Consider the following 55,634-nt stretch of genomic DNA (forward strand, 5'->3'; position numbering starts at 1 on the left):
GCGATGCAGCAATGAATTCGCGACAACGCAGGAAGTTTTCATGCTGCGAGCGCACGCAGCGCGACTAAGCCACCTCCGCAATGGGCTCTCTGCCGACATCTGACGGTTTTGGTCGGATGACTGGTGCCAGCCCGAACCGGACATCGGATTTTGCGGCGGATTGGCAGGTCAGCGGACAATCCCGGCCTTATGTATCAAACGCACCAACAACACACCTTATAAAAACAAGGCTGTGAATCCATAATGTGGACATGCAAAACACAATACACGGGCTGATTAAGAAGCGCGGCGAGATAGCGGGCCAGCACAAGGTCGCTCTCAAGGCAGCAGACGCCCTGAAAGCCGATCTTGACGCTATAGACCGCGCGCTGGTGCTGTGTGGCTACCAAGATGACCCCAAAAGGGCATGATCGAAAGCCTAGGCATGCCTCGGGCCATACGCCCTCGTTTCAGAAGAATTCCATTTCTTGCGATCACGAATTGATATTCGTCAATTGGAATATGTTGATCTGCCCTAATCAGAGATTTGTATCACCAAGAATTGAGTATCGGTCCGAAGTAGTTGGCCAGATGTGGAGGCGGTGATCCATCTGATCCACGCCAAACAACAAATCAGGAGAGAACCAATGAATATTCTTACAAATTCAGGTGTCTTTACAAAAACGATCACTCTGTGCGGTGTTGCGGCACTGATGCTGACTACCGCACCGATCATGCTGGATGATTTTGTGCCCTCCTCGGCACAGGCCCAAGGCCAAGGCGGTGGCGGGAATAGCGGCGGCGGTGGAAACGACAGTGGCGGCGGGAGTGACCGCGGGAGTGACCGCGGCGGCGGAAATAGCAACCAAAACCAAGGCGAGAATTCCGGAGGGACCGATAATAATGCGGACTCGACGTCATCAACGACACCAAGCACGCAGTCGTCGGGGGGGGCTGCCCAAGGCGGAACAAATGCGGCATCCGGATCACAAAGCGGCAATTCTGGCTCTGGCAACGCTGCGGTATCGGCTGATCCACAAGTGCCATCTGACGGTGGTCAATCTGGCGGCAGCGGCAGTGGTCCGACGTTCTCTGACATCATTCTTGATATGGCCGGGGCAAGCGTAGATGAAGACTCTGACCGGCCAGACTGGGCGGGCGAACCTGGCGGCAAAGATGGTGCTGGCGGTGGTCAGCCAGATACGTCAGGCACCACGAAGGGCGATTTGTATGGCGACCTCTTTATTATTGCACGTGATGCCAACGGTGTTCCGATCCTGACTGCAGAAGGCTGGGTGCAACCCTTGGATGCTGACGGCAATCCCATCGCGCTGGACGAAGACGGCCATCCGCTGGATGAAAGCCTGACACAGGAGGTCGAACTTGGTCGACTGAACGTCAGCCGCGCGCCGGTGTCGGTTCTTGATAACCGGGCTCACGAAGTCATTGACCTGATGTTGAATGCCACAGATCTTACCACGGACGCTGCGGGCCGTCTGGTCTTTACCCTTGATGGTGTGACCAAAACAATCGACTCGCCACTCGAGAATTTGGCGATTTATACGGCGATTATCACAACCGGCACGATCCCCGGCGTGGACGATCTGCCCGGAACAGAGTTTGATTTTCTCGTTGATGGACAAATGACCGATGAGGATTTGGCAGCGTCAGCCGTGTTCCTTGCTGCTGCAACCGACAAGACCGGTGTTTTCACGTCGGATGAGATCGCCTACCTCAATGCGTTCCTTGGCGTGAACACGCAGACAGTCGGATCGGTGATCTATTCGGATATCGATTACTCCGACTTTACCTATAGCCGCGAGGACACCTATCAGGACGTCACAGCCGAAGTTCTGGTCTTGCAAGAAGATGGCAGCTGGGTGCCAACGGTTGTGAATGTCTACGATGCCGTGTTTGAAAGCGAAGAGGCAAATGCGGCGGGATCATTGGACGCCTATACCGTAGCTGCTGATGACGCGCGAAGCATCGTGAATTACATCCACGAATACGAAGTACCTGCAGTGGATTTGGATTCAGTCACGCACTAGCAGTTTCGTGTTCTTGCCTGAGGGCGACACCCTATACCCCCGCGTTTCAAAGACGCGGGGATTTATGATTGATACCTCAGTTTGAGTCTTTCAAGCTGTACTATGAAATAGTTTTCCAGGCTCTTCATTATTGAGTGACGGCTTTGCCCGCTGCCTAGTCGCAATTATACCTACGCTGCTGCAGCGTAAATCGCGCTGCGAGCGCTCGCAGCACGATCTGGACGCTTCCGCAAACCGCCATAGAAGATGCTGTTTCGCCGGTATTGAGAACTTTTTCCTCGAAGGTGGACACCAAAGGCTTTGCAAAGCTCTCAGCGATAACGGAAGCAGATGCGACAACGATGCGCCAACATTACGGAGTTTGCTCTGAGCTGCTGCACAAAGCATCAGATGCCTTGAACCCAGTAGCACCGACACCGGATGACATAGATCGGGAGTTTGATGCCTTGCAGAACTGGCTCAACGCGCTTGCCCAACGTCAAAAGAGCATCAAGGTCGGATGAGCTGGTGAAAACTGCCGAAACAGTAAGCCGTTGATTTCAAGGGGAGACGAGTCTCAAAGATTCAGTCTCATTTATTACGTACTCCGACAGTGACTGTCGGAGTTCTCTAGTGCTGAGACTGTGCGTGCAATGAAAACAATCACTTAGCATTTTCTATTGATGAGACTGGGGCAGGGGCCATAGCAGACCTTCGCCGCATCGTGCATGAACCGGTAAGTTTGCGGGACAAAGCCGCCTTGCGCACTCGCAGCTATTGCTGACGCAGCATTCGCTCGCAGGTGCAGCACCCTCACCGCTGCTTCGCGGTGGAAGTCGCCATACCGGCCATTCATAGGTCTTGCATAGACCAACCCCTCTCTTAGTTTAGGCCGCCATTGGTGCCAAAAACCCTGACGACGGACAGTTTACTCTGATCTGTCTGAGTGCCGCGTAAACCATCAGACATAGTTGAACACAAAGTCGTCTTCGCCGATCAGACCTGCTGCGTCTCGCAGCTGGATCGTATCCCCACCGCCGTAATCAACCGTCACGTGCCCGTATGTAAGACTACCCTTGAATGCGACTTGATCGATGCCGTCTTCGAAGCCAACGACGGTGTCGTTCCCGTCGCCGGCTGAGAAGAGGAACGTATCTACGGCACCATCGGATGGAGTAGAGCTGTCACTGCCATAAAGCGTGTCATTGCCCAAACCGCCCTGTAAGAGATCAACACCATTTCCACCAGAAAGCGTATTGGCAGCATCATTACCGCCCAGAGTGTCCGCATAGTCCGAACCGATGACGGCCTCAACATTAGCCAGCGTGTCACCTTCGGCGTCTCCACCAGTCGCTTGTCCAATCCGTAGGTCAACATCGACGCCCGCTACGGATTCTGCATAGCTCGCGGTATCGAAGCCGGTGCCCCCATCAAGGCTATCAGCGCCGGCACCACCGGTCAGAATGTCGTTCCCGGCACCACCCTCCAGCGTGTCGTCACCCGCACCGCCATCGATGTTATCGTGACCGCCCAGACCCCATATGATATTCGAGCCAGCGTCGCCGATGAGAGTATCACCATTCAAACCACCGGCGAGGTTTTAGATGTCTGTGAAGGTGTCACCAACTGCATCGCCGACAAGACCGACACCGAGATCAAGATTAACGCTTACCGCGCCGGTCGACTCTTGATAACTGGCCGTGTCGTTGCCGTCGCCACCTATAAGGTCATCTGCCCCGGCACCACCCTCGAGAACATCATCGCCACGACGGCCCTCTAACGTATCATCATATGGATCGGCATTCTTTCTCCGCTGCGTAGAACTGCTTTGGATGGCGATAGGACAATGGAAGCAGCAGACCTCGGACATCGCTTTGGCAAGATGGCATCGGTCTTTGTTCCGCTGCTGATCGTCGCAGGTGGATATATGAGTTATGAATTGGTGGGATCACTGTCTGCGCTATTTGGCGGCAACTACGGACAAGCCCTTATCCTCAAAGCTCTCTTTGTCGCGGCATTACTTGCCCTCGCAGCCGCCAATAAATCGCGGTTCATTCCCAAATTGACAATGGGTGATCAGGCCGCTGCTCAGCATCTTGCCAAATCGATATCATTCGAATGGATGGTCGTTGTTGCGGTCCTTTTCATCACCGCCGTGCTAACATCAGTCCTGACATTGCCAGCATGAGGTATGCTATGAACAGAAGACAATTTTTGGCTTCAGCGTCCGCATTCGCACTGTAGCCGCAACAAACCCTGGCAGGGCGAGAGCGCATAGTTCTTCGGGCCGAAGCCGTGACCGCAAAGGTGCTGCCTGAAGGGGATGGAACGACCAAGATGCCCGGGTTTAACGGATCGATGCCAGGTCCAGCAATCCGAGTGCCCCGTGGACAGCGTGTTTCTATCGACGTGGAGAACGGATTGAATGAAGGCACAGCGGTTCACTGGCATGGTATTCGGTTGGAAAACCGTATGGACGGTGTGCCAGTGTTGACTCAAGACTTGATCAACCCGAACGACGCCAAGACTTACAGCTTTGTGCCGCCTGACGCTGGCACTTACTGGTACCACTCGCACTACATTTCTCATGAGCAGGTGGCACGGGGCATGGTCGGCTCTCTCATCGTCGAGGAAGAAACGCCGCCTGACGTTGACCACGACATCGCCGCGATCCTAGCTGATTGGCGGATGGAGGAAAATAGTCGGCTCACCGACGAGTTCACGGATATGCATTCGGTGGCACACGCAGGATACATGGGCAACTTTGCGCGGGCGTTCCTGTCGCAATCCTCAGTCCGTATTGGTGATCGCATTAGACTACGGCTGATCAACACAGCGACCAATCGGATTTTCCCACTGACACTCAACGGTGCCGAAGGAATGGTTGTTGCTTTGGATGGGATGCCATTGTCGCAACCAAAGACGTTAGAAGAGGTTATTTTGGCACCCGCACAACGTGCCGACCTAATCGTAGATGTGACTGGCCCTGTCAGTTTGGACATGCCCACACGGCAAAGTCCATACAGACTGGCCGATATCGAAATCGACGGAACCAATATTGAACGGCAAGAAAGCCCCATCTTGCCCCTTATGGCAAATGACCTGCCGACACCTAATGAGCCAACGCAGCACCTGGCGTTGACGATGATGGGTGGTGCGATGGGTGGGCGTCGTGGCGGGCGACAACATCTGGGCATTCAACAATGTGTCCGATCTCCAGTCAGAACCATTCGGATCATTTGAACGGGGAGAAACTGTGCGAATGACCATGGTCAACGACACATCATTTCCACACGGTATTCACCTGCACGGGCACCACTTCTGCGAAGTGGCCGATGATGGATCATTGGGCGACCTTCGGGACACTACATTGGTGGACGCAGGCGAAAGCCGAGACATCATCTGCGTCTTCGACAATCCTGGCCGATGGATGCTGCATTGGCATATGCTCAGCCATGCAGTTGGCGGAATGCGGACCTGGGTGAACGTGGCATGAGGTCGCTTGCTGGTATTGCTTTGGTGATTGCGGCTCCTGCATTTGCAGATCATGAGCTACTGGATCGTGATATCGTCGCAGGGGAACGGCTCTACCGGCAGCAATGTGCATCGTGCCATGGAACGAACTTAGAGGGTCAACCGAACTGGCGATCACCAAACGATGATGGTGTTCTGCCAGCCCCGCCTCATGATGCAACGGGCCACACTTGGCATCACGATAATGCTCTGCTGTTCGAATACACAATGCTAGGGGGTCGAGGCGCACTTGCTGCTCGTGGCATGACGGATTTCAACAGTGGGATGCCCGCTTTCGAGGGCATCATTACCGACGACGAGACTTGGGATATTCTTGCTTTCATTCGGTCCACATGGCCAGAGCGTGAACAAGAAGCACAAGCCAGCCGCAATCCACCTCATGAGTGATACCGACACCCACATACTGGCGACGCATGCGATCCCCGCATGGAGCGTGATCGGACTGGGGTCACTGGCTGTTCACTTGGTGCTCCCTATTGATGTGTCTCACGCACTTGCCGCCCTGGTGCTGACGTTGATTGCAGGCGTGTATATTGGATTTGCGGTCAACGATGGCAAGATATCTCGTATTGCTACTGAAAGCTTAGTTGCCATCACCTTCGTGATGTTTGCTGTATGGGCGTTATTCGACGCCCCAATGTTGCTGCCACTGGGATACATCGGTCATGCTGTTTGGGATTTCTTGCATCACACCCCGCTATTCAACGTTAGAATGCCAAAGTGGTATGTGCCCGCTTGTGTCGTCTATGACGTGATCGTTGGGCTGGGGCTATGGGCGATCTGGTTGATCCATTAGCTGGTATTGACCACGGCCCACCTGCGTAAGACGCCCTTGATTGCAAAGGGTGCGCAGTGCCCGATAGCAGGCTTCATGCGTCAAATGAATGCGGGTTGCAAACTCCGTCACTGCACTATCAAGATATCCCGCTGACACAGCCGCCAGAACACGTTCCTCGGCAGACTTGATTGCGGTGATTTCCAGTAGGAACCGATAGCTTTGTACCTGCCTTGCAAGCAATGCCATGAAAGCCAGTGCAAAGTCCTGGTCCTTTGATAGTCGGTCCAACGTTGCCGCTTTGGAGATGTGCTGAACATTACCACCGACGGTGCATATGGCGTCGCAATGATATTAATCCGAGAACACCGACGCTTCAGCGAAGAGATCACCAGGGGTTGCACGGTGCAGAGTCAGCGTATCACCTGCCACGGTAGTTCTGCGCAGCGTCGCACAACCTCGTTGAACGCGGTAAAGACCCGTCGTCGGCTCGGCCTGTCGGAACAACACGTCATCCGTCGAAGTCGAGATCAGTCGAATGGCGGTGTCTGGTAGATTGGAAAATAGATCATTAGTCATATGACCCAGATCATATCTGAAGCGGTGTTGATCGACTACTTCTTTCCCAATTGAAGGAGACCTGGATGATGATCATCAAAACGATCGCAGTATTGATGCTGAGTGCAGCACCTGCACTGGCATAGCATTCTCACGGCAACCATGGTGGTTCAGTTGTCGCTGAAACAGGCCAAGCTCAGTTTGCTTCAATTGCAGAGATTGTAGCGGTTTTTCGGGATGATCCTGCCACGAACTGGGAACGTGTCGATATCCAAGCGTTGCGAGATCATCTGGTTGACATGGACAATGTAACAACACGTTCAGCGGTGGCTGTCGAAGAAGAGGGTACCAGCGTAATCTTCACAATAACTGGCGATCCTGATGTTGCTGCTTCGATTCAAATAATGGTGGCCGCTCACAGTCCTATGTTGGCAGCAAATACTGGATGGTCAGTAGTTTCTGGGCTGATCTCCAATGGTGCCACGATGACGATAACTGCGACCGACGACGCAGAACGAAGCCAATTGTTGGGTCTCGGATTTTTTGGTGCTATGACAATTGGAGCCCACCATCAGGAACATCACTTGATGATTGCAACGGGTCTGTCACCTCACTGAAAACTGATCCAAGCAGACCTTCGAGTAGAGCAACTGTAAGGCAAGTTTGTCCGCTTTGTAAGAGTTCGGCTGAACCTGCATTGGGCATTTGCAGCGAGTTTTCAGCTCCCCGGTCGCGCGGCAGCGTGGCATGCCCTCAGGGCTTATGAATTGAAGGGGTCGTACTCCAATGGGATCGAACGCGTCAAAATGCGACTGTTATCGTCCAATTCAGATGACAGATATTGCTCCAGCCTGAGCCAAAAGCTCTCGTTGTACTCATGGCTACGAAAGGGGCTGCAGGTGTCAGCCGATCTCTAGGCAGCGCTACCCCTTCCACGACATCGATTTCGAGAGGACGGGATTGATCACATACGCCGGCATGTTCTCTTTTAAATAGATGTCGATACGAATGCGTTCTTGTGCCGGGTTATGCGGCACATTATCGACGGTCGAACGCAGCAGTCGGGCACAAGAACGCACAAGGTGACCGCCATCCTGACTGATAACCGCATCGAAGTAGCCGTCGTTCAGCGCATCCCTACTAAGACTGGTCAATTCGTGACCAATCACGACAATATCGCTGGCACCACCCTGCTCTCTCAGAAAGCGCATCAGGCCTTCATTTCCGGCGGCGCTGGAATAGATGCCGCGGACATCTTCATGGTTCTCAAATAACTCCGGAAGCAATGAATACATGATTTCAGGGTCGTCTTTGCCCTCGACCGACGCGATGACCTCGAGATTCTCGAATTCCTCCGCCATGACCAGATCGAAACCCTGCCGACGCTCCAGGTGATCACGGGCAAAACGCGAGCCGGTTATGAAGAGTATCTTCCCCGGCTTCTTGATGAAACGCCCCATTAACTGCGCTGCGGTGCGTCCTGCTGATACGTTGTCGATGCCCACGAAATGGTCGCGTTCAGAAGAAGGCAAGTCAGAGACCAAAGTGACGACTGCGATACCCTTGTCGCGCAGGCGGTTGATCGCGTCACGGACGGACGGTGTCTCTGGGCCGAAGATCGCGACGCCGTCCGTCTCACGCGGGTCGATTTCGTCAAGGACATTTACGAAATCCTGCGGGTCGAAAGCGGCAGCGAGTGCCAGGGTCAGCTTTGTGCGGTCATTGGCGATTTTTTCCGTCAGTTCGTGGATTTGGGTGCGCAGGTCCAGAACAAATTCATTCTGCGTATCTGGTAGGACAAACAAGAAGTTATACACCCGCCGTCGGGCCAGGTTGGCCGCTGCCGTATCACGGATGTAACCCAAGTCTTCGATAGCCTTGCGGACTTTCTTGATCGTGACCGAGCGCACGCCCGGACGTTCATTCAGCACACGGTCGACCGTCGCAAGGCTGACCCCAGCGACGCGGGCAATGTCATTGACAGTTGGTTTCGCGATGGCGCTGGGACGATGTTTGTTCAGTTTAGTCCACCATTTCCTTTGCAAGGGCATCAAACAAGAGCGCCACAGCTTCGGCGCCCGGATCGTTGTGCCCTTTCAGATTTTCCTCCGGGACATACGCGGCCCGTCCTGCCCGTGCACGATGAATCAGCGCGGTACTGTCTGCACCTTTGCGGGCTGCAGCCGCCGCCATCTGGATGCCATTCGGCAGGGCTTCCAGTGCTGGGGCAAGCGCATCGATCATGGTCCGGTCACCAACCTTTGCGCCACCGACCTGACTAACGCGGTTCAGACCATCGACGAGTGCCTTTTGCACCGATGTACCATTGGCACATGCGTCACCGGCCGCATTAAAGAATATTGCAAGGATCACGCCGGACGACCCACCCATTGTCTGACTCAACTCGTTACCAAGCGCCGGGAAAAACTGCGTCAGGTCGGCCAGAGGCATCTTGTCGAGGCGGGCTTTCAAGGCCGTTGCCGCTGTCGCTAAGGTGCTGCCGGTATCCCCGTCACCAGACTTGGCATCTAGCTGGTTCAACTGCGCCTCAGCCGAAATCAGCAGGTCCGTTACCTTGTCGATAACCTCTCGGACCTTGGCGTTCTTTGACGGGATCGGCTCAATAGGTGTCAGGCCGTCTGGCAACCCGACGACAACGGGCGCGGCGACGTTGGCCATTCCCGGCCAAGCCGACATTTCGACCGGTGCTGCGAGAGCGTCATGTTCGGCTTTCGTTGCGTTCATAATTGAGACGGAGAAACCGTGCATGTTGAGCGAGGTCATCAGCGGCGCAGGTCCAATCACGCGGTTGACGATGCCCGATTGTGTCAATGCATGGGTCAGGACCGACATCTCCAACGGTGTGGTCGAGCCCAGATTGTTGATCAAGGCGATATTGTCCGTGCCCGGCGCGTGGTCCTTCAGCTTTTCAACAACGGTATTCATCGCGGCGGATGCATCACTGAACACGACCTGTTCGGCACCCGGTTCGCCATGGATACCAAGGCCGAGTTCAGCCTTGCCCGGCCCGATACGGTCTTCCTTGGTGGAGCCGGGGATGGTGCAGGTATCCAGACTCATCCCGATCGAGACCACCTTGCCAATCACCGACTTGGCGGCCTTGGTCACGTCTTCGAGGCTTGCGCCGCCCTCGGCCAGAGCGCCTGCGATCTTATGGACAAACAAGGTCCCGGCCACACCGCGAGGCTGGGGAAGGTCAGGCAGGGCGATGTCATCGTCAACCACGACCATCTCCACCTTGCGCCCCAGCGCGCGCGCGCGTTCGGCGGCTAGGCCGAAATTGAGCCGGTCGCCGGTGTAGTTCTTTACGATCAAAAGGCACCCCGCCTCGCCTGTGACGGCGAGGATGCCGGCCAGCACCGCTTCAACGGAGGGCGATGCGAAGACTTCGCCACAAACGGCTGCGGTCAACATACCTTTTCCAACGAACCCGGCATGGGATGGTTCATGCCCCGAGCCGCCGCCCGAAACCAACGCAACTTTCGATTTGTCCCAATCAGACCGGAACACAACCTTGATATGCGGATAACCGTCGAGGCGGGACAAGGTGCCGCCGGACGCGGCAAGCAGCCCGTCGATGGCCTCTGCAACCAGGTTTTCCTTGGCGTTTATGAATTGTGCCATTGTCTTCCTCCCTTAAACGACCCGTGCGCCCGACGCGTCGAAATACAGCGGGTTCTGCGGGCTGATATTGATGATTGAGTTGGCGGCATAATCGTCATGCGGGTCGATCAGCGTGGTGATGGCATGGCCGCTGACCTCCAGATGAAGCCGGGTCTGGTCGCCCAGATGTTCTGAACGCAGCACCTTTGCTTCAACCCCGCTGCCATGTCGTATGCTTTCCGGCCGCAAACCGATCTGCGGGCCCTTGTGATCGCCAGGAAAGATCGAAGACGGAAGGATGTTGATGCGCGGCGAACCAAGGCGGCTGGCGACATAAACACTTGTCGGATCCTCATAGATTTCCTTGGGCGTGCCATATTGCACCAATCGCCCCTCTTCTAGTACGCCAACATGGGTCGCCATGGTCATTGCTTCGATCTGGTCATGCGTCACGTAAAGCAGGGTTGAGCCGAGTTCGGCATGGATGCGTTTGAGTTCCACCCGAAGGTCCGCGCGCAATTTGGCGTCAAGCGAACTGAGCGGTTCGTCCATCAGGTAAATTGACGGATCCCTTACAAGCGCCCGCCCAATGGAAACACGCTGCATTTCGCCGCCTGAAAGCTCGGTTGCCTTGTTGTTGAGCTTGTGCGGGATCTGAAGAGTTTCCGCAATTTGTTCGACCCGTCTGGCGATCTCATCCTCGGGCGTCTTCAAGACCGGAGAGCGCAGCGGAAAAGCCAGATTGTCGCGCACGGTCAAGTGCGGATAAAGTGAGTATTGCTGGAACACCATCGCCACATCACGCTGCGCGGGCGTTTCCGAACCGACGTCGCGGCCACCAATATGGACGCTGCCTGCATCCAGCTTTTCCAGCCCCGAAATCAGGCGCAAGGTGGTTGTTTTCCCGGCACCCGTTGGCCCCAATAGAACGACAAATGCGCCGTTCTCAATAGTCATTGATACATCATCAACGGCAACGGTCTTACCGAAGGATTTAGAGACATTCTTGAGCACAACTTCAGCCATGGAGCACGCCCTCATTCAGTTCGGATCGCAAGGCGCGGCCAGATTGGCGGTCGAACAGGGTAACGGTTGCGGGGTTGAACTCGAGCCCCACCTTATCGCCTGCCCTGGCCGGTTTTTGCGCTGATATGCGAGCCTTGACGCTGCCCGCAGCAGTTTGCAGCGTTACGATCTGGGTTGTGCCTAGGTATTCGGTGGCCAAAATCTCTGCCCGGAACGGCGCCGCGTCAGAGATTTTGATATGTTCGGGCCGCACGCCAAAGGCAAGGTCCCCTTCGAACGGCTCACGCGTCCGGGGGATGGTAAAGTCTGCGTTTTGCATCGCGACATTGGTTGCACCATCGCCCACCTTGCCATGGAAAGGGAGGAAATTCATCGACGGAGAACCGATGAAATCCGCCACGAACATCGTCGCTGGTTTGTCGTAGATCTCCTGTGGCGTGCCGAACTGTTCCACCACGGCATTGTTCATCACCACGATTTTGTCGCCCATCTGCATGGCTTCCAACTGATCATGGGTTACGTAAACCGTGGTTGCGCCCATCCGGTCATGCAAGGCGCGCAATTCCTCGGCCATATGTTCACGAAACTCAGCATCCAGCGCGCCCAGCGGCTCATCCATCATGAATGCCTTGGGTTCACGCACAATCGCACGACCAAGCGCCACACGCTGTCGGTCGCCACCGGACAGCCCACCAACAGGGCGTTTCAGGATATCTTCGATACCAAGGATCTTGGCAACTTCATTCACTTTGTCCCGTACGGCAGCGCGTGACATACCCTGAGAAACCAGCGGGTAGCTGATATTCTTGTAGACGTTCATATGCGGATAAAGCGCAAACATCTGGAAGACGAAGGCGATGTCCCGTTCGGATGGTGGTCGCTGTGAAATCTCTTCACCATCGAGGTAGATCTCGCCCGAGGTCGGAAGCTCCAACCCCGCGATCATCCGCAAGGTCGTTGTCTTGCCACAACCCGACGGACCAAGCAGCATGAAGAACTCCCCGTCTTCGATCGTAAAGCTGCTTTCGCGAACAGCGGTGAAATCGCCGAACTGCTTCTTCAGGTTCTTGATGACGATCTGGGCCATGCTTACTCCGGGAAGTGGCTGACGATGATGAACATCACCGTACCGACAAGTGTGACGATGAACGAATAGGTGAACGCCCAGATCACGAAGGGCTGCATCAGCATGAAGACCCCGACCGCGATGATGATGGTCGCCAGCATCTCCCACGGTCCGCGGCGCAGGCGAAGAAGGCCGTTGAAAAAGTTGCTCATTTGCGAACCGCTCCGAATGTGATCCCGCGCAGCAGGTGTTTGCGCAGAAGGATGGTGAAGATCATGACCGGCAAGACGAAGATCGTGACACCAGCGGCAATAGCAGGCCAGTCGAGACCGCCGATGCCGATGATTGTTGGAATGAACGGCGGCGCCGTCTGGGCATTGGCCGTGGTCAGGAGTACGGCGAAAGCATATTCGTTCCAGGCAAAGATCAGACAAAAGATGGCGGTTGATGCGATGCCGGTGGCCGCCTGGGGCAGGACAACTTTGTAAAAGGCCTGAAAGCGTGTGTAGCCGTCAATCAGCGCAGCCTCTTCGTATTCGCGGGGGATTTCGTCAATGAACCCTTTAAGAAGCCAAACCGCCAACGAGATATTGACCGCCGTATAAAGCAGGATCATCCCAAGATGGGTGTCTGACAGACCCAGGTTTCGGTACATCAGGAAGATCGGGATCGCGACAGCGATAGGCGGCATCATGCGCGTCGACAGGATGAAGAACAGCAAATCATCGGCGAGCGGGATTTTGAATCGGCTAAAGGCATAAGCGGCAAGCGTTCCCAGAAAGACGGATAGAAACGTCGAACCGAAACCGATAATCACTGAGTTCAGGAACCGTTCCCCAAACTTTGAAGGCCCAACAATGACCATGTCGTACTGACGCACAATCTCGTCGGCCCAGTTTTCGGGTGGGTTATTGGCAAGAAATTCCTCGGTCTGCCGCGTGCGCGTTGTGAACAGGTTCACATAACCTTCGAGCGTTGGCTGAAACCCGGCTTCACTGTCACTGCCGATGATGTATTTCGGCGGATAGCTGATGGCGTCAGCTGGGCTCTTGAAACCAGTCAGGCCGATCCAGACGAGCGGGATCATCGTGATCAGCGCATAGGCGATTACCAGCGTACCTGCGAACCATTTGGTTCGATTTGACGGCTCGGTGATGGAAAAGCTGCTCATCTCTCTTTCACCTTGTTCAGGGCTTTCACGTAAATACTGGCGAGGCCGAAGACGGTAACAAACAGGATGATCGCGTAGGCTGACGCGTAACCGGTGCGCCATTTTTCAAAGGCTTCGCGTTTGAGGTTGATTGACGTCAGTTCGGTCGTCGATCCGGGCCCGCCCCCCGTAAGCTGCACCACAAGATCAAACATTTTGAAGTTCTCGATCCCGCGAAACAGAACCGCCAGCATCAAGAAGGGCAACACCATAGGGATCGTAATCGTAAAGAACTGCCGGAATTTGGAGGCGCGGTCGATCTCTGCCGCCTCATAGATGTAATCGGGAATGCTGCGCAGCCCGGCCAGACAGATCAGCATCACGAAAGGTGTCCACATCCACGTATCCACGATGACGATGGACCAAGGCGCGAGGTCAACCGACCCCAGCATCTCAAAGCTTGATGGATCCTTCCCGGTGAAAAAGGCGATGATGTAGTTGAATAGCCCGATTTGCGGCTGATAGAGGAACTTCCAGAAATTGCCGACAACGGCGGGCGACAGCATCATCGGCAGCACGATAATCGTGGTCCACAGGTCATTGCCCTTGAATTTCTTGTTGATGAGCCAGGCCAGCGTGAAGCCGATTAGCACCTGAAAGAAGATTGTCCAGAACAGGAAATGCGCCGTGGCCTGCATGTTCAGCCAAATATCGCTATCCGTCAGAATCCGCTCATAATTGCGAAGGCCGATCCATTCCGGCTCGCGGTTGATCCGGTTGGCCTTGTAGTCTGTAAAACTCAGCCGAACGGTCCAGATCAGTGGAAAAATGTTGACGGCGAGCAGCAGGAAAATCGTCGGAGCAACAAAGATCCAGGCGATGGCCCGATCGGATAAACCCCTAATTTTGCGCGCAACATGAGTTGGCGTTGCAGCGGCAACGCGATCTGCTGTCTTGTCGGACATTTGTCTGGCCTGTCGGTTGGGTGATGCGTCGGGACCGAAGTCCCGACGCCCATTGGTGGATTGGCTTACAGCTTGCCTTCGTCTTCAAAGACTTCGGTCCAGTCCTCGATCAGCTTATCAAGGGCCTCTTGTGCAGTGCCCTGATCGGCCACGACATAATCGTGAACGCGCTTTTGCATGGCCAGAAGAAGTTCCGCATAAGCTGGCTCCTGCCAGAAGTCCTGAACACCCTCCATGGCGACCAGAAAATCCCCGGCGAAAGGCTGGCTTTCGACGAAGCCCGGGTCGTTCAACACGGCGTTATGGGCAGAGTAACCGCCAAGCTCCCACCATTTGGCCTGAACGGCAGGGTCAGCGAACCACTTGATATACTCAAGCGCAGCGTCCTGCTTTTCCGAATAGCTGACGACCGAGATCCCCTGCCCTCCCAATGTGGACGCCGCAATATTCTGGGGCGGGTTCACGAAAAAGTCGATCTTGTCACCACCCGTCGTCGGGTCGGCGTACAGGCCCGGGAAGAAGGCAAACCAGTTCATCGCCAGGGCGACCTGACCGGATTTGAACGCATCCAGCGATTCACCCATATACGCGTTGGTATAGCCCGGAGGTGTCGCTGTCTCGTAGAACTCCTTGTAAAACTCCAAGGCTTCAACGGCTTCAGCAGAGTTTACAGCGCCTTCCATGTCGTATGACCCAGGCTCGTTCTCATACTTGAAGCCCCAGGTATACAGCGCACCGGTCGCACCCATCGTGATCCCTTCAGAGCCGCGCTCGGTAAAGATCGCGGCGCCATAGACGGTCTTGCCGTCAATCTCGCGCCCCTGGAAAAACTGGGCAATCTGCAGCAACTCGCGCTGCGACTGCGGCTCGCGAAGTTCCTCACCGGTCGCTTCCATATAGGCCGCTTGGATATCTTCACGTTCGAACCAGTCCTTGCGGTAAAACCAGCCATTTGCGTCGCCCATCGCTGGCAATGCATAGTAATTCGGCGTGCCCTTTGGCCAAGTTGAGTAGGCATAAACAGTCGCCGGGGCGAAATCGTCCATCGAGATGCCTTCAGTATCAAAGAAGTCGTTCAGCTTGACGTAATGTCCGTTTTCGGCCCCGCCGCCAATCCACTGGCTGTCGCCGATAAGAAGGTCACAGAGCTTCCCGCCGGAGTTCAGTTCGTTCAGCATCCGGTCCGCGAAATTGGGCCAAGGCACAAATTCGAAGTTCATGGTGTGCCCGGACTGCGCCTCAAAATCCTTCGAAAGCTCGACAAGTGCGTTTGCCGGATCCCATGCGGCCCAGCACAGTGTCAGATCTTCGGCCTGCACCGCTGAAGCGGCTCCCGAAACGGCAATCGCGAATGCGCTGGCTCCCGCCAGTTTTGAATAGGTCATTAAATCCTCCCATGTTTCTGCCGCGGACCCGCGCACGAATCGCGACATGCACTCACGATATTTGAGGTACGCACCTCAGGTCCAGAACTTTCTGAGGTACGCACCTCATCTTCGCTAACATATTGACTAATTTCGGTTTCGCGTCGACGTCACCTGCATGATACGCAATCGACGCAACCAACTTGGTCCTAAACAACGCAAAATCACCCGGCCGATCCTTCATCTTCGGCGAACTAGTTTCTAAAGCGATCCTCTGCCACCTACCCGCGATTCCGGAGCAGTTTTCACCGCGCATTTTGATTCGAGACGTAGTTGGGTTCGTGGTGATGATCTGATCCAAATTGGACGACGGCCAAGCAACTATACGCGGTTGACTGGCCTGCTCTCAGCCCTGGCCTGCGATGCGCAGCGCCAAATAAATCGCACATGACCATCACACACCGCTGCACATGAATGGCAGCAACATCGTGATCATTGAGCAAGAAATTGGCGGACAGACAGGGATTCGAACCCTGGAGACGGTCTCCCGCCTACACACTTTCCAGGCGTGCGCCTTCGACCACTCGGCCACCTGTCCGTGGCGTGCGGTTTAGCCTCAACCGCCACCCTTTTGCAAGACCCCCGCACATATGTTTGTGACCGGCGTTTACTCTGTGGCAAACCACGCCCTATAACCGAGGGATGACAGGAAACGAGTAAGCCCAGATGTTGCACGACCCACCCAAGACCGGCCCCACGGACAAGCGGTATGACGCAACCCGCCTGCAGACCGGTGCGCTGGTGATCATTGCATTTGCCGTCGTGCTGTTCTTGCTGGTGCAGGCCCGGTTCATCCTGATTTCGCTGGCCACCGCGATCATCCTGTTCAGCCTGACCAGCGATGTGATCAATTCCATCGCAAGGCTGCGGATCGGGCCATTCCGGATCCCCAACGTGCTGGCCAGTATCGCCGCCATGGTGCTGATCGCCACAGCCCTGATTTCGCTGACCTCCATCCTCCTGGCGCAGGTCAACACCGTGCTGGTCACCACCTTGTCCTATACCGAACGCGCCCCGTCTGCGGTGGCGTCGTTGTTCAGCTGGCTGGGCGAAGATAGCCAGTTGGCGATCCAGAATGCCCTGCGATCCATCGATGTTTCAAGCTCTCTGCGCACTGCCGCCAGTCAGGCCAGCGGGATGACGCAGGCGACCGTTCTGGTCATCCTCTTTGTGGGCTTCCTCTTCGCAGAACGCATCTGGTTCCAAACCAAGCTGCACAATTTCGTTGGTGATCAGGCGCAGGCCGAACGGGTCGGCAAGATCATCCAGTCGATTATCCATCGGGTGAACTACTACCTGCTGGTCAAGACCGTCATCAGCGCCATTACCGGGGCGATGATTTACGTGCTGGCCAGCGCTTTCGGGCTGGAACTGGCCGTGTCCATCGGGATTATCACCTTTGTTCTGAATTTCATCCCCAATATCGGGTCGATTGTGGCGACCGCGCTGATCGCGCTGATTGCCCATGTCCAACTGGGCGACCCGACCATCACGCTTGCCATTTTTGCCAGCGCCGGGGTGATCCAATTTGTCAATGGCAGTATCATCGACCCCATGCTGATGGGGCGTGCCCTGCGCCTGTCATCCTTCGGGATTATCCTGTCGTTGGCGTTCTGGGGGGCGGTCTGGGGCATCCCGGGTATGTTCCTGTCGGTGCCCATCATGGTGATGCTTCTGGTTGTGTGCAGCCATGTGCCGGACCTGCGCCCCTTTGCTATTCTGCTATCCCGCGAAGGCTTGCCCGAATCGGAAAAGATGCTCGATCAGCCAATTGAACGGGATTTGTTTGGTCAGGATGTCCGGCCAGACTAGCGGCTGCGCGCGATCAGAAACCCGATGGCCAGTACAAGTTCCAGCGCCGCTGCGGCGACGATCATCGGTTGTGCCGTGCCGACCGAAAACTCATAAATCCCCGTGGCGGCAATGCCCGCCCACATCGCAGCCATACCATAGCAGATCGCATCCCGCGCAGCACCGGCACCGGTCCCCCGCCCCATCCAGAGCAACACAGCCAGCCCCAGAAACATGGGCGAGGCACGACGACCCAGAAAATCAGCCCCGGCATCTGCCGTAACGCCATAAGACTGCACATAAAACCCGCTATTCAGCAGCAATAGCGGGAAAAGCGCGAGACACAGGATTGCCGAAACAATGCTGACAATGCGAAACACGCTCAGTTCTCCCGATCAGCCGCAGGCGGTTTGCCGGCAACCGGCTGGCGGGCGTAATAGGTCACGTCTTCGGTGAAATACTGATAGCTGTCCGCGTTATCGACAGCGCGGCGCGGGTTGCGGTCCGCCATTTCGGCGCATTCGCTGCGGGAATAGCAATAATCCTCGGTCCCTGCGATCCGGTTGAAATGCGTCAGCTCATGAACCAGCGTGCCTTCGCGGGTCCCGTTATCGCTGCGCCGAGTTCCCGGCTCAAGGGCGGTCAGCGGGGGCAGGTTGAAAAACGGCGGGCACAGATACATCCGGTAAGGCTGGCCTGCATATACCCACGCATAGGTGCCCGCATCACAGCCCTCAACACCAACGGCATCGCATTGGGTGGTCACACCACCGCCCCGTATGGCCGAAACCACCGATTTCAGCGTCGCGCGCACGGCTTCCGCATTGCCTTGGGAATAGGGTCCGAACCAGCGCTCATATTCAGGGGTGTCACCCACCGTACTGGCCGCCTTCAGCGTCAAATCCTTGGCGTTGCGCATGGCATCGTTGATGATGCGCACCTCGTCCTTGTCGCAGCCCAGGTAGTTTTCAGCCCAAGCACCCGCGGCACCGAAAGTCAGCATAAAGCCAAGGATGATCGCGAACCTCACACCACTACTCCAGATGCAGATAGACGCGCCTGTTCTGGCGGCCCTTCTTTTCGATCTTGCCCAATCGCACCTTACCGATCTCCTCGGTATTGGCGACATGGGTGCCGCCGCAAGGTTGCAGATCGGCGGTCTCAGGTCCGACCCCGATACGGATCAGGCGGATTTTGCCGGTGCCGCGCGGCGGTTGGACGGACATCGTCTTGACCAGATCCGGCTGGGCATCCAGTTCCGCATCAGTGATCCATTCCGCGGTCACATGCATGTTGCAGGCGATCAGGCGGTTCAGATCGTCTTCCAGTGCGGCCTTATCCTCCGGCGCGTCCGGCATATCGAAATCGAGACGGCCCTTTTCGGCAGTGATCGCGCCGCCTGACACCGGCAGCGGAATAACGACCGACAACAGATGCAGCGCGGTATGCACGCGCATATGCCGGTATCTGCGATCCCAATTCAGCTTTTGTGTGACCAATTGTCCAACATCAGGCATCGGCGCAGGTTCGGCAGGCAGCAGCAGCACGTCATCCCCCTGCCCCTTCACGGTCGTCGCAATCTCCATTCTGCGGCCCTGCCAGGACAACGTGCCGCTATCGCCCGGTTGGCCGCCCGAGGTGGGATAGAAAACAGTCTGGTCCAGCACGATTCCCCCTTCCGATGTGATCGCAGTGACCGTCGCCGGTGCCTCGCGCAGATAGGCATCATCACGAAACAAAATCGTACTCATTCCTTCTCTCCCCTCAGCACCTCGGGATTGCGCAGCCAGATGTCGCGCTGCGCAAACGGTATCTCGATCCCCGCTTCGGCGAACTTCTTGGCGATTTCATGGTTCATTTCAGACCTTGTGACGATGACATAGTTCACATCACGCAGGATCGCCCGGATTTCAAAATCCAGCGAGTCCGCACCAAAGCCCATAAACAACACAGACGGCGGCGGCGTCATGACGACCATGGGATGCGCCTCGGCAATCCCCCTCAGGATTTCGGTTACCTTATCCACGTCCGACCCATACGCGACGCCAACCGGCACAATCACCCGACCAACCAGATTGCCGCGGGTCCAGTTGGTCACCTGCCCGCTCACCAGATCGGCGTTCGGTACAATGACATCCGTGCGGTCAAAGGTCTCGATCCGGGTCGAACGCACCGAAATCGACCGGACATAGCCCATCTGCCCGCCAACCTCGATCCAGTCGCCTTCGCTGACCGGGCGTTCGATCAGCAGGATGATCCCCGACACGAAATTCGACACGATGTTCTGCAGGCCAAAGCCGATGCCAACCGACAGCGCACCGGCAACAATCGCCAGATTGGACAGATCAATGCCCGCACTTGTGATCGCGATGATGGCGGCAAGGATGATCCCCACATAACCAAAGCCTGCCACGATGGCATTCTGCCCGCCCAGATCAAGCCGGGTGCGCGGCAGGACGGATCGGCGCAATGTGCCCTGAATGAAACGGGTCAACAGGTAACCGACCGCAAAAACCAGTGCGAAGGTCAGGAAATCGGTGGGTGAAATCCGGCTTTCGCCGATGGCAAACCCTTCCCGGAAACGGGTCCAGATTTCCAGCAGATCATCGGTGCGCGCGCCCCAGATCAGCGCAAAAATCGGCAGACTCGCAAGATAAAGCGCAAAACTGATCACGACGGGTATCAGCGACCCACCTGTCGTCTCGGCCCCATCCTTGGCGCGGGTGTTGCTCAGATCATTGACGATCCTCTGCAGGATCAGGATGACACCAATCAGCGCGAGTGAGACCAGCCAAGGCACCATCAGCGCCCGACCAGCATTGTCATAACCCACTGCCGCAATCACCGGCGCAACAATTGCCACCACGGTACAAACCTTGCCCACGATGCCGCGCATGCGGCCTTGCGATACGGTCTCGCCCTCGATCGGTTCCGGCAGGCGCTTGATCTTGCGACCAAGACGCCACAGCAAAACGCCCAGCAGGATCAGAATGGGCCAGACCATCGCAGCGCGTGTTGCCTCGGCCGTATCAATGGTCTGCAATGCCGCCTCAAACAGCAAGGCGACCGCCAGAACCCAGGCAATCGCGATACCATAACGGCGACCGCCAGCACGGGTCGCGGCATCCTGACCCAGAAAACCGGGTTTTTGGCCCACCGGAAAGATGTGGCGGCTCAGCCACCAGGCAAAAACCACCAGAAAACCCGCAACCGGCAGTGCATCAACCACATGCCCGCTACGCAGGCCAAACACGTTCAACGTCTCCAGCCCGGCGGTCATGGCGATCAGGCCCAGGACAGGCACAATGATCTGCCCAAGGGATAAGACGAACAGCCACAGCGGCAACAGGCGCCCCTCGCCTTGGGCCGCGCGCATACGCCAATTCGTCACCCAGCGGCGGGCAAATACCAGCAGTATGATCGCCAGCGCCAGAAAGAATCCCGCGCGGGGAAAGTTGGCCGCCAGACGTCCATCACCCGTTTGCTGATGAAAACCTGCAACGACCTCGGAACTGGTCACCCGAACCACATCCCACAAGGCCAGACCAGCCGCCGCCAAGTGGGTCGGGTTCAGCGGTGACGGGCCGCGCTTGGTCAGTTCAGATGTTTCGCGCAGCAGGATCTGGGCATCGAATTCCCCAATCAGGCCATTCGCCCTTGCATGAGCTTCTTCGGCCAGAATACGCGGCGCGGTCAGATCATCCAACTGGGATTGCAGCGCAGCGCGCCGGTCCGCAATGGCAGCCGGCTCTTCGCCACTTTCGGGCGCGGGGCCAAGTGCGGCAATCTGCGCTTCCACCGTGGCAATCCGGCCCGCATTAATCGTTGTGCGCGACAGGAATTCATCGCGCCATGACACCAGTTCAGCCCGCAAGCGATTGATTGCAAACCGTGATGCATCGCCACGACGCGCCAGATCCTCGGCGCGCGAGGCCAGTCTTTCCCAAGCAGGTTCATCCGATGGCAGATCGCTGGTCCCGATTTCAGGGGCCTGCTCCTCTGCTTGCGCAGCTTCGGTGGTTGGTGCCGCTTCCTCGGCCTCGGGCCCAGTCTGCTCAGCAGGCGCGGGCTCAGCCGTATCTGCCTGCTGCGCATGGACGGCCAACGGCCAAAGCAGCAATGCAATCGCAAGGAAAAGTGGGCGGATCATGCCTCTTCGAACACCGACGGCACATCAATCCGGGCTTCGAGCCACTCAGGAACCGGCAATCCTTTTTCGCGCATGAAGTCAGGGTTATAAAGTTTGGACTGATACCGCGTACCGTAGTCGCAAAGGATCGTGACAATCGTATGTCCGGGCCCCATCTCGCGCGCCATGCGTATCGCTCCGGCAATATTCACGCCGGTTGAACCACCCATGCATAGCCCTTCGTTCTGCAACAAATCAAAAATAATAGGAATGGCCTCTTGATCGCTGATATTAAAGCAAAAATCAGGCTTAAGCCCTTCCAGATTCTTGGTGATACGGGCCTGCCCAATCCCTTCCGAAATCGAACTTCCCTCCATCTTCAACTCACCCGTGGTGTAGTAGGAATAAAGTGCCGCGCCATCGGGGTCGGCAAGGCCCATCTTGACGCCCTTGTCCTGGAGCGCCATTGCCACACCAGTCAGCGTGCCACCTGATCCGCAGGCACAGATGAAACCATCCACCTTGCCGCCTGTCTGCTCCCAGATCTCGGGACCGGTGGTTTCGATATGGGCCTGCCGGTTGGCCACATTGTCAAACTGATTGGCCCATATGGCACCGTTCGGCTCTGTCTTGTTCAATTCATTAGCCAAACGCTCGGAATAGCGGACGAAGTTGTTGGGATTGCGGTAGGGTGCTGCAGGCACCTCGACCAGTTTTGCGCCCGCCAGTCGCAACATATCCTTCTTTTCCTGGCTCTGCGTTTCCGGGATCACGATCACCGTCTTGAACCCCATCGACGCACCGACCAGCGCAAGGCCGATGCCCGTGTTCCCGGCTGTGCCCTCAACAATCGTGCCGCCCGGGCGCAGCGTGCCCTTGGCGATGGCATCGCGGATCATGAAAAGTGCGGCCCGGTCCTTGACCGACTGTCCTGGGTTCAGGAACTCGGCTTTTCCCAGAATGGTGCAGCCCGTCGCCTCGGACGCGGCACGCAGTTTGATCAGGGGGGTATTGCCGACAGCGTCGGCAAGATCGGTTCGGATTGTCATCGGCTGGGCCTTTCATTGCGCCTGATATGTGTAGGACCCTGTCCGACCGACATCAAGAGATCGCGCAACCCGGCGCGGCGATCATGCCATGCCGCGCAACCGGTCCCGATGATAAGCCAGCCAATAGAGCAGATGATGCAGCGGGCCGGTTGCGATCTCGCCGCTCTCGGCCAATGTCATAGCCTGATCGAACGACAGCGGGTGCAGCCGCAAATCCTCGTTCTCCTGCTCCAGCCCACCCAGCCAGCTTTGGGTGCGGGGCAGATCGCACAAACCCACAAAGCAATAGAAATAGTCGGTCGATGACCCGGGCGACGGATAATACTGACCTGCGGGCAAAAATTCCTGCGGTTCAACACCTGCCTCTTCGATCATCTCGCGGCGCGCGGCCTCTTGCGGTGTTTCGCGTGCGTCGATGATCCCGGCAATAGGTTCCAGCATCCAGGGGTTCGGATCCTGACGTGCCGCGGGCCCCAGACGGGCCTGCTCGACCAGCAACACCCTGTCCCGCGCCGGGTCATAAGGCAGTATCATGGCCGCATCGACACCCAGAAATGCCTCTCTGACAAGAACATGAGACTGCTTGCGATCAAACCGCTGATGCGTGATATCAAGGCTTTGCAGGCGGTAAAACGATCCCAACGGCGGGCGTTGCGCGACAAACTGAAAATCACCCGGCTTGATCGCACGCCGCACGGTTGCAGGTGCCGCCGCTGCCCGATGTTTGGCCCAGGCCCGGTTTTCGATCATCGGCCACATGCCGCGCAATTCACCATGATCCGGCAGAGGCCGATGCGAAAAAAGCTCTGCGGCCGCCAAAACCGCCGGGGCCAGATGCCCCTCTTCCCAGGTCTCCAGCGACCAGTCGCCGGGGCCCGGCGCATTCCGGGTTGTCGGCAGATAGGTCTGCGCGGCCACCGGCATTCCATCCACCTCGACCGTGACGGGCGAAAGTTCATAGCCAAACGCGCGTTCATAAACATCAAGACGCGCGATCTGCTGATCAGTCAGATCGGTCCAAAGAGTGCCGTCCGTCGTCGCACCGGCATCAGCGACGATAAAGGGAACGACGTTGTCGCGAAGGGGGTGACGCCGATAGCCCCGCAGGGTGGCGCTACGCGCTTCCAGATTGCCCGGCCCCGCCACCGCCTCCATCAGCGTGGCCGACATCAGTGTGCCGTAGACGAACAGATCCATCGGTCAGGGATACCGTTTGGCGAAATACTCAGAGATCAGGGCGCAAATGATGCCGCCAACGACGACATTGATAATCAGATTGATGTCGTAAAAATCCTGGCCCAGATCAACCATCAGGGCAAAAACATCGACGATAGCATCCATCGGGCCGTCATAAAGGCGGCGCAGCGATTTTCGGATCATGTCATAGAAAGAGATTAGAAAAACCATCCACAAGGTGTAGGCGGCAGCGCCGGTCAGCCCGTTCCCGATGGCGGCGATGTAACCGCGCCCAGCCCGGCTGCCAACCACCATCCAGCCGACCAGAATACTGACACCGATAGAAAGCGGGACGGCATAACCTGGCAGGTTTCCTTCTGGAAAGAACGGTGTCGCCTGCAGGGCGATATACCAGCCGTAGATGAAAAAGGCCAAGGCGGCGGCAAGGCGTCCAGCGGTAGGCATGTCACTGCGTCCTCATTCGGGCCGCGAACGGCCTTCTTTATGGGGCGCGTGTCACGGTAATCTGCGTTACATCGCAGTTTCCGCTATGAAAAGTGCCCGCGCAAGAGGTCAGATAAAAGTTCCACATACGCTTGAACCGTTCATCAAAGCCAAGGGCGGCAACCTCGTCCCATTTGGCGTTGAAGGTTTCGTGCCATCGGCGTAGCGTCTGGCTGTAACTCTCGCCGAATTCAATCGACCGGGCCACTTTTAATCCAGCCTTTTCAATCTCTTGGCGCAGAACGACCGGGCTAGGCAGCATGCCACCGGGGAAGATGTACTTCTGGATGAAATCGACGCCGCGCTTGTAAACCTGCCAGCGGCGATGCTCGACCGTGATGATCTGAAGTGTTGCGTGTTTGCCCGGTTTCAATCTTTCACGCAGGGTATCAAAGTAGACAGGCCAATATTTTTCGCCCACCGCCTCGAACATTTCGATGCTGGCGATGCCGTCATAGATGCCGGTTTCATCGCGGTAATCCTGCATCTTGATCTCGACCATGTCGGACAATCCGGCCTTGGCGATGCGGTTGACGGCGTAATCATGCTGTTCCTGGCTGATGGTCAGCCCGGTCACCTTTAGACCGCGCTCTCTGGCGGCGTATTCGGCAAACCCACCCCAGCCACAGCCGATCTCAAGCACGTGATCGCCGGGTTGTGCGCCCATCTGATCGACCATGCTCTTGTATTTCTCGATCTGCGCGGCCTCCAGGCTTTGCTGACCGGTATCAAACTTTGCTGAGGAATAGGTCATCGTATCATCCAGCCACAGGCTGTAGAATTCATTGCCAAGATCATAGTGATAGCTGATGTTCTTCTTGGCCTGGGTCTTGGAATTACGCTGCATCCAGAACCGCATCTGTTCGTAAAACCGGACAAGGAACTGACCGGGAAACCCGTCATACATGTCCTCGGCATCATCATGAACCAGATCCATAAAGGCCATCAGATCGGGGGTGGACCACCATCCGTCCATATAGGCCTCGCAGAACCCAAGATCGCCCTCGCGGATGGTGCGGGCAAACAGATCGTCGTTATGGACATGGACCTCGGCAACAAAACCCGGGTCAGGGCCTTCGGCGCGAAAATGCCGCCCATCCGGCAGGATGATGTCCACACGCCCGCGTTTCATATGTTTGATTTTGTCGAACACGGCCGCGAAATAGCGTGGCAGTTGCGTCTGCCCATCGGTACTGGTGATGATCATGTCGTCCCTGTTTCTTCTTTGCCGCGCCACAGTGCCTGCCCGCACAGCTTTCACTCAAGTTAACCTTTGATACGTGGAAGTCACGGGAAACGTTCAAAAATTTCTGGCCACTTGACCCAGCGTCACTAAAAGTTGCGGTTTTCGTAGGCATCCAGCGCCCGTTTGCGCCCCTCATCGACAGCCACAATCGGATCGGGATAGCGATCATCCGGCGACATGCCCCACTGTTTGGGGATCATATCAAAATAGCTGCGGGCAGTGTCAGATGCATTTTTGTAAGGTTCCGCCAGCCACCGTTTCGTGTAGGTACGGTCCTTGTCGAACTTATCAAGCTGCGTGACCGGATTGAACACCCGGAAATAGGGGGTCGCATCCGGCCCCGATCCTGCCGACCATTGCCAGCCCATCGCATTGCTGCACGGGTCCCAATCGATCAGGCAATCGGCAAACCAATCCATCCCGATCTTCCAATGACACAAAAGATGCTTGGTCAGGTAGGACGCCACAATCATCCGCCCCCGATTATGCATGGTGCCGGTCACATACATCTCGCGCATGGCCGCATCGACGAACTGAATGCCTGTGCGCCCCTGTTTCCAGGCCTTGACCTCGGCCAGCCGTTCATCGGTGTTCCATGGGAAGGCGTCCCAATCCTCTTTCCAGTTGTCACTGACAATCCGGGGCGTGTGATGCGCCAGATGATAAGCAAACTCGCGCCAGACCAGCTCTTTCAGGAAAACCTCGGCATCCGACTTGCCATCATTCAATGCCCGCCAACCCGAATGCCAGCAACTGCGTGGACTGATCTCGCCATAGGTCAGGTTCTCGGACAGGCCCGATGTGCCGTCCACCGCTGGAAGGTCACGGTTCTTCTGATAACCCGCTACGCGGTGTGCCATGAATGCGCCCAGACGATGTGAAGCAGCCGTCTCACCCACGGTGCAATGCGTGCGCAAGATGTCCGCGCCACGCTGCATTCCCGCGCCCATCTGCCAGTCATCCAGATCGTCAGAGGCAGGCCAGCCACCTGGTGCGGGTATATTGCCCGGTGTGGGCAAGGCAGACGGCACATCATTGCCGCGCACAGATTTCCACATCGGCGTGAATACCTTGTAAAAACCACCTGTCTTAGTCTCGACGGTCCAGGGCTCAAACAGGACATGCCCGGCAAAGCTTCTAGCATCAATCCCGTCGTCCTTCAGCGCCGCTTTTACATCCGTATCGCGCGCCTTGCTGTCAGGATCATAAAGCCGGGACCAGTACACCGCCCCTGCCCCGGTCTCCTCGATCAGGTCGCGCAGCACATCCAGCGCCTTGCCGCGGCGCAGGATCAGGCGGCTGCCTTTGTCCTTCAGCGAATTCGCCAGATCCGCAACAGACAGGCCCAGGCGAAACCGGGGGGCTGCGCCATGCGTCTCAACAACTTCGTCATGAATGAACAGCGGGATCACCGGACGCCCACTGTCGCACGCGGCCGTCAGCGCCGCATGATCACCTAACCGCAGATCGCGGCGAAACCACAACAGGATCGGGGACTTGCTCATGACACCTCCGCGCAAGGCACGAAAGCGGCCTGCCTACAGAACCTGATCTAGCGCCGTCATCAGCGCGTCAACCTCGGCCTTGGTTGTGTAATGCACAAAGCTGACGCGCAGCACGCCTTTGTCCATGTCCACACCACAGGCCTGCAAGGGGCGTTGGGCATAGAAATCGCCACCGCTGGCCATGATTCCAAGATCCGCCAAAGCTGCAGCCGCATCAGGTCCGCTCGTCTCCAGCGCCAGTGCAACAGTCGGTGCGCGGCGGTCAGCGTCGGCCGGACCGATCAGCCGTACCGAGTTCTTGGCGCTGACATGATCCAGCAGCGGCTGCAGCAACGCCACCTCATGCGCACGCATCAGGTCATGCGCCTTTCGGGCCGCATCGGCACCCGCGCCACCACCATGGCGGGCGGCCATATCCTCGAAGTAATCCGCCATACCGGCGCTTGCGGCCACCTGCGCATGATCCGGTCCAGCAGGCGTAAACCGTTTATACAAAGTATCACCATTGAAATGATGCCCCTGATTGGGCAAGGCCATGCCCCAATCTTCGCGGATCACCATCAACCCCTGATGCGGACCATAGGTCTTGTAGGCACTGAAGAGATAAACGTCACATCCCATCGCCCCTACATCGGGCAAGCCATGCGGGGCATAGCTGACACCATCCACGCAAACACGGGCACCTGCGTCATGGGCCAGTTTGGTGATCGCGGCCACATCATTGATCGCACCAACCACATTCGAACAATGGGGAAACACCACCAGCGCCACATCATCGTCGAGCATCGCAGTCAGATCATCCAGCGCCAGCTCGCCCGTCTCGGGATCGACCTGCCATTCGCGGATGGTCACGCCCTCTTCGGCCAAGCGGCGCCACGGGCCACTATTGGCCTCATGATCCTGATTGGTCACGATGATGCTTTGGCCCGGCTTCAACCAGTGTCGAACGGCCTGGGCCAGCACATAGGTATTCTGCGTGGTCGAGGGGCCGAATGACAACTCGTGCGGGGCCACACCCAGCATCGCTGCCAGACGCGACCGGGCCTCGTCCATCTCCTCACCGCCCAGATGGGAGGCACCATAAGGGGCATAGGGCTGAACCTTGCGTTCGGTATAGAACCTGTGCAGCCGGTCAATCACCTGCTGGCAGGCATACGAGCCGCCTGCGTTTTCGAAAAATGCCTGTCCTTGCAATGATGGCGTGCGAAATGCGGGAAACTGGGATCGAACCCATTCAATATCTAATGTCATGAACCCACATCAAACCGGTTGCACCGCAGAGTCAAGAAAGGCCGCCCGTGACAGGCGGCCTTTCCCAACTTCCGAACGACGATCCCTCTACAGGTCAGGGACGTCGTTCGCTCTGATCCGTATGGGTCATTCCGCAGGCACAGCGTCATCCACAAATGTGGTCGGAATGCCTGCAGCCTCTCGGCGGCCATCATTATAGATGGCTTTGACCAAGGCGATACACATCAGCGCCATGACGATCGAGAACGGCAAGGCACCGATGACCATCGCCGTCTGGATCGCCCCCGTACCGCCCGAGATCAGCAAACCACCCACCACAAGGGCCAGGGCAGCACCCCAGAACATGATATGGGGGCGCGCCTTGGGTCCTTCATCGCCTGCCGCGTTGATCGTGTTGACGATCAGAACAGCAGAGTCAGCCGAGGTGACAAGGAACGTCATCAGCAAGACAACGATCATGACAGCCATGCCCCAAGACAGCCACTGGCTGATCGGCGACAACATGAACTCCGTCATCGCAAAGATCTTGTCGCCATTACCTGCATTCAGGATCACACCATTCGCATCGCCATTCAGCTCCAGATCGACAGCAGTGCCACCGGCCCATGCAAACCAGACAAAGCACATCAGTGACGGGACGATCATCGCACCCAGCACGAATTCGCGGATCGTGCGCCCGCGCGAGATGCGGGCCAGGAACAGACCCACAAAGGGCGCAAAGGCGATCCACCAAGCCCAGTAGAACACCGGCCACCAGCCCTGCCATGTGGTCAGGCGGTCATTCAGTGTCGCATCCAACGCCACGGCCAGATCAGCGGTCGGAACCGTGATCGAATCTTCGGCCAGTTTGGCTGTCACACTATCGACACTGGCACCCGGACCAGACAAAGCACTCAGAACCGCCTGCGCTTCCTCCGGCGACAAGGCCTGAATCGAGGCTGGCGCAGCCGCGACGAATGCCTCAAGAGCGGTGCCCGCATGGACCTGAACCGACAGGCCCGGCAGCGCAATCAGATAGTCCCAGATCCCGACAAAGAAGGCGGACGCCCCAAACCATGTCGCACCAAAGATGATGAAAAAGCCCAGCAGAATGATCGACAGAACCATGTTGATGTTGGACAACCACTTGATGCCTTTGCCAACGCCCGACAGCGCGGAAAGTGTCGACGCGCCCATAATAAAGAGCAGCGCCACGACAATACCAAATGTGTTCACCGTCCCTGCGATACTTTCGCCATCAGCATTCAGCGCACCTTCGGCATGCACCAGACCATCAATCCCGATCCGGGTCAGACCTGCGACAAACTGGTCCACACCAAAACCAAGCGTCTGCGCCACACCCAGAATGGTTGCCACAACCGCCACGATATCAATGATGTGGCCCAGCACGCCGGACAGGGATTTACCGAAAAGCGGGGTCAGCGCCGACCGGATTGTCAGCGGCAAGCCGCGCCGATAGCTGAAGAACGCAAGCGAAAGACCCGCAATCGCGTAGCATGCCCAGGCACCCAGCCCCCAATGCATGTAGGACCACACATAGGCCGTGCGCACATTATCTTCACCAAGGCTTGTCGTGATACCCGCGATAGTTGACGGGTTCTGGCCAAAATGCGCAACGGGTTCCGCCACGGCCCATGTCAGCATGCCAACCCCGATCCCGGCACCAAACATCATCGAGAACCATGAAAAATTGGAAAATTCCGGCTTCTCTCCTTCGACACCCAGGTTCAGCCTGCCACCTGCCGGCCAAATAGCAAGGCCCAGGCAAACAATGACAAATGCCGCCACAACCCAGATATACCATGCCGCGAACTGTGCTAGAATGGCAGAGTTCCAATCGCCAAGGATTCGGCCAGCCTGAAGCGGCCAAAAAATGCACCAGACGACAAGCATGCTGATGATGATCTTGCTGATCACCGTGACATTCACACTGAACCCGCGATAAAAACCGCTGTCAGCGGTCTTGATCGGAAGGTCCGATAAAGGTGGTTTGAGCGCCATTTTGTTTCCCCGTTGGCTATTATTATGCACCAACTATACCTACAAAACCCAGCAGTATAAGCTGTTTTTGCGGCGTGCCGATCACAATACCGACGCTGCAAGTGCAAGATATTCAATGCAATTGCAGCATTCGCACATCAAAAAAACCGCCCGGCGACGATTGTCCCGGACGGCTATTCTGATGTCGATTTAGGTCAGATCCGGAAACAAAGCAGCCTGTCAGCCGTTCAGATCAACAACCACCCGGCCCTTCACCTGGCCTTTCAGGATGTCGGCGCCCAGTTGCGGCAGATCAGCCAGCGTCGCAGGCTGGATCATCGCTTCCAACTTGTCCATTGGCAGATCCTTTGCGATCCGCGCCCAGGCCCGAACCCGGTTGTCATAGGGCTGCATCACGCTGTCGATCCCCAGCAGGTTCACTCCGCGCAGCAGGAACGGAATGACCGTCGCGGGCAGCGCGGCACCACCCGCAAGACCCACGGCAGCAACCGACGCTCCGTATTTCATCTGGCCCAACACGCGCGCCAGCATTGCACCCCCAACGGCATCGACACAGCCCGCCCATGTCTCGCCCTCCAATGGGCGTTTGGTGGTCTCGTTGATCTCTTCGCGCGGAACGATCTGGCTTGCACCCAGCGACCGCAGATAATCCGCTGTTTCAGGCCGCCCGGTGACACCGGCAACCTCATACCCAAGATTGGCCAAAATCGCGGTGGCCACGGACCCCACACCGCCCGCAGCGCCAGTCACCAACACCGGCCCATCCTTGATCCCGTGATCCTCCAGCGCCATGACGGCCAGCATAGCAGTAAACCCGGCGGTCCCCACGGCCATCGCCTGCCGGGCATCCAGACCATCTGGCAAAGGCACCAGCCAATCAGCCTTGACCCGAGCCTTCTGACCATAACCGCCCCAATGCGCCTCGCCCACGCGCCAGCCGGTCAGCACAACCTTATCGCCTGGCTTGTAACGATCATCATCGGATGCCTCGACCGTCCCTGCAAAATCAATACCCGGCACATGCGGATAGTTGCGCACCAGACCGCCGCCGGGGCCGATGCACAAACCGTCCTTGTAGTTCACGGTGGAATACTCCACCGCCACGGTCACCTCACCTGCAGGCAGGCGGTCCTCCGACAGCTCCTGCACGCTTGCGCTGGTCTTGCCGTCATCGTCTTTTTCTACCACCAATGCCTTGAACATCGCCGTCTCCCTCAAATCCAGAATTTTTCATGAACGGTCGCATCGCGCGGCCCGTCCGGTGTGTCGACCTGCAAAACCGTACCGTCATCCCAATGGGTCATCCTGACCATGCCAATGCCAACATTGGTGCCAAAATCCGGGGATTTCGCCGCCGATGTCACCTGCCCCACCCGTTTGCCCTTGGCCATCAAGGGCCAGGCACGATCACAGGACGGGATGTCACCATCAATCGAAACGGGCCTGACCTGTTGCGTCGGTCCTTCCTTGGCCACCCGCAACAAGGCGTCACGCCCGACGCAGCCAATCGCCGTCTGGGTCGAACAGAACCGGCCCAGCCCGCATTCATGCGGCGTGTTTTCGCGGGTCATGTCATTGCCATAAGACAACAGGCCACCCTCAATCCGCTCAATCAGATTGGGGCAGCCTGCCCGCACATCCAGATCGCGGCCCGCCTCGAACAGTGCATTCCACAGCGGCATGCCGTTGGCGGTGCCATCCACGTAAATCTCGAACCCGCCCTGCTTGGAATAGCCGGACCGGGCGACCGCCATGCTGACACCCTGAAAATCGAACCAGCCAAAACGGAAAAACTTGATGGCACGTACGGCATCACCGAACACCCGCGCCACCAGTTCTTCGGCCTTGGGCCCCTGCACTGCCAACGGCGAGATATCAGGTTCGTCCACCAGAACATCCAGCCGATAGCCATAGGCCAACCCTTTGACCCAGAAGAGCAAATCGCTGTCGGCAATGGATATCCACCACCGATCCTCCGACAGTTTCAGCGCCACCGGATCGTTCAACATGCCCCCCGTCTCATCAACGATGGGCACGTAATAGCACTGCCCCGGCAGCATCCCGCGCAAATCGCGGGGGGTCAGCATCTGCATCAGCCGGGCAGCGTCAGGGCCGCGCAACTCGATCTGGCGTTCAACCGCCACATCCCAGACCTGCACCGCCGATTTCAAATGCCGATAATCCGCCTCGACACTCTCAAAGACCGTCGGCAGCAGCATGTGGTTGTAAACCGTATACCCTTTGACACCTGCCGCCTCTACGCCGGCGGTGAAGGGGGTGCGCCGAATACGGCGGGACGGTGCAATTGTCGCCATCACAGTGATCCACCCATTCCACGTTTGCACTCCTGCGGCGGCTTCCCGCCCTTTGCATAAGCCGCGACCTTGCAAGTCTTGCAGCGGTATTCGCCCAGCGACACCGTGTCATTTCCGGTCGCCACCCAGCGACAACTCCCAGAGGGTCGGCGCGCACCCACCGGTGCCGACCGACGACCCAGGTTCCAGAACAGGACCGCAATCAGCAGCGCAGCAATGACCAGTATCGGCATGTCAGCGATCCTCCGGCATAAACGGCAAATCGGTATCGTTGGGCTTTTGCCCGGCCGCCGTCAGCATGGCGTGGACCTGCCCGCGATGATGGGTCTGGTGGTTAAACAACTGCATCACACACAGCGCGACAGGCTTCTCAAAATCCCGCTTCATCGCGCCCGAATACCATTTCAGATCGCCCACCAGATCAATCGCACTGACACTTTCGGCCCAAAGCGTGATCCGGGCATCTACGCGAAATCGGTCTGCGGCCCAGACCGCCGGTGTCGGGGTAAAATCAGTACTTTCGGCAATTGACAAATCAGGGCCCGCCCCGCCATCAAATCGGCTGATCCACAGATGATCGGCCCAAAGCAGATGATTCAATGTCCCCATGATTGACCCGAAAAAGGCACCGCGATCCTGATAAAGCTCCTCTTTGGACATCGCCGGGATCATCTCGCGCAGCCCGGTATTCTGCCAGGCATTATAGCGGGCCATGGTCTGACAGTATTTGGGCGTGATCACGGTTTTGGGCCTTTCCAGTCAATCGGGCAGATCTCGGCCGATTTGCCGCCAAAATCCCAGACGCGACCATAATCGCGGACCTTCGATTTCGTCCCGGCGGCAGCAATGATATCCGGGCCCATCCAGTATTTCGAATTGCTGATCATGACCGGATGGTCGGGGCTGGCGCCCTTCATCATCTCGATCTCACCCTGAATTTTGCGGCCAATATAGATGCCGCGCTTCGTGCCTTCGCGCACGATCTCGACCTTTTCGCGCTCGGCGCCAATGATCTCGGACACCAGCATCGTGAACAGGCCTGTCGTGCCCCCAGCCGCCCCGCTAAATATCTTCAGAATACCGTTATAGGCCTTCTGCGTGGACCGTTCGTCGACATAAGCCGCCACACGCCAGTTCCCTTCAGCCATGCGGCCCGGAATATCAACCAGCAGACCCACATTCAGGCTCGACAGGTCCTCACCCTCAAAATGCCCCTCATCAATGGCAATCGCCATCCAGGCATGGCAGTGGCCCTCGGTCGGCGGGTGGGCACCAAGGCTGACGACACAGGGACAAAACACCGTGCAGGAACAGTTCAGAAACAACTCTCCCTTGATGGCCCATTCGGTGGGCTTCATCTTGCGGCGCAGCGGGTTGCTTTCCATCCGCTGATCAATCCGTTGTGAAATGGGCAGCCTGTCTGCCGGTGCGCGTTCTTTCTTGTCTGCCATCCGGCGTTCCTTTCCTAAATGAATGCCAAACCGATGCCACCCGCAATCAGGGCAACTCCGGTCGGTTTGATCACGCGATGCCCGATATCAGGCAGCTTCTCGAAAACCATCAATAACGTGGCAAGGCCCATCCACAGCAGGCTCATCACGCCGCCGACAAAACCAAGCACCATAAAGCCCCAGCAACATCCCACACAAAATGCGCCCATACCCAGCCCCATGCGCAAACCACCGCCAAAACCGGTTTTCCAATGGCCCAGGAAATAGGTCATCGGCGCATGGCAGACGCCGTGGCAGACCTCCTTGGCGCGGGTGAACTGGAACGCGCCGACCGCAATCAGTAGGATGGATGACAACCAGATCGGCGCGATGCCCAGCATGTTCACCACCCCGCCAAACAGCAAGGCCAGTTGCAGGCTGGCAATGACCGCCGCAAAGCAGACCCAGACCAGAAAATATCCCAGCAACACACCCAGCCATCCGGCCCGGGTGCCATCGGCACTGATCATCAGCCGCTCATAAGTGGTCAATGTGGGCACCATCGTCGGCAGCATCATCGCCGCCATCATGATGGCCCACATCGTAAACAGCGGACCGAACCGGGCCATGGGCATATCCATCGGCATGCGCGGGTCCATATCGGCCATCGCCTGCCCCATCGGCCCCGGGCGGCCCAGCAGATCCAGATCCATATCCATGGCCATCACATACATGATCCACCACGCCAACAGGATCGCCCCGAAAAAGGACAACCAAAGCGATGACCGGATCAGGTGAGGCATCGGCGTCCTCCCAAAACGACGACTCAGGACTTGCCACATCATATGTCAGACGTTTAATTGTCTGACAAATGAAAATTGATCCCACCAACCCCGCTGACCTGTCAGCCCAGATCGCCAAGGCCATCCGCGATGCGATTATTTCGGGCGCCTTGCCAGTCGATAAACGGCTCCCGTCAGAGGCGGAACTGGCCGAACAATTTGCCGTGTCACGGCCCACCGTGCGCGAGGCGCTTAAACGGCTGGCCGCGCAATCGCTGATCCGCACCCAACGCGGGGCGACCGGCGGGGCCTTTGTGAACCGGCTGAAATTCGAAGACGCCTATGGCCAGCAGATCACCACCTCGACCCTGCTTTTGTCGATGAACGATGTCAGCTTCGCCACAGCGTGCGAGGCGCGCTATGCGCTCGAACGGGCCTGTGCGCCGCTCTCCACCCAACGGCGCAGTGCGGACCATCTGGCCACCATGCGGGCCGAAATCCACCGGCAGGGGCAACCGGGCCTGACGGATGAGGCGTTCTGCGCCTCAGATGTCGCCTTTCACCGGGCACTGGTCGATGCGGCTGGCAACCCGGTCCTGTCCTATCAACTGGCCGGTGCGGTCGAAGGGATGCAGCCCCTGATGAACATGATCACCTTCACCGCACGCTCCCGCGAAACCATCATCGCCCTGCACACCGCCCTTGCCGATGCGGTCGAGGCGCGCGACAGCACCAAAGCTGATGAAAATCTGGTCAGTCTGGCGCAATATTCACAACAGTTGGCGCAAGAGGTGATCGCCAAACGCAATGCGGCCCGCGCTGCGAAATGACACTTGTCGTGGCCCTCGTGCGGCCCTAATTTGCGGCAGGTTCTAACGGGAGAAACCACCATGAAACTTGCCACCATTTTGGGTGCCGTGTCGCTAACGGCGCTCACCACTGCCGCCAGCGCGCAGGATGCAGACCTGCTGGTGTTTGACTATCCGGGGTTCGAAAACCCCGATTTCCATGTCGGCTATACCGAGGCGCATGGTGACAGCCCCACATTCGCCTTCTTCGGGGACGAGGATGAAGCGTTCCAGAAAATCCGCGCCGGGTTTGAGGCTGACGTGGCCCATATCTGCGCCGGTTCCGTCAGCAAATGGACGGAAAGCGGGATTATCGAGCCATGGGATGTATCCCGCATTCCCGCCTATGGTGACCTCGACAGCAACCTGACCGGCACCGATGTCGGCGCAGGCGACGCAGTCTATTTCGTCCCCGTTGATTTCGGCTCCACCGCCATCGCCTACAACCCTGACGAGGTCCCGGCCGAGGATGTGGCCAGCCTGGAGGTGTTCAAGAACCCGGCTTATGCGGGCCGCCTCACCCTGCCGGACAATGTCGACGATGCATATGCGCTGGCCTATCTGGCCACCGGGGTCAGCAACTGGGCCGAGGCCACAGACGAAGAATTCGAAGCCGCCTCCAACTGGCTGCGCGAGGTCCACCCCAATCTGCGCACCTACTGGACCGATCCTGCAGAGCTGGCGCAGCTTTTGTCCTCGGGCGAGGTGCTGGTCAGCTGGGCCTGGAACGAAACCTACCCGACCATGGCCGCCGAAGGCCGCCCCATCGGGTTCCAGCGTGAAGCCACAGAAGGCTCCTCACTCTGGCTTTGCGGCTATGTGAACCTCGTCGATGGGCAAGGGTCCGAAGACAAGGCCTATGATTTCCTCAACGCCATGCTGGCGGAATCCTCTGTCGTGCCCCTGCTTGATGCGGGCTACGGATCATCGAACGTGGTCGCCCTGGCCAGCCAGGTCACCGAAGAAGACCTCGAAGCCTCCGGTCTGGGCCAGATCGACGTGCCAGTCCTGGCACAACTGCCCATGTCCAACGAAAAACGCGAACGGCAGGCCGAAACCTTCGAACTGATCAAGGCCGGTTTCTGAAACAACAGATGGGCGGCGCCAGCGGGGCCGCCCACCCCAAACTGCGATCAAATGACATAGGTCAAGATCCGGTCAACTTGCCTACATTATTGCGTGTAACTTATCGGCAAAGCGTATAACTGACCTACCAACGCACCAGATCGGGCGACCCGGAACGACATGCAACCAATGCAGCCAAAAATCTGCGATAAAGTTTTCGCCAGCAGCAATCGGGCACGCGCCACATGATCTGGCGTGGCATCATCTCTGCACTGGGTATCCTTGCGCTGCTCACCGTCAGCCTTGGTCACCAACCGCCTGATCCAGGCAAACAGGCCCAAGCCGCCGCCTATATCCTCGCCGGTGGCTCTTTCAGCGATCTTTGCAGTGAAAACGGCGACCCCACAGCCGGGCATACACCAGGCTGCGAGGCCTGCACGATCAGCGCCACCTGCGCCCTGCCCGACGCGTCGGGTCAGCCCATGCATGTCAGCCTTCCGCGGACCATCGCGTGGATCAATCGCCATGTTGTCGAAACAACGACACGCATGAACCCGGACGCCCCCGCGCGCGCGCCACCTTTTGTCTGATCTTTCGAACACCCTTCACTGATCAACACGACCGGTATCAAACCCGGATCAACGAAAGACAAAGACATGAAACCGCTCAAACTGGCCGCTCTGGCCGCCTTTACCCTTATGGCCTCCACCGCCCAGGCCGAAAACGTCAGCATCGAAAACGCCAGGGCCTTCGCCACGGCGCCCACAGCGATGGCTGGCGGTGGCTTTCTGACGATCACCAATACAGGGGATCAGGACGATACGCTGATCGGGATACGGGCCGATTTCCCAAGGGTCGAACTGCACACCACTGAATTCACCGATGGGGTTGCCAGGATGATGCATCTGGATGCAATCCCCGTGCCCGCTGGCGAAGCAGTCTCGCTCGAACCGGGCGGGCTGCATGTGATGTTCATGGGGCTGCGCGGCAACCCGCTTGAAGAAGGTGAAACGATCCCCGCCACGCTGATTTTTGAAAACGCGGGCGAGGTCGAGATCACATTCGACATCGTCAAACGTGACATGGCCCACAGCAACTAGACCTATGAGCGGGTGTTGCCGCATCCGGCAGCAACACCCGCAAACCAAATAAAGGAGACGCTTATGAAAGCCGTCATCTTCGGCACCACCACCCTCGCTGCCGCTGCCGCCATCGGGCTTTACGTGTGGCAATCCACCAGCGGCACCCCCAACCCCTGCGGCACCACCGCCATCGCAGGCAGCACGATTGGCGGCCCGTTCGAACTGGTCTCGGAAACCGGTGAAACGGTCACCGACGCGGATGTCATCACAAAACCAACACTGGTCTATTTCGGCTACACCTTCTGCCCGGATGTCTGCCCGCTTGACAGCATGCGCAATGCGCAGGCCGCCTATATGCTGGAAGATCAAGGACTTGATGTCGGCACCCTTTTCATTTCCGTCGATCCACAGCGCGACACCCCCGAGGTCGTGCGCGATTTCACCGACAATTTCCACGAAGACATGATCGGCCTGACCGGCAGCCCCGAACAGGTGCGGGCCGCCTCGCGCGCCTATAAAACCTACTATCAGGCGCATGAAGACGATCCGGAATTCTATCTGGTCGATCACTCCACCCAGACCTATCTGATGTTCCCGGAAATCGGGCTGGCGACCTTCTTCCGGCGCGATACAAGCCCAGAAGAAATCGCAGCCACCACGGCCTGCTTCATGGGCCAGTTGACCTGACAGGTTTCTGCCCGCCATTTGATCTGGCGCAATAAAACCGGCGGGGGACCGTGCCAGTAAAAGGCATGGACAATCTCTCAGACCTCCGCCGGCTCGGCCTTTTTGATGCCCGAGTACCCCGCTACACCAGCTATCCGCCCGCGACCGCGTTCAACCCGCAAACTGGGGCACAAATTCAGTCCGACTGCCTGAAGGCACTTGATCCGGCCACGCCTGTCTCGGTCTATATCCACATCCCCTTTTGCGAACGGCTCTGCTGGTTCTGCGCCTGCCGGACCCAAGGCACATCCACCCTGAAGCCGGTCGTGAACTATCTGGCCTCGGTCAAGGCAGAGCTTGCACTGCTGCGCGACACGCTGCCCGCCGGTGTCCAGATGGGACAGCTGCATTGGGGCGGCGGCACACCCACCATCCTGCCGCCGGACCTGATCAAGGAACTGGCGGACGCCATCAAGGCGGTGATCCCCCCTGCCCCCGATTTCAACTTTTCAGTTGAAATCGACCCCACGCTGGTGGACGCGTCCAAGATCGACATGCTGGCACAGGTCGGCATGACACGCGCCAGCATCGGCATTCAGGATTTCGCCCCGCAGGTGCAGGACGCCATCGGACGCCAGCAAAGCTTTGCCGCCACCAAGGCCTGCGTCACCATGCTGCGCGACGGCGGCATCACCTCGCTGAACGCCGATCTGGTCTATGGCCTGCCGCACCAAACCCCCGCCAAATTCGCCGACACCATCGGCAAGGTACGGGTGCTCAACCCCGACCGGATCGCACTTTTCGGCTATGCCCATGTGCCCACATTCTCCAAGCGGCAGAAACTGATCTCCGAAACCGCGCTTCCGGATGAAGAGGCGCGCTATGCGCTCGCCCGGCAGGCGGCACTGGCCTTTTCCAAGGCCGGATACCAACCTATCGGAATCGACCATTTCTCCAAACCGGGTGACAGCCTGACCCGCGCCCGCGATACCGGCCATCTGCGGCGCAATTTTCAGGGCTATACTGATGATACCTGCCCGACCCTGATCGGCATCGGGGCCTCCTCCATCTCGCAATTCGCCGAAGGCTACGTACAAAACGCCTCCGCCACTGCTGCCTATATGGACCGGATCGGTGCCGGCACGCTTGCCGGGCATCGCGGCTATGCCCTGATGGCCGAAGACCGATTACGCGGCGATGCCATCAACATGCTGATGTGCGATTTTGCCATTGATACCGGCGCGCTCGCCAGCCGGCATCCGGATGCCGACAGCCTCAACGCGATCCATGATGCCATCAGCGCCGAATTCGGTGATATGGTCCGCCGGACCGCCAATGGCCTGCAGATTACCAAGGCAGGGCGCCCCGTGACCCGGATCATCGCACAGCGCTATGACGCGTTCAGCGATATTGCCGCGCAATATTCGCAGGCGTCGTAATCTGGTATTGATATCAACCCATCTGTTGACCTTGGGCAAAGCCGCCGCATGTTCATGACAGAACACAGGATTGGTCATGGATATCATCAACATCATCTTCGCCTTGCTCAGCATCGGATTGGGCTGTTTCGGCTGGCTCGCGCCCAGATACACACTCTCGACGCTCAATCTCGATCCGGGCACCTCAAACATGGGTCCGTCAGAAATCAGGGCCTCAGCAGGTGCACTTTTCATCGGTATGGGCGTCGGCGCGATGCTCATCGGAACACCGCAGGCTTACATGATGCTCGGGTTCTGCTGGTCCGGTGCCGCTTTGGGGCGGCTGACATCGCTGCTGCTGGACGGGCAATCGCGCAAGAAATGGGTGTTCTTTCTGGTGGAGGCGGGCGTCGGGATCCCTGCCATACTGCTGAACCTCTGACGGGCAATGCTTAACGCCGCGTTCATACTTTCACAGTGCGCAGCATTAACCGGACGAAATCCGGCTTTGGGGTCCGACGTTTTGCCGACGCGAATCCGACCGGCGATTTCGACCCAAAACCCAGTATTAACAAATGATTCGCCAAAATCGGGCGATGTGAGGTGTTGCGCGCCCTTGCCGACCCACCGAACGTTGCCTATGTATGAGATGTCCTTCGGGACTATGGACATAAACGCGCTCGTAATAAGCGGATCGGACCCGGGGGCGGTACCCGGCGTCTCCACCAAAAACTGCTCATTTGGCAGCCATGGGGACGAAACAGGATCGACGAACGTCTAAAGGGGTTTGCTTTGTCTCGGTGAGTTACCACCGTTATCGGTACAAAAAAGCTAGTTGCAAATGACAACAAAGCACCGATGGCACTCGCAGCGTAAGCTGTGCGTAATATCGAAAATTAACTCCTAAGGTTTTGCGACCTTGGGCGGGGTTCGCAGGTACCTGGCAACAGAAACCTGCACTTCAACCTCCTGAAAAATCACAAAAAAAAGCCACCGCAAAACGCGATGGCCCTTGTCGTTTCAATTAGGCGTGCGGTTAGCTTATTCCGTGCCCTCACCCAATGCCGCAACCTGTGGAACCGGACCGGTTTCAGCCGGTGCCAGGTAGATATCGACCAATGACGCCATGCGGGCATCCACCGCGCCAGCCCGCAACCGCAGACCATTTAGATCTTCGGCAGTCGCACCCCGGTTTGCGACAATCGTCTCCAGCACAGGTTTCATGTCCTGCCAGTCAAAGGCGGCCGCCGCCAGAACCTGATTGACGGCGTAATCCTCTGGTGCGGCCAGACCGATGGCAGGCACGCCGTTGGTCAGCGCGTCCATGCTCGCCTCATACAGGGTCATGGTGTCTTCCAGCTTGGCCAATACCTCGGTTCCCGCTGCCTCATCCGCCATTTCGCAGGCCATCAGCTTCATCATCTGGACAAAGACCTCCTGCCGTTCGGCCAGATCCACCGTCAGCACATCCGACATGGTCACGCCCTCAGCGTGCTCATAATTGGCCGATGTCTGGTCCAGCAGGGACAATGTCGTGAACTGCAGCGGACCTTTGCCCGCCTGCACCGCTTCGGCATATTTTGCTGGGGTATCCCCGGCCAGGATCATGCTGATCGCGGCATCAACCGGCAGCCAGTTTTCCTTGACCTCGTGGGCCTGGTCGGCCAATTCACCCTCCGACAGCGCGGCGAGGGTCTTGATAAAGGATTGGTGCGCAGCCAGCAATGTCTGCATCTCCGCTTCAACTGCGACGCCCGCGTTGATCATGCAGACAGAGGCCGCTGTTTCATGAACAAGCGTGTGCAGCTGTCCCGCCAGATAAAGTTGCGAATGCGCCTGGTCGGCAGACGCGCCATTGGCGGCAAAAACGATGGCGGCAAACGATGCGCAACGCGCAAATCCGGATTTAAGCATAGTGAGACCTTTCAACTGTGGCAGCATCATCGGCCAGATTGCGTGAGTGGTGGCCGAAAACGCGAGTGAGTGGGCAGTGAATGTGTTCGATCCTGTGTAGGTGCCATGTTCTTCCTCGCGAATTGGGCCAAGAAAAAGGCAGAATGAGGCAGAACAGCCGGCAAACCCGTAAAAACCATAGCTTCCCTCGCGTTAACCAATGTGACTTGAAATGCCCCAAGTCCATGCGCAGGATGCAATCATGAAAAGATTAACAATTGCTTGCGCCCTTCTTTGGGGTCTGATTCCAATTGCTGCCTCGGCCTGCGACACGGCCCTTGTTCTGACCATTGATGTCTCTAATTCCGTCGATACCGCCGAATACCGTTTGCAGGTTGACGGGCTGGCAGACGCCCTGCGCGACCCTGAAATCGTCGAAACCATGATCCAGGGTCAGACGGCAATTGCAGTGGTGCAATGGTCCGGGCAGGACAGGCAGGAACTGACGATCCCGTGGTTGCGCATACGTACCGCACTTGATGCGGAATATCTGGCCAATCAATCCCGGCTGATGCAGCGCGCCTTTGTTCTTTCGGACACCGCCCCGGCAGAAGCCATCTATTTTTCACTGCAACTTTTTGACGAGGTGCCGGATTGTGAACGCCGCGTCATCGATATCTCTGGCGATGGAACACCCAATGGCGGCACCGATGTGCGTGCGGCGCGTAACGCCGCCGAACGCGCCGGGGTGACGATCAATGGCATCGCCATTGAATCCATGGGCCTCGCCATCACGAATTTCTATCGCAGCGCTGTCATCACCCGAAACGGCTTTGTCATCACCGCCCGCACACACCGGGAATATCCCAGCTCCATCCGGGCGAAAATCCTGCGCGAGTTGAGCAAGATCGTGGGTTAGTATTGACCCCGCGCCGCTGATCTCGCATCAATGGCGCATGGGGTCCGCGAACGCCCCGTCAGGCCAAGGCCCAAGCGTCGCATCCACTGACCACTTTCAGAAAGGATGCACCATGACCGGCTTGAACGAAATTTCCCCTGCAAAACTGATGCGGCTGATCGGCACGCCCCAGTGTCCTGTGTTGATTGACGTCTGCATAGATAACGACTTCGACGACGATCCACACCTCGTTCCCACCGCACGGCGCCACCCCCATACAGATATCGACGGGCTTGCGGCCCAAGTGGACGGGCAAGAGGTCATCGTGATCTGCCAGAAGGGTCTGAAACTGTCTCACGGGATCGCTGCCCGGCTGCGCGCCCGCGGAATCAGCGCGCAGGTCCTTGAAGGCGGCAATTATGGCTGGCGCGACGCCAAGCTGCCCCGCATCCCCGCGGCCAAGATCCCCGGCCCGCTCTGGGTCACCCGCCACCGCCCCAAGATTGACCGGATCGCCTGCCCCTGGCTGATCCGGCGCTTTGTGGACCAGATGGCAGAGTTCATGTTTGTACCGCCTGCTCATGTCGCCGGTGTGGCCGAACGCTTTTATGCCACCCCTTTTGATGTCCCCGACGCATTCTGGGGCCACCGCGATGGAAACTGCACGTTCGACACCATGATTGCGGAATTCGGGCTTGCCCATCCTGCCCTTGAAACAATGGCGACGGTGATCCGCGCGGCCGATACCAACCAGCATGATCTTTCCCCTCAGGCGGCTGGTCTGCTGGCGATGTCCGTGGGTCTGTCGCGGATGTATCGCGATGATACGGCCCAGCTTGATGCGGGCATGACGCTCTACGATGCCCTGTATCGTTGGGCGCGCGACGGCCAGGACGAAACCCATGACAGCTGAGCTGGTCCGCGTCTTCGGGCGCATCGGGCTTTTGTCCTTCGGCGGCCCCGCCGCACAGATCGCCCTGATGCATAAGGAACTGGTCGAAACCCGCGACTGGCTCAGCGAGGAGCAATTCCTGCGGGCCCTGTCATTCTGCATGCTGCTGCCCGGGCCAGAGGCGATGCAACTGGCCACCTATGCTGGCTGGAAACGGCAAGGGATCATCGGGGGGCTGATCGGCGGCGGGCTGTTTGTGCTGCCCGGTGCGATCATCATTTTGGCACTCGCGCTGGCCTATGGCACCTATGGCAACCTGCCTGTCGTGCAGGCGCTGTTTCTTGGGGTCAAGGCGACAGTCGTCGTGATCGTCATCGAAGCGCTCATCAAGATCGCCAAACGGGCGCTGATCAGGCCCGAACACAGCCTGATCGCCATTGGCGGCTTTTTGGCTTTGTTCTGCTTTGCCCTGCCCTTTCCACTGGTCATTGGGGTCGCCGCCATCATTGGTGCGATGCTGACCACATCTGAATATGAGGCCCCGCCGACCAAACCCGCCAACCTCTCTGGCAGCCTGCGGATCATCCTGATCGGCGGGCTGATCTGGGCGGCGCCCTTGGCACTGGCTGGCGCGCTCAATCAATCGTTCTTGATCGAGGTCGGCTTGTTTTTCTCCACCCTTGCCGTCGTCACCTTCGGCGGAGCCTACGCGGTTCTGGCCTATATGACACAAGAGGTCGTGGTCTCTTACGGCTGGCTGACTACCCCACAGATGATGGATGCGCTGGGGCTCGCGGAAACCACACCGGGGCCGCTGATCCTTGTCACGCAATTCGTCGGCATGATCGCCGGGATGGCAAAGGGCGGGACCGGCATGGCGCTGTTGGCGGGCGCAATGACGCTTTGGGTGACATTCGTGCCTTGCTTCATCTGGATTTTCGCCGGTGCCCCGCTGATAGACTGGCTCGACGGACGACCGCGTTTGCGCGGGGCGCTGGCCGGGATTACCGCGGCAGTTGTAGGGGTGATCGCCAACCTGACACTCTGGTTCGCGCTGCATGTCTTTTTCAGCAGCGTCGCACCCGTTGACTGGGGACCGGTCCAGACCATCCGGCCCATCCTTGACACCGCTCAACCCCTTGCGGTTGTGCTTGCAGGCATCGCCGCCGCACTGCTGTTGTGGCGGCACTGGTCGCTCGCCATCGTCCTGCCGCTTTGCGCGACGCTCAGCCTTGCCGCCTCTTACGCGACCGGCACTGCCTGAGATCGGCCCTTTCCTCCGGGATGGAATCGCTTATGCTGACAACAGACCTAGCAAAGGATGATTTGTCGTGAGCCGCTCCATTGACTACGGGAACCTGATGCACCGGGCGATGCGCGGCCTCATTCAGGAAGTGCTCGACAAGGTCGCAGCCGAGGGTTTGCCCGGCGCGCATCATTTCTTTATCACCTTTGATACAATGCATCCCGACGTTGAAATCGCCGATTGGCTGTCAGACCGGTATCCGGGCGAAATGACCGTGGTCATCCAGCACTGGTTCGCCGATCTGATGGTCACCAGCGAAGGGTTCACCATCACGCTCAACTTCGGCGACAATCCCGAAACGCTCTATATCCCTTACGACGCGATCAAAACTTTCGTCGACCCGTCTGTGGAATTCGGCCTGCGGTTCGAAACCCAGGATGATGAAGAGGACGAGGGGGAGGAGATCGCCGAAGCACCGATGGAAGAAATGGTCGAACCCGAGGCTGAGCCTGAAACAGACCGCAAAGAGGCCGACGTGGTCAGCCTCGATCAGTTCCGCAAGTAAAACTCCCCACGATACTTTACGAGTAAGCCGATGACCGACACTGTTTTCCTGACTATTCGCCTGCCGCTGAAGATCGGCCCATTGGATCGGGGCGAATTATGGGAAGACCCGCTAGACGAAATTCTCGAAGCAGAGGAACTGGGCGAGGTCAGCGGCGGTGGCACCATGATGGACCCGGATGGTGGCATCCTGTTCTGCGATCTGGAGCTGGAATTGGCTGATCTGTCTGATGACCGGTTGGACAAACTGCAGGACGCCATGATCCGGCTTGGCGCACCACGAAAAACGCAGTTCCTGAACGACGATGGCGAAAGCCTGCGCGAATTCGGCACCGTTGAAGTGGTTGGCATCGGCTTGGACGGCACCGGTCTGCCGGACAGCGCTTACGAAGATTTCGACCCCGACAATTTCAACGATGAAATCCTCGCGGCCCTTGGCGATGGGCACAGCTACGGCGGCAGCGAGGCTGGCGAACGCTACACGTTCTTCTACTACCATGGTGCGGACGGAAAACAGATCGAAGAGAAGCTTCGCACCTTTGCCGCGACCAAACCCATTGGCGAAGGCGCACAGTTCGTTCACCTGACCTGAACTTTGCGATATTGCGGTCTGCCATCCCCGCCAATATAGGTCATGTGACACTGTATCAGGGGGATCACGATGACCGAGACACGCACCGAAACCGACAGCTTTGGCCCGCTTGAGGTTCCAGCCGATCGTTACTGGGGCGCGCAGACACAGCGGTCCATCATGAATTTCCCCATCGGCTGGGAAAAGCAGCCGGTCGCCATCGTGCGTGCGCTCGGCGTGATCAAACAGGCCTGCGCCATGGCCAACAAGGACCGGGGCAAGCTGGACGCGGAAAAAGCCGATGCGATCATCGCCGCCGCCGCCGAAGTGGTTGCAGGCAAGCTTGACGATCATTTCCCGCTGGTCGTCTGGCAAACCGGGTCCGGCACCCAGTCGAACATGAACGCCAATGAGGTGATCAGCAACCGCGCCATCGAAATGCTGGGCGGCGTGATCGGGTCCAAGGATCCGATCCACCCCAATGATCACTGCAACATGGGCCAGTCGTCCAACGACACGTTCCCAACTGCAATGCATATTGCGGTAGCCACAACCGCCCATGACGTGCTGCTGCCGGGTCTGGCAAAACTGCACGCCGCACTGGAACAGAAACAGCGAGAATTCGACGACATCATCAAGATCGGGCGGACCCACACGATGGACGCCACACCGCTGACGCTGGGGCAGGAATTTTCCGGCTACACCCATCAGGTCGCCATGGGCATCCGCCGGATCAAGGCCGCTCTGCCCGCGATCTACGAACTGGCGCAAGGCGGCACCGCAGTCGGCACCGGCCTCAACTCTCCCATGGGTTGGGGCGAAACGGTCGCGTCCCATATGGCCGATATCACCGGTCTGCCGCTGGTCACCGCCCCCAACAAATTCGAGGCGCTGGCCGCCCATGACGCGCTTGTCGAAATGTCGGGTGCACTGAAAACCGTCGCCGCCAGCCTTTACAAGATCGCCGCTGACATTCGCATGCTCGGTTCCGGCCCACGCTGCGGTCTGGGCGAACTGATGTTGCCCGAAAATGAACCCGGCTCATCCATCATGCCGGGCAAGGTGAACCCGACCCAGGTCGAGGCGATCACGCAGGTCTGCGCCCATGTCATGGGCAATGATGCGGCTGTCGGCTTTGCCGGAAGCCAAGGTCATTTCGAACTGAACGTGATGAAGCCAATGATGGCCTATAACGTGTTGCAATCCATGCAGCTTTTGGGTGATGCATCCGTGGCCTTTACCGACAACTGTGTCGCAGGCATCCGTGCCGACCGGACCCGGATCGAAAAACTGATGCGCGAAAGCCTGATGCTGGTCACAGCCCTTGCACCCACCATCGGCTATGACAACGCCACCACCGTCGCCAAGACTGCGCATAAGAACGGCACAACGCTGAAGGAAGAGGCGATCAAGCTGGGCTTTGTGGACGAAGCGACCTTTGACAAGGTCGTGCGCCCCGAAGACATGATCGGGCCAAAGTGAAGCCGATCAACCTCAATCAGGCGCGCAAGGCCAAAGCGCGAGCCGCAGCCAAAACCAAGGCTGACGAAAACGCCGTCCGCTTTGGGCGGACCAAGGCGGAACGACAGCTTGACGCAGCCCGCCGGAAACAGGCCGACGACCGGCTGTCACAACTGAAACGCAGTGATGACTGATCACAGGCGCCCGGTCAAAAGATCGCTGACCCTGCGCGGGCATCGCACATCGGTTTCGCTGGAAGATATCTTCTGGGATGCGTTTCGTCAGATTGCCGAAGAGGATGGCAAGACGATCAACGGACTGGCCGCTGAAATAGACGAAGGCCGAGGGGACATCGGTCTCGCCTCGGCCTTGCGGGTCTATGTGTTCGAGCGCGCCTTGCGGCGCGATCAATCAGAGTAAAGCGCACCGCGCAGGCTGTTCAGCCGATCACGATCCTTCTTTTCTGTGTCGTTCAGCTTGGCAGGCGTGGCTGCAACAGCGGCCTTGCGATCCTGCGTAAACAGCTTGGCAACCTCATGGCGGCCCAACTGCTTTTCAGCTGTTGTCTTCGTCCCGGCTACACCGGTTTCACGACGTTTGCGGCCCAATAGTCCCGAAAGGCCCCGCTTGGTCGTGCTAGGTAGAGCAATAGTCATGTCATCCCCCGATAAACCCACTCACACTAAGCCATTGAGTATCGCCAGCAATGCGGCGGAAAAAAGGCAGTGCGAATTTCACTTAACTTGTCTGATTAGGTCACCCAACCGTGTAAGTGTCTATAATACTTACATTAACACAGGTTAAATGAGCGCTTATCCGCTAGTCATAGGCACAATTACGGCGCGTCAGTTTCTACAATGGCCCTAAATTTAGCCCGTTTTTCGGCTTTGTGCCCCGTTTCGAAACGACCTACGACTGGCGCCGTGTGATTCGCAGCCAGATGCCATTTTTCGCTCTGACCGTCAGGTGCGCAACCGGCACGGGAGTGGCGTTATCTTCAATCGCGAATTGGTAGTTTTTCAGCAGCGACGCCAGCAAAACCACCCCTTCAATCATCGCGAACCCGGCCCCGATGCAAACCCGTGGACCAGCCGAAAAAGGCAGGTAGGCGTCGCGCCCGCTTTCCTTGCCCGCATCCGTCTGCCAGCGCCCGGGATCAAACCCATCCGGATCATCCCATAACCGGGAATGGCGATGCAGATGCCACGGCGACAGAACAATCTGCGCACCCTTTTGCACGGACCTTTCGCGGAACACTTCCCCCCGCGTGGCCTCGCGCACCATCATCGGCACCGGTGGATAGAGGCGCAGCGTCTCGCGAAAGACATCCCGCGTGATCTTTAACTGCGACAGGCCCGCAAAATCCTCTGACCATGCGGCAGCCTCTGCCGCTGCCTGATCCTGCCAGTCAGGATAAAGCGCAAGCAGATAAAGCGACCAAGCAAGGGCCGATGCGCTCGTCTCATGCCCCGCCAGAAAAAAGATCGCCACCTGATCCACCATTTCCGGCAGCGTAAAGGTCTCGCCCGTCTCAGGATCGGTCGTCGTCAGGATTTTCGTAGCCAGATCATCCGGCGCGTCCCCTTCGGCGATCTGCGCCAGCCGCGCCTTCGTCAGGTCTGTAATCAGCGCCCGAATGGTACGCGCGGTCTGGCGCGTCCCGCGTCGAAAGAACCGGGGCATCCAGCGCGGCCCCGGCACAAAGGCCGCCAGGTTCAGGATCGGTTGCGAGCGTTGATAATCGCGAAATGCCTCAAACACCTGACGCGCCGTTTCATCCTCGATCGGGATCGAAAACAGCGTGCGAAAGATCACGTCGGCCGCGATGTGACTCGTCATCGCCTCGATCTCGACCACTTCATCAGTACCATCCAACCGGGCCGCCCCCGCCCGCCCTGCTGCCAGAATACCGGGAAAGGCATCGCGCAGCCGCCCGCCTTCAAACGCAGGATCAATGATCCGGCGCTGGCGTTTCCAGACATCGCCATTGGTCAGAAACACGCTCTCGCCCAGCAGCGGGCGCAGGCCCGCGCCAATCCGGTCGGATTTCGGGAAATCATCAGGTCGCGCATTCAGCACCTCGCGGATCAGCGCCGGGTCATTGATCAGATAGCTGCGAAAAAACGGCGTGCGAAACTCCGCCATCCACGCCCGATAAAGCCGCGCAGGCTGTGCCGACAGTATATCGCGGCGGAACAATCGCATATAGCGCCACAGCGACACCTTATCAGGCCGCGGCACTGGCTTGGGCGGTTGCACACTCAAGGCAGCAAGGATGTGTATTTCGACACCGCCACATCGATCCGCGACTTCGATGGCGGGCGGTCGCGATAGCGGTCGGCCAGCAGCCGGGGGCCAGCAGTGATCTGGAAATAATCATAATCCTTGGGCCGGTCAAAGGCGCAAAGATACTGAAAATGCAGCCGAAAGAACCGCCAGCGCAACTGCTTCCAACGCGCCTCTGACAGGCTTTGGGTAAAGGCCGCAGACATGATCAAGGGCCAGCGTTTGCCCGGTGGGGTCACGCCAGTCACCGCCACGGGGTCGCACAAGGCAAAAGAACAACCATCACCGGGGGCCGACACGTCAACCCATGTGATCCGATCCTGTGTTGCCAGAAAAGCCAGATCGCTGCGCAACCGGCGCGCCCTGGGTAAAAACGACATCATCGGCACAACCTGCCCCAATGTCAGAAGCGCCAGTTTCGGCCCATCGGCAGGCACGCGGCCATCCCGAAGCAAGTCAGCCAGCACCGATATTGCCACATGCGCACCAGATGAATGGCCGACCACCAGCACCTCATCCACATTAGTCATGAAGGCCTGCGCAATCGTATCGCCAAATTCCTTCATCCGCGCCTCCAACTCCGGCGGATGTTCCCCCCAAAGCCGCGCAGAAAAGGCATAATCATGCATCAGGTAATAGGCGTAAAGCTTGCTGTCCTTCGATTTGAACCAGCGCAGCAGCAGCACGACAACCACAGCCCAGATACCCAGCTTGAGCAGGAACGCAATCCACGCGATCAGCGTGAAAAAGAAACCCGCGCTCAACCCGGCTAGCGACAACAGCCACAGGATGCCACCCTGCACCAGATTGCCCAGAAATCGGCCCAGCAGGACCGCCACCAGTAGCTGCAACAGCAACATACCCACCGGGTAAAGGGCGGCAATGACCGGCCCTTTGCGCATCCACATCAACCGGCGCAGGGTGCCGGTGCTGATATAGATCCAGGCGGTCTGCAGCAGTTGCAAATAGGTTGCCGGGATCGACTGTGCCATGCTGTCGCGCACAATATCCGACCAGACCAGCACATCGACACGGGCGGCGACATCGTAGTTCTCGATGCTGGCATTGACCGACCAGCTGAACGTGTCCGCCGATGCCTTGGCCTGCACGTCAATCCTATAGCCGCTGATTTCCGCCTGCTTGGCCCCTTCTGTGCGATAAAGTTCGCGATAGCGTCGGGGATGGATCGGGTCATAGCCGGGAATATGAAACACCCTGCGGCGCGTGACCCGCGTGCTGTCTTCGTTCATCGATAGTCCCTGTCTGTCCCGACAAGGCTTAGGCTAACCCAACGCTTTTGAAAACATAAGTCCCCTAACCGACTGTGGCGAGCGCGGGGAACCGCTCAAGCAACCAAAAGCTGAATGCTGTGAACTGACCGGTGACCATCATCAACCCCACAGTCCACAAAAGCAGGCCCGATATCCGTTCAATCCGGGCCATATTGCGTTTCATCCAGGCCATCGGCCCTTTCATCATCGGGAAAAACGCCGCGACCAGCAAAAACGGAATGCCCAGACCCAGCGCATAGACCCCCAACAACAACGTGCCGCGGGCCATATCCGCCTCTGAGGCGGCCAGACCCAGGATAGCGCCCAATATGGGCCCAAGACACGGCGTCCAGCCAAAGGCAAAAGCTAACCCCAGCACATAGGCCCCAAAGGCCGACCCGCCGCGGTCACCGGCCTCCACCCGCGCCTCGCGATCCAGAAATCCAATGCGGAAAACGCCGATGAAATGCGCGCCAAAGATCATCACCACCATCCCGGCAATCGTCACGAACCAGTCCTGCGCCTGCAGCAGCATCCGGCCCATAGCCGATGCAGCGAGACCCAGCAGCAAAAATATGGTCGACAGGCCCAGCACGAAAAACACCGCCGCCAGCAGAACACGACGGCGCGCTGTCCGCGTCTCGTCCATATCGGTCACCGACACGCCACCCATATAGGCAAGATAAGGCGGCACGATCGGCAAGACACAGGGGCTCAGAAACGACAGCAAACCGGCCACCATCGCGATCAGCATCGCGGGCAACAGCGTGGCATCCAGAATAAGGGTCGAGTCGAGCATATCCGTTCCTTTCGCACCTGCCTAAGGGAACAAGGCCGATCCGTCACCCAGCAACTCGTCACAAGTTAGTGGACAATCTGAAACATCACGCCTAGGCGGTGTCTGCATTTATCTCTCGCTATCGGCGCGAGACACATTTTGCCGCTGACAAGCTGATTTGACCGCAATGATGTGGGTCATCGGCAGGACAAATCCGCGACGGCAGAGGCAGTTAGGGCGTTCAGCAAAACGTCCAGTGGACGTTTTGTAGCCCGTAACGCGCCGCGCACCCATTAGGGCTCCGCCCGTTTGCGCCGCAAACGATCCCCCGGATCGTTTGTTTTTTCGGCGCAAACCGTCAAAAGAGCTTGAATTAACCCGTTAGTCCTGCGCTCTTTTTCCTGGAACTGAGCAATTTTGACTGAAACCGATAGCGAGATATAAATGCAGACGCCGCCTGATCCGCTGGCCATGACACATGACGCCGAACTTGATGCAACCGGGCTGCTCTGCCCCCTGCCCGTTCTGAAGGCGCGCAAACGGCTGCAGGCGCTGCAGTCGGGGCAAGTGCTGCGCATGCTGGCCGATGATCCCGCAGCGATTGTGGATGTCCCTCATTTCTGCACGGAAGCCGGGCACGACCTGCTCGACATGGCCGACACCGATAAGGCGCAGATCTATCTGATCCGCAAGGGCTGAGACCAGATTGACAGCATCCGGGCCTCTGCCTAGGGTTTGCACCCTATACAAAGGTGCCGCATGCCCCCAACACCAGACACATTTGACTATATTGTCGTCGGCGGCGGATCAGCCGGCAGCGTCATCGCCAACAGGCTCTCTGCAGACGGACAGCGTAGCGTCTGCCTGATCGAGGCTGGCGGCAACGCCGACCATCTGCTGGTCCGGGCACCGATGGGGGCCGTGGCGATGATGCCCGCGCATCTTGGTATCAAGATCAACAACTGGGCCTTTCAAACCGTGCCACAACCCGGCTTGAACGGCCGACGCGGGTATCAGCCACGCGGCAAGGGTCTGGGCGGCTCATCCATCATGAACGCGATGATCTATATCCGGGGCAACCGGCGCGATTACGACGGTTGGGCCGACATGGGCTGCGATGGCTGGGGCTATGACGACCTGCTGCCGCTGTTCCGCCGGGCTGAGAATTTCACCGGCGGGGCAGATGACATTCATGGCGGCGATGGCCCCTTGCATGTCACCAACCTCGCCAGCCCACACGCCGTCACCGCCGATTTCGTCAAGGCAGGCGAAGCCACCCAACTGCCCCGCAACGATGATTTCAACGGGCCGGACCAATACGGGATCGGCCCATATCACGTCACCCAATTCCACGATCACCGGCGCGGCGAGCGTTGTTCGGCGGCGGCAGCCTATCTCAACCCGATCCGATCGCGGCCCAATCTGGATATCAGGACCAAAACAACCGCGCTCCGGATCATCATGGAAGACGGGCGCGCCACTGGCCTTGCCGTCCAGACCCGGTCTGGCAAATCGGTCATCAACTGCCGGCGGGAAATCATCCTCAGCGCCGGGGCGTTCCAGTCTCCGCAACTGCTCATGCTGTCAGGCATCGGCGAAGGCGACCACCTGCGCGCAATGGACATCCCCGTCGCAATCCACAGCCCCGATGTCGGACAAAACCTGCAGGATCATATCGACGTCACACTGTCCTATGGTGTGAACCGGACCGATGTGATCGGCATCGGGCTGGCCGGGACCGCCCGACTTTTGCGCGGCATCCGCCAATGGCGGCGCGACGGCACCGGCCCGGTCAGCACCAATTTCGCCGAAGCCGGGGCGTTCTTCTCGGTCGGCGACAGCGGTCGGGACTGGCCTGACACGCAACTGCATTTCGTCGTGGCCCGGGTCGAGGATCACGCCCGCCGCCTGCGCTGGGGCTATGGCGTGTCCTGCCATGCTTGCGTTCTGCGGCCCCATAGCCGAGGCGAAGTGCGCCTGACATCACCCCACGCCACCGACGCACCGCTGATCGACCCGAGGTTTCTGGAGGATGAGCGCGATCTCACCCAGCTCAAGCTGGCCGCGCGCAAAACCCATGACATCATGACAACAGCCCCGATGCGCGATCACATCACACGCTCCTACACCATGCCCGACAATGCGTCCGATACCGAACTGGAACAGATCATCCGCGATCACGCCGACACGGTCTATCACCCGGTCGGCACCTGCCGCATGGGGGCCGATGCACAATCGGTTGTCGATCCGCAATTACAGGTGCGCGGCGTTGATGGGTTGCGAGTGGCCGACGCCTCCATCATGCCGCGCATCATCAGCGGCAACACAAATGCACCGGCGATCATGATCGGTGAAAAGCTGTCCGATCTGGTGCTGCATGGCTAACACCATGACAGTACAGACCCTCAGCAAGACCAAACACCGCATCGTCCAGGGGGCCATCACCGCCTTCAACCAAAGCTCATTCGCCGAAGTCACCACCGCCGCTCTCGCAGCACGTCTGGGCATGTCAGAGGGCAATCTGTGGTATCACTATCCCACCAAGGCCGATCTGCTGGCGGCGGTACAGCAGGCGTTTCTGGCTGACTGGACACAGGTGTCAGAGGACATCACCGCCAGCCCCGATCCCATTGCGGATTACATCGCCTATATGCATCGCTGGCAGGCCCTGTTCGACAGCTATCTTTTCATGTTCCGCGACCGGTCCGAATACGGCGCGCACAGCCCCGAACTGGCCGCGAACCTGTCGCGAATATATACCGCCGTCAGCGTGCGGTTACGAACGCTCTATGATGCGCTGATCGCCGCCAATCTTTTGACAATCCCTGCTGAGGCCGTCGATGACCTGATCACAAATGTCATGATCATCTCGCGCTTCACACTCGAATTCAGACAAGAAGCACAACCCGGGCTTGCCACCCCACCTGCCGCAGGTCTGGCGCAACATCTGTCGCTGTTGAAACCCTATCTTGATCCGGGCAGTTTCCGGCGCGTGCAGGACGGGCTGCAGAGCAACTAGCCCGCAGCGGCCTGCGCCATGATATCGGCAAATCCGGCATCGCCTTCAAACCCCAATGACGCGGCAAGGCGCGTATCAAACAGCGTCGGCCAGGACCCGACAATGGCCGCAATCTGCGGATCGGGTTGCATATCCACCAGCGCGCGGCGTTCGCCCAAAGCCTCCAGCATCTGGGCCACCGTCACCCGAAGACCCGGCACATTCACTGCACCAAATGCGGGCCAGTCTTCCCCCGCCACACTGGGCGCATGATGCAAGGCACGCACAGCCGCATCAGGGGAGGCGACCCACATTGCCAATGCCGGATCAACCGGACACACCGCCCGCTGCCCCGCCAACGGCTCGCGAATAATAGACGATGCAAAGGAT

At 58.1% G+C, this 55,634-nt stretch carries 60 protein-coding genes, 1 tRNA gene and 1 other RNA gene (1 of these 62 running past the window's edge); 27 read left to right on the plus strand and 35 right to left on the minus strand.

Translation table 11 applies throughout. The annotated features are described in order from the left end of the window. Nucleotides 1-626 precede the first annotated feature (626 nt). Entirely contained in the window at nucleotides 627-2,027 is a 1,401-nt protein-coding gene (locus ACFWW4_RS17060; protein WP_411891970.1) for a hypothetical protein, read from the plus strand. A 940-nt stretch (nucleotides 2,028-2,967) separates the two neighbouring features. Here the strand turns inward: ACFWW4_RS17060 and ACFWW4_RS17065 are convergent. After that, nucleotides 2,968-3,591, minus strand: coding sequence for a calcium-binding protein (locus ACFWW4_RS17065; protein ID WP_411891971.1), 624 nt, complete (start codon nucleotides 3,589-3,591; stop codon nucleotides 2,968-2,970). A 15-nt stretch (nucleotides 3,592-3,606) separates the two neighbouring features. Then, nucleotides 3,607-3,876 (minus strand): hypothetical protein, encoded by a 270-nt coding sequence (locus ACFWW4_RS17070; protein ID WP_411891972.1) that lies wholly within the window; start codon nucleotides 3,874-3,876, stop codon nucleotides 3,607-3,609. Between ACFWW4_RS17070 and ACFWW4_RS17075 the strand changes: the two genes are divergently transcribed. From ACFWW4_RS17075 to ACFWW4_RS17095, 5 genes are all read left to right on the plus strand, one after another. Next, on the plus strand, nucleotides 3,853-4,194 hold the full coding sequence (locus tag ACFWW4_RS17075; RefSeq protein WP_411891973.1) for a CopD family protein: 342 nt from the start codon (nucleotides 3,853-3,855) through the stop codon (nucleotides 4,192-4,194). The genes ACFWW4_RS17070 and ACFWW4_RS17075 overlap by 24 nt on opposite strands. Nucleotides 4,195-4,364: 170 nt before the next feature. Further along, nucleotides 4,365-5,249 carry a multicopper oxidase family protein gene (locus ACFWW4_RS17080; RefSeq protein ID WP_411892058.1) on the plus strand — a complete coding sequence of 295 codons (885 nt, stop codon included), beginning with the start codon at nucleotides 4,365-4,367 and terminating at the stop codon, nucleotides 5,247-5,249. A gap of 19 nt (nucleotides 5,250-5,268) precedes the next feature. Beyond that, complete coding sequence (locus ACFWW4_RS17085; RefSeq protein WP_411891974.1) at nucleotides 5,269-5,502, plus strand: multicopper oxidase domain-containing protein; 234 nt, start codon at nucleotides 5,269-5,271, stop codon at nucleotides 5,500-5,502. Further along, nucleotides 5,499-5,927 carry a c-type cytochrome gene (locus ACFWW4_RS17090; protein WP_411891975.1) on the plus strand — a complete coding sequence of 143 codons (429 nt, stop codon included), beginning with the start codon at nucleotides 5,499-5,501 and terminating at the stop codon, nucleotides 5,925-5,927. Before ACFWW4_RS17085 ends, ACFWW4_RS17090 begins: the two co-directional genes overlap by 4 nt. Then, complete coding sequence (locus tag ACFWW4_RS17095; protein WP_411891976.1) at nucleotides 5,920-6,336, plus strand: hypothetical protein; 417 nt, start codon at nucleotides 5,920-5,922, stop codon at nucleotides 6,334-6,336. The genes ACFWW4_RS17090 and ACFWW4_RS17095 overlap by 8 nt, the downstream gene beginning before the upstream one ends. Before the next feature lie 333 nt (nucleotides 6,337-6,669). Here the strand turns inward: ACFWW4_RS17095 and ACFWW4_RS17100 are convergent, their stop codons facing one another. Continuing rightward, on the minus strand, nucleotides 6,670-6,894 hold the full coding sequence (locus ACFWW4_RS17100) for a cyclic nucleotide-binding domain-containing protein (protein ID WP_411891977.1): 225 nt from the start codon (nucleotides 6,892-6,894) through the stop codon (nucleotides 6,670-6,672). A 278-nt stretch (nucleotides 6,895-7,172) separates the two neighbouring features. Between ACFWW4_RS17100 and ACFWW4_RS17105 the strand changes: the two genes are divergently transcribed. After that, nucleotides 7,173-7,490: a hypothetical protein gene (locus ACFWW4_RS17105; RefSeq protein ID WP_411891978.1), complete on the plus strand. Its 318-nt coding sequence runs from the start codon at nucleotides 7,173-7,175 to the stop codon at nucleotides 7,488-7,490. 306 nt (nucleotides 7,491-7,796) lie between these two features. On the opposite strand, the gene ACFWW4_RS17110 is transcribed toward ACFWW4_RS17105, so the two are convergent. From ACFWW4_RS17110 to ACFWW4_RS17150, 9 genes are all read right to left on the minus strand, one after another. Further along, complete coding sequence (locus tag ACFWW4_RS17110; RefSeq protein WP_411892059.1) at nucleotides 7,797-8,924, minus strand: LacI family DNA-binding transcriptional regulator; 1,128 nt, start codon at nucleotides 8,922-8,924, stop codon at nucleotides 7,797-7,799. Then, nucleotides 8,896-10,518 (minus strand): dihydroxyacetone kinase subunit DhaK, encoded by a 1,623-nt coding sequence (locus ACFWW4_RS17115; RefSeq protein ID WP_411891979.1) that lies wholly within the window; start codon nucleotides 10,516-10,518, stop codon nucleotides 8,896-8,898. The genes ACFWW4_RS17110 and ACFWW4_RS17115 overlap by 29 nt, the downstream gene beginning before the upstream one ends. Nucleotides 10,519-10,530: 12 nt before the next feature. After that, nucleotides 10,531-11,523 (minus strand): ABC transporter ATP-binding protein, encoded by a 993-nt coding sequence (locus ACFWW4_RS17120; protein ID WP_411891980.1) that lies wholly within the window; start codon nucleotides 11,521-11,523, stop codon nucleotides 10,531-10,533. Then, nucleotides 11,516-12,610 carry an ABC transporter ATP-binding protein gene (locus ACFWW4_RS17125; RefSeq protein WP_411891981.1) on the minus strand — a complete coding sequence of 365 codons (1,095 nt, stop codon included), beginning with the start codon at nucleotides 12,608-12,610 and terminating at the stop codon, nucleotides 11,516-11,518. Before ACFWW4_RS17125 ends, ACFWW4_RS17120 begins: the two co-directional genes overlap by 8 nt. A 2-nt stretch (nucleotides 12,611-12,612) precedes the next feature. Continuing rightward, nucleotides 12,613-12,801: a hypothetical protein gene (locus ACFWW4_RS17130; protein WP_393932459.1), complete on the minus strand. Its 189-nt coding sequence runs from the start codon at nucleotides 12,799-12,801 to the stop codon at nucleotides 12,613-12,615. Then, on the minus strand, nucleotides 12,798-13,760 hold the full coding sequence (locus ACFWW4_RS17135) for a carbohydrate ABC transporter permease (protein ID WP_411891982.1): 963 nt from the start codon (nucleotides 13,758-13,760) through the stop codon (nucleotides 12,798-12,800). The genes ACFWW4_RS17130 and ACFWW4_RS17135 overlap by 4 nt, the downstream gene beginning before the upstream one ends. Next, the gene (locus ACFWW4_RS17140; RefSeq protein WP_393932455.1) at nucleotides 13,757-14,704 is read right to left on the minus strand and encodes a carbohydrate ABC transporter permease; all 948 of its coding nucleotides are present in this window, start codon (nucleotides 14,702-14,704) and stop codon (nucleotides 13,757-13,759) included. The genes ACFWW4_RS17135 and ACFWW4_RS17140 overlap by 4 nt, the downstream gene beginning before the upstream one ends. 65 nt (nucleotides 14,705-14,769) lie before the next feature. After that, a complete protein-coding gene (locus ACFWW4_RS17145; protein ID WP_393932453.1) occupies nucleotides 14,770-16,089 on the minus strand; it encodes an ABC transporter substrate-binding protein in 1,320 nt (439 codons plus the stop codon). Nucleotides 16,090-16,576: 487 nt separating this feature from the next. Continuing rightward, nucleotides 16,577-16,666 (minus strand) — tRNA-Ser (locus ACFWW4_RS17150). A gap of 128 nt (nucleotides 16,667-16,794) precedes the next feature. Between ACFWW4_RS17150 and ACFWW4_RS17155 the strand changes: the two genes are divergently transcribed. Further along, entirely contained in the window at nucleotides 16,795-17,940 is a 1,146-nt protein-coding gene (locus ACFWW4_RS17155; RefSeq protein ID WP_411891983.1) for an AI-2E family transporter, read from the plus strand. On the opposite strand, the gene ACFWW4_RS17160 is transcribed toward ACFWW4_RS17155, so the two are convergent. The 17 genes from ACFWW4_RS17160 to ACFWW4_RS17240 form a co-directional block, all read right to left on the minus strand. Next, nucleotides 17,937-18,299: a hypothetical protein gene (locus tag ACFWW4_RS17160; protein WP_411891984.1), complete on the minus strand. Its 363-nt coding sequence runs from the start codon at nucleotides 18,297-18,299 to the stop codon at nucleotides 17,937-17,939. The two genes, ACFWW4_RS17155 and ACFWW4_RS17160, sit on opposite strands and share 4 nt — an antisense overlap. Before the next feature lie 2 nt (nucleotides 18,300-18,301). Beyond that, nucleotides 18,302-18,949 carry a M35 family metallo-endopeptidase gene (locus ACFWW4_RS17165; RefSeq protein ID WP_411891985.1) on the minus strand — a complete coding sequence of 216 codons (648 nt, stop codon included), beginning with the start codon at nucleotides 18,947-18,949 and terminating at the stop codon, nucleotides 18,302-18,304. Between the two features lie 4 nt (nucleotides 18,950-18,953). After that, nucleotides 18,954-19,670 (minus strand): alanyl-tRNA editing protein, encoded by a 717-nt coding sequence (locus tag ACFWW4_RS17170; protein ID WP_411891986.1) that lies wholly within the window; start codon nucleotides 19,668-19,670, stop codon nucleotides 18,954-18,956. Continuing rightward, nucleotides 19,667-22,069 carry a DUF3772 domain-containing protein gene (locus ACFWW4_RS17175; RefSeq protein WP_411891987.1) on the minus strand — a complete coding sequence of 801 codons (2,403 nt, stop codon included), beginning with the start codon at nucleotides 22,067-22,069 and terminating at the stop codon, nucleotides 19,667-19,669. The genes ACFWW4_RS17170 and ACFWW4_RS17175 overlap by 4 nt, the downstream gene beginning before the upstream one ends. After that, nucleotides 22,066-23,097, minus strand: coding sequence for a cysteine synthase A (locus ACFWW4_RS17180; protein ID WP_411891988.1), 1,032 nt, complete (start codon nucleotides 23,095-23,097; stop codon nucleotides 22,066-22,068). The genes ACFWW4_RS17175 and ACFWW4_RS17180 overlap by 4 nt, the downstream gene beginning before the upstream one ends. Nucleotides 23,098-23,178: 81 nt before the next feature. After that, nucleotides 23,179-24,294 (minus strand): gamma-glutamylcyclotransferase, encoded by a 1,116-nt coding sequence (locus ACFWW4_RS17185; protein WP_411891989.1) that lies wholly within the window; start codon nucleotides 24,292-24,294, stop codon nucleotides 23,179-23,181. Between the two features lie 3 nt (nucleotides 24,295-24,297). Beyond that, a complete protein-coding gene (locus tag ACFWW4_RS17190) occupies nucleotides 24,298-24,738 on the minus strand; it encodes a TrgA family protein (RefSeq protein ID WP_411891990.1) in 441 nt (146 codons plus the stop codon). 37 nt (nucleotides 24,739-24,775) lie between these two features. Then, nucleotides 24,776-25,984, minus strand: coding sequence for a class I SAM-dependent methyltransferase (locus tag ACFWW4_RS17195; protein WP_411891991.1), 1,209 nt, complete (start codon nucleotides 25,982-25,984; stop codon nucleotides 24,776-24,778). A 125-nt stretch (nucleotides 25,985-26,109) separates the two neighbouring features. Next, nucleotides 26,110-27,528, minus strand: coding sequence for a cryptochrome/photolyase family protein (locus ACFWW4_RS17200; RefSeq protein ID WP_411891992.1), 1,419 nt, complete (start codon nucleotides 27,526-27,528; stop codon nucleotides 26,110-26,112). Between the two features lie 33 nt (nucleotides 27,529-27,561). Then, a complete protein-coding gene (locus ACFWW4_RS17205; RefSeq protein WP_411891993.1) occupies nucleotides 27,562-28,779 on the minus strand; it encodes an aminotransferase class V-fold PLP-dependent enzyme in 1,218 nt (405 codons plus the stop codon). Nucleotides 28,780-28,905: 126 nt separating this feature from the next. Next, nucleotides 28,906-30,780: a BCCT family transporter gene (locus ACFWW4_RS17210; protein ID WP_411891994.1), complete on the minus strand. Its 1,875-nt coding sequence runs from the start codon at nucleotides 30,778-30,780 to the stop codon at nucleotides 28,906-28,908. A gap of 219 nt (nucleotides 30,781-30,999) precedes the next feature. After that, entirely contained in the window at nucleotides 31,000-31,983 is a 984-nt protein-coding gene (gene acuI / locus ACFWW4_RS17215; protein ID WP_411891995.1) for an acryloyl-CoA reductase, read from the minus strand. An 11-nt stretch (nucleotides 31,984-31,994) separates the two neighbouring features. Continuing rightward, nucleotides 31,995-33,095 carry a dimethylsulfoniopropionate demethylase gene (locus tag ACFWW4_RS17220; protein ID WP_411891996.1) on the minus strand — a complete coding sequence of 367 codons (1,101 nt, stop codon included), beginning with the start codon at nucleotides 33,093-33,095 and terminating at the stop codon, nucleotides 31,995-31,997. After that, nucleotides 33,095-33,328 (minus strand): hypothetical protein, encoded by a 234-nt coding sequence (locus ACFWW4_RS17225; RefSeq protein WP_411891997.1) that lies wholly within the window; start codon nucleotides 33,326-33,328, stop codon nucleotides 33,095-33,097. The genes ACFWW4_RS17220 and ACFWW4_RS17225 overlap by 1 nt, the downstream gene beginning before the upstream one ends. A 1-nt stretch (nucleotide 33,329) precedes the next feature. After that, nucleotides 33,330-33,836, minus strand: a complete 507-nt coding sequence (locus ACFWW4_RS17230) for a DinB family protein (protein ID WP_411891998.1) — start codon at nucleotides 33,834-33,836, stop codon at nucleotides 33,330-33,332. Continuing rightward, on the minus strand, nucleotides 33,833-34,546 hold the full coding sequence (locus tag ACFWW4_RS17235) for a DUF1326 domain-containing protein (RefSeq protein WP_411891999.1): 714 nt from the start codon (nucleotides 34,544-34,546) through the stop codon (nucleotides 33,833-33,835). The genes ACFWW4_RS17230 and ACFWW4_RS17235 overlap by 4 nt, the downstream gene beginning before the upstream one ends. A 14-nt stretch (nucleotides 34,547-34,560) precedes the next feature. Next, entirely contained in the window at nucleotides 34,561-35,328 is a 768-nt protein-coding gene (locus ACFWW4_RS17240) for a DUF2182 domain-containing protein (RefSeq protein WP_411892000.1), read from the minus strand. A 68-nt stretch (nucleotides 35,329-35,396) separates the two neighbouring features. On the opposite strand from ACFWW4_RS17240, the gene ACFWW4_RS17245 reads away from it, so the two are divergent. The 8 genes from ACFWW4_RS17245 (at nucleotide 35,397) to ssrA (ending at nucleotide 41,347) form a co-directional block, all read left to right on the plus strand. Next, a complete protein-coding gene (locus tag ACFWW4_RS17245) occupies nucleotides 35,397-36,137 on the plus strand; it encodes a FadR/GntR family transcriptional regulator (RefSeq protein ID WP_411892001.1) in 741 nt (246 codons plus the stop codon). A 60-nt stretch (nucleotides 36,138-36,197) separates the two neighbouring features. Beyond that, entirely contained in the window at nucleotides 36,198-37,241 is a 1,044-nt protein-coding gene (locus ACFWW4_RS17250) for an ABC transporter substrate-binding protein (protein ID WP_411892002.1), read from the plus strand. A 224-nt stretch (nucleotides 37,242-37,465) separates the two neighbouring features. Next, nucleotides 37,466-37,810, plus strand: a complete 345-nt coding sequence (locus ACFWW4_RS17255) for a hypothetical protein (protein WP_411892003.1) — start codon at nucleotides 37,466-37,468, stop codon at nucleotides 37,808-37,810. A gap of 66 nt (nucleotides 37,811-37,876) precedes the next feature. Continuing rightward, nucleotides 37,877-38,320, plus strand: a complete 444-nt coding sequence (locus ACFWW4_RS17260; protein ID WP_411892004.1) for a copper chaperone PCu(A)C — start codon at nucleotides 37,877-37,879, stop codon at nucleotides 38,318-38,320. Nucleotides 38,321-38,383: 63 nt separating this feature from the next. Next, the gene (locus tag ACFWW4_RS17265) at nucleotides 38,384-38,989 is read left to right on the plus strand and encodes an SCO family protein (protein WP_411892005.1); all 606 of its coding nucleotides are present in this window, start codon (nucleotides 38,384-38,386) and stop codon (nucleotides 38,987-38,989) included. A gap of 65 nt (nucleotides 38,990-39,054) precedes the next feature. Continuing rightward, entirely contained in the window at nucleotides 39,055-40,407 is a 1,353-nt protein-coding gene (gene hemN, locus ACFWW4_RS17270; RefSeq protein WP_411892006.1) for an oxygen-independent coproporphyrinogen III oxidase, read from the plus strand. Nucleotides 40,408-40,483: 76 nt separating this feature from the next. Next, the gene (locus ACFWW4_RS17275; protein WP_411892007.1) at nucleotides 40,484-40,828 is read left to right on the plus strand and encodes a DUF4345 family protein; all 345 of its coding nucleotides are present in this window, start codon (nucleotides 40,484-40,486) and stop codon (nucleotides 40,826-40,828) included. Nucleotides 40,829-40,998: 170 nt separating this feature from the next. After that, nucleotides 40,999-41,347, plus strand: a transfer-messenger RNA (tmRNA) gene (gene ssrA / locus ACFWW4_RS17280). A gap of 80 nt (nucleotides 41,348-41,427) precedes the next feature. Here the strand turns inward: ssrA and ACFWW4_RS17285 are convergent. Then, complete coding sequence (locus ACFWW4_RS17285) at nucleotides 41,428-42,300, minus strand: hypothetical protein (RefSeq protein ID WP_411892008.1); 873 nt, start codon at nucleotides 42,298-42,300, stop codon at nucleotides 41,428-41,430. 241 nt (nucleotides 42,301-42,541) lie between these two features. Here ACFWW4_RS17285 and ACFWW4_RS17290 point away from each other — a divergent pair, with 241 nt between their 5' ends. From ACFWW4_RS17290 to ACFWW4_RS17325, 8 genes are all read left to right on the plus strand, one after another. Beyond that, a complete protein-coding gene (locus tag ACFWW4_RS17290) occupies nucleotides 42,542-43,198 on the plus strand; it encodes a DUF1194 domain-containing protein (protein ID WP_411892009.1) in 657 nt (218 codons plus the stop codon). A 112-nt stretch (nucleotides 43,199-43,310) separates the two neighbouring features. Further along, complete coding sequence (locus ACFWW4_RS17295; RefSeq protein ID WP_411892010.1) at nucleotides 43,311-44,090, plus strand: chromate resistance protein ChrB domain-containing protein; 780 nt, start codon at nucleotides 43,311-43,313, stop codon at nucleotides 44,088-44,090. Continuing rightward, nucleotides 44,080-45,333: a chromate efflux transporter gene (chrA, locus tag ACFWW4_RS17300; protein WP_411892011.1), complete on the plus strand. Its 1,254-nt coding sequence runs from the start codon at nucleotides 44,080-44,082 to the stop codon at nucleotides 45,331-45,333. Before ACFWW4_RS17295 ends, chrA begins: the two co-directional genes overlap by 11 nt. Before the next feature lie 67 nt (nucleotides 45,334-45,400). Beyond that, nucleotides 45,401-45,880, plus strand: a complete 480-nt coding sequence (locus tag ACFWW4_RS17305; RefSeq protein ID WP_411892012.1) for an SspB family protein — start codon at nucleotides 45,401-45,403, stop codon at nucleotides 45,878-45,880. 30 nt (nucleotides 45,881-45,910) lie between these two features. Next, nucleotides 45,911-46,471: a hypothetical protein gene (locus tag ACFWW4_RS17310; RefSeq protein WP_411892013.1), complete on the plus strand. Its 561-nt coding sequence runs from the start codon at nucleotides 45,911-45,913 to the stop codon at nucleotides 46,469-46,471. A 69-nt stretch (nucleotides 46,472-46,540) separates the two neighbouring features. Continuing rightward, nucleotides 46,541-47,932 carry a class II fumarate hydratase gene (gene fumC, locus ACFWW4_RS17315; protein ID WP_411892014.1) on the plus strand — a complete coding sequence of 464 codons (1,392 nt, stop codon included), beginning with the start codon at nucleotides 46,541-46,543 and terminating at the stop codon, nucleotides 47,930-47,932. Continuing rightward, nucleotides 47,929-48,105, plus strand: a complete 177-nt coding sequence (locus ACFWW4_RS17320; RefSeq protein ID WP_411892015.1) for a DUF4169 family protein — start codon at nucleotides 47,929-47,931, stop codon at nucleotides 48,103-48,105. The genes fumC and ACFWW4_RS17320 overlap by 4 nt, the downstream gene beginning before the upstream one ends. Then, complete coding sequence (locus ACFWW4_RS17325; protein ID WP_393928519.1) at nucleotides 48,098-48,331, plus strand: ribbon-helix-helix domain-containing protein; 234 nt, start codon at nucleotides 48,098-48,100, stop codon at nucleotides 48,329-48,331. The genes ACFWW4_RS17320 and ACFWW4_RS17325 overlap by 8 nt, the downstream gene beginning before the upstream one ends. Here the strand turns inward: ACFWW4_RS17325 and ACFWW4_RS17330 are convergent. The 4 genes from ACFWW4_RS17330 to ACFWW4_RS17345 all read right to left on the minus strand — a co-directional run bounded on the left by ACFWW4_RS17330 (nucleotide 48,319) and on the right by ACFWW4_RS17345 (nucleotide 52,267). After that, nucleotides 48,319-48,567 (minus strand): hypothetical protein, encoded by a 249-nt coding sequence (locus ACFWW4_RS17330; protein ID WP_393928520.1) that lies wholly within the window; start codon nucleotides 48,565-48,567, stop codon nucleotides 48,319-48,321. The two genes, ACFWW4_RS17325 and ACFWW4_RS17330, sit on opposite strands and share 13 nt — an antisense overlap. 253 nt (nucleotides 48,568-48,820) lie before the next feature. Continuing rightward, entirely contained in the window at nucleotides 48,821-50,116 is a 1,296-nt protein-coding gene (locus tag ACFWW4_RS17335) for a cytochrome P450 (protein WP_411892016.1), read from the minus strand. 56 nt (nucleotides 50,117-50,172) lie between these two features. Next, complete coding sequence (locus ACFWW4_RS17340; RefSeq protein WP_411892017.1) at nucleotides 50,173-51,447, minus strand: hypothetical protein; 1,275 nt, start codon at nucleotides 51,445-51,447, stop codon at nucleotides 50,173-50,175. Nucleotides 51,448-51,511: 64 nt separating this feature from the next. Further along, nucleotides 51,512-52,267 (minus strand): cytochrome c biogenesis CcdA family protein, encoded by a 756-nt coding sequence (locus ACFWW4_RS17345; protein WP_411892018.1) that lies wholly within the window; start codon nucleotides 52,265-52,267, stop codon nucleotides 51,512-51,514. 450 nt (nucleotides 52,268-52,717) lie between these two features. Between ACFWW4_RS17345 and ACFWW4_RS17350 the strand changes: the two genes are divergently transcribed. From ACFWW4_RS17350 to ACFWW4_RS17360, 3 genes are read left to right on the plus strand one after another with little or no spacing between them, the layout of a single operon-like run. Then, the gene (locus tag ACFWW4_RS17350; protein WP_411892060.1) at nucleotides 52,718-52,945 is read left to right on the plus strand and encodes a sulfurtransferase TusA family protein; all 228 of its coding nucleotides are present in this window, start codon (nucleotides 52,718-52,720) and stop codon (nucleotides 52,943-52,945) included. A gap of 60 nt (nucleotides 52,946-53,005) precedes the next feature. Further along, nucleotides 53,006-54,631, plus strand: a complete 1,626-nt coding sequence (locus ACFWW4_RS17355; protein ID WP_411892019.1) for a GMC family oxidoreductase — start codon at nucleotides 53,006-53,008, stop codon at nucleotides 54,629-54,631. Between the two features lie 4 nt (nucleotides 54,632-54,635). After that, the gene (locus ACFWW4_RS17360) at nucleotides 54,636-55,265 is read left to right on the plus strand and encodes a TetR/AcrR family transcriptional regulator (protein ID WP_411892020.1); all 630 of its coding nucleotides are present in this window, start codon (nucleotides 54,636-54,638) and stop codon (nucleotides 55,263-55,265) included. Here the strand turns inward: ACFWW4_RS17360 and denD are convergent. Continuing rightward, on the minus strand, nucleotides 55,262-55,634 hold the 3' portion of the coding sequence (denD, locus tag ACFWW4_RS17365) for a D-erythronate dehydrogenase (RefSeq protein ID WP_411892021.1). 578 nt of this gene lie beyond the right edge of the window; only the last 373 of its 951 coding nucleotides appear in the window; its start codon lies off the right edge, out of view — the gene reads right to left on this strand; the stop codon is at nucleotides 55,262-55,264. The genes ACFWW4_RS17360 and denD overlap by 4 nt on opposite strands.

The organism is Yoonia sp. SDW83-1, assembly GCF_046762885.1.
In the GTDB taxonomy this organism is placed as follows: Bacteria; Pseudomonadota; Alphaproteobacteria; order Rhodobacterales; family Rhodobacteraceae; genus Yoonia.

Excerpts from the sequence above, each read along its gene's own strand:
- ACFWW4_RS17185 (WP_411891989.1), bottom strand. The coding sequence starts at position 24,294 with ATGGATCTGTTCGTCTACGGCACACTGATGTCGGCCACGCTGATGGAG.
- ACFWW4_RS17235 (WP_411891999.1), bottom strand. The coding sequence starts at position 34,546 with ATGGCAGACAAGAAAGAACGCGCACCGGCAGACAGGCTGCCCATTTCA.
- ACFWW4_RS17090 (WP_411891975.1), top strand. The coding sequence starts at position 5,499 with ATGAGGTCGCTTGCTGGTATTGCTTTGGTGATTGCGGCTCCTGCATTT.
- ACFWW4_RS17085 (WP_411891974.1), top strand. The coding sequence starts at position 5,269 with ATGACCATGGTCAACGACACATCATTTCCACACGGTATTCACCTGCAC.
- ACFWW4_RS17130 (WP_393932459.1), bottom strand. The coding sequence starts at position 12,801 with ATGAGCAACTTTTTCAACGGCCTTCTTCGCCTGCGCCGCGGACCGTGG.
- ACFWW4_RS17145 (WP_393932453.1), bottom strand. The coding sequence starts at position 16,089 with ATGACCTATTCAAAACTGGCGGGAGCCAGCGCATTCGCGATTGCCGTT.
- ACFWW4_RS17105 (WP_411891978.1), top strand. The coding sequence starts at position 7,173 with ATGGACAATGTAACAACACGTTCAGCGGTGGCTGTCGAAGAAGAGGGT.
- acuI (WP_411891995.1), bottom strand. The coding sequence starts at position 31,983 with ATGTTCAAGGCATTGGTGGTAGAAAAAGACGATGACGGCAAGACCAGC.
- ACFWW4_RS17075 (WP_411891973.1), top strand. The coding sequence starts at position 3,853 with ATGGAAGCAGCAGACCTCGGACATCGCTTTGGCAAGATGGCATCGGTC.
- hemN (WP_411892006.1), top strand. The coding sequence starts at position 39,055 with ATGGACAATCTCTCAGACCTCCGCCGGCTCGGCCTTTTTGATGCCCGA.
- ACFWW4_RS17080 (WP_411892058.1), top strand. The coding sequence starts at position 4,365 with ATGCCAGGTCCAGCAATCCGAGTGCCCCGTGGACAGCGTGTTTCTATC.
- ACFWW4_RS17190 (WP_411891990.1), bottom strand. The coding sequence starts at position 24,738 with ATGCCTACCGCTGGACGCCTTGCCGCCGCCTTGGCCTTTTTCATCTAC.
- ACFWW4_RS17095 (WP_411891976.1), top strand. The coding sequence starts at position 5,920 with ATGAGTGATACCGACACCCACATACTGGCGACGCATGCGATCCCCGCA.
- ACFWW4_RS17120 (WP_411891980.1), bottom strand. The coding sequence starts at position 11,523 with ATGGCTGAAGTTGTGCTCAAGAATGTCTCTAAATCCTTCGGTAAGACC.
- ACFWW4_RS17225 (WP_411891997.1), bottom strand. The coding sequence starts at position 33,328 with ATGCCGATACTGGTCATTGCTGCGCTGCTGATTGCGGTCCTGTTCTGG.
- ACFWW4_RS17200 (WP_411891992.1), bottom strand. The coding sequence starts at position 27,528 with ATGAGCAAGTCCCCGATCCTGTTGTGGTTTCGCCGCGATCTGCGGTTA.
- ACFWW4_RS17125 (WP_411891981.1), bottom strand. The coding sequence starts at position 12,610 with ATGGCCCAGATCGTCATCAAGAACCTGAAGAAGCAGTTCGGCGATTTC.
- ACFWW4_RS17180 (WP_411891988.1), bottom strand. The coding sequence starts at position 23,097 with ATGACAATCCGAACCGATCTTGCCGACGCTGTCGGCAATACCCCCCTG.
- ACFWW4_RS17175 (WP_411891987.1), bottom strand. The coding sequence starts at position 22,069 with ATGATCCGCCCACTTTTCCTTGCGATTGCATTGCTGCTTTGGCCGTTG.
- ACFWW4_RS17325 (WP_393928519.1), top strand. The coding sequence starts at position 48,098 with ATGACTGATCACAGGCGCCCGGTCAAAAGATCGCTGACCCTGCGCGGG.
- ACFWW4_RS17210 (WP_411891994.1), bottom strand. The coding sequence starts at position 30,780 with ATGGCGCTCAAACCACCTTTATCGGACCTTCCGATCAAGACCGCTGAC.
- ACFWW4_RS17355 (WP_411892019.1), top strand. The coding sequence starts at position 53,006 with ATGCCCCCAACACCAGACACATTTGACTATATTGTCGTCGGCGGCGGA.
- ACFWW4_RS17100 (WP_411891977.1), bottom strand. The coding sequence starts at position 6,894 with ATGACTAATGATCTATTTTCCAATCTACCAGACACCGCCATTCGACTG.
- fumC (WP_411892014.1), top strand. The coding sequence starts at position 46,541 with ATGACCGAGACACGCACCGAAACCGACAGCTTTGGCCCGCTTGAGGTT.
- ACFWW4_RS17345 (WP_411892018.1), bottom strand. The coding sequence starts at position 52,267 with ATGCTCGACTCGACCCTTATTCTGGATGCCACGCTGTTGCCCGCGATG.
- ACFWW4_RS17220 (WP_411891996.1), bottom strand. The coding sequence starts at position 33,095 with ATGGCGACAATTGCACCGTCCCGCCGTATTCGGCGCACCCCCTTCACC.
- ACFWW4_RS17070 (WP_411891972.1), bottom strand. The coding sequence starts at position 3,876 with ATGTCCGAGGTCTGCTGCTTCCATTGTCCTATCGCCATCCAAAGCAGT.
- ACFWW4_RS17245 (WP_411892001.1), top strand. The coding sequence starts at position 35,397 with ATGAAAATTGATCCCACCAACCCCGCTGACCTGTCAGCCCAGATCGCC.
- ACFWW4_RS17140 (WP_393932455.1), bottom strand. The coding sequence starts at position 14,704 with ATGTCCGACAAGACAGCAGATCGCGTTGCCGCTGCAACGCCAACTCAT.
- ACFWW4_RS17350 (WP_411892060.1), top strand. The coding sequence starts at position 52,718 with ATGACACATGACGCCGAACTTGATGCAACCGGGCTGCTCTGCCCCCTG.
- ACFWW4_RS17290 (WP_411892009.1), top strand. The coding sequence starts at position 42,542 with ATGAAAAGATTAACAATTGCTTGCGCCCTTCTTTGGGGTCTGATTCCA.
- ACFWW4_RS17115 (WP_411891979.1), bottom strand. The coding sequence starts at position 10,518 with ATGGCACAATTCATAAACGCCAAGGAAAACCTGGTTGCAGAGGCCATC.
- ACFWW4_RS17135 (WP_411891982.1), bottom strand. The coding sequence starts at position 13,760 with ATGAGCAGCTTTTCCATCACCGAGCCGTCAAATCGAACCAAATGGTTC.
- ACFWW4_RS17335 (WP_411892016.1), bottom strand. The coding sequence starts at position 50,116 with ATGCGATTGTTCCGCCGCGATATACTGTCGGCACAGCCTGCGCGGCTT.
- ACFWW4_RS17295 (WP_411892010.1), top strand. The coding sequence starts at position 43,311 with ATGACCGGCTTGAACGAAATTTCCCCTGCAAAACTGATGCGGCTGATC.
- ACFWW4_RS17250 (WP_411892002.1), top strand. The coding sequence starts at position 36,198 with ATGAAACTTGCCACCATTTTGGGTGCCGTGTCGCTAACGGCGCTCACC.
- ACFWW4_RS17195 (WP_411891991.1), bottom strand. The coding sequence starts at position 25,984 with ATGATCATCACCAGTACCGATGGGCAGACGCAACTGCCACGCTATTTC.
- ACFWW4_RS17275 (WP_411892007.1), top strand. The coding sequence starts at position 40,484 with ATGGATATCATCAACATCATCTTCGCCTTGCTCAGCATCGGATTGGGC.
- ACFWW4_RS17260 (WP_411892004.1), top strand. The coding sequence starts at position 37,877 with ATGAAACCGCTCAAACTGGCCGCTCTGGCCGCCTTTACCCTTATGGCC.
- ACFWW4_RS17310 (WP_411892013.1), top strand. The coding sequence starts at position 45,911 with ATGACCGACACTGTTTTCCTGACTATTCGCCTGCCGCTGAAGATCGGC.
- ACFWW4_RS17330 (WP_393928520.1), bottom strand. The coding sequence starts at position 48,567 with ATGACTATTGCTCTACCTAGCACGACCAAGCGGGGCCTTTCGGGACTA.
- ACFWW4_RS17265 (WP_411892005.1), top strand. The coding sequence starts at position 38,384 with ATGAAAGCCGTCATCTTCGGCACCACCACCCTCGCTGCCGCTGCCGCC.
- ACFWW4_RS17205 (WP_411891993.1), bottom strand. The coding sequence starts at position 28,779 with ATGACATTAGATATTGAATGGGTTCGATCCCAGTTTCCCGCATTTCGC.
- ACFWW4_RS17155 (WP_411891983.1), top strand. The coding sequence starts at position 16,795 with ATGTTGCACGACCCACCCAAGACCGGCCCCACGGACAAGCGGTATGAC.
- ACFWW4_RS17240 (WP_411892000.1), bottom strand. The coding sequence starts at position 35,328 with ATGCCTCACCTGATCCGGTCATCGCTTTGGTTGTCCTTTTTCGGGGCG.
- ACFWW4_RS17255 (WP_411892003.1), top strand. The coding sequence starts at position 37,466 with ATGATCTGGCGTGGCATCATCTCTGCACTGGGTATCCTTGCGCTGCTC.
- ACFWW4_RS17060 (WP_411891970.1), top strand. The coding sequence starts at position 627 with ATGAATATTCTTACAAATTCAGGTGTCTTTACAAAAACGATCACTCTG.
- chrA (WP_411892011.1), top strand. The coding sequence starts at position 44,080 with ATGACAGCTGAGCTGGTCCGCGTCTTCGGGCGCATCGGGCTTTTGTCC.
- ACFWW4_RS17170 (WP_411891986.1), bottom strand. The coding sequence starts at position 19,670 with ATGAGTACGATTTTGTTTCGTGATGATGCCTATCTGCGCGAGGCACCG.
- ACFWW4_RS17110 (WP_411892059.1), bottom strand. The coding sequence starts at position 8,924 with ATGCCCTTGCAAAGGAAATGGTGGACTAAACTGAACAAACATCGTCCC.
- ACFWW4_RS17360 (WP_411892020.1), top strand. The coding sequence starts at position 54,636 with ATGACAGTACAGACCCTCAGCAAGACCAAACACCGCATCGTCCAGGGG.
- ACFWW4_RS17285 (WP_411892008.1), bottom strand. The coding sequence starts at position 42,300 with ATGCTTAAATCCGGATTTGCGCGTTGCGCATCGTTTGCCGCCATCGTT.
- ACFWW4_RS17340 (WP_411892017.1), bottom strand. The coding sequence starts at position 51,447 with ATGAACGAAGACAGCACGCGGGTCACGCGCCGCAGGGTGTTTCATATT.